This window comes from Pseudomonas sp. C1C7 (genome assembly GCF_013359595.1).
Lineage (GTDB): Bacteria > Pseudomonadota > Gammaproteobacteria > Pseudomonadales > Pseudomonadaceae > Aquipseudomonas.
In genome coordinates this window covers 65,727-123,397 of the sequence record NZ_JABFMP010000015.1, presented here as the reverse complement: position 1 = coordinate 123,397, position 57,671 = coordinate 65,727, and the positions used below count along the sequence as shown (strand labels likewise).

Sequence of the window (57,671 nt, the reverse complement as noted above, 5' to 3'; positions counted from 1 at the left end):
CCAGCAGCTGGTGGTGCAGAACTACGCCTACGGTTCCGGCCCGCGCACCTCCAACTACGACAAGTCGATCACCACGCCGGTCTACGGCATCGTGTTCAAGCCGTGGGAACATGTGTCGTTCTACGCCAACCGCATCGAAGGGCTGGCTGAAGGGCCGATCGCCCCGACCACCGCCGGCTCGCGAGTGGTGGTCAACGGCAATCAGGCGTTCTCGCCGGCGCGCTCGAAACAGATCGAGGCCGGGGTCAAGGTCGACATGGGCAACTATGGCGCGACCCTCGGTGTCTACCGCATCGAGCAGCCGGCCGACGGCTACACCCAGGCCATCGACGCCACCACCGCGGTGTTCGTCCACGATGGCGAGCAGGTCAACAAGGGCGTCGAGCTCAACGTGTTCGGCGAGCCCATCGACGGCCTTCGCCTGCTCAGCGGCGTGACGGTGATGGACACTGAACTGAAGAAAACCCAGGACGGGCTCAACGACGGCAACCACGCCATCGGCGTGCCGACCTTCCAGTTCAACGCCAGCGTCGACTGGGACGTGCCAGGCATTCCGGGCGCGGCGCTGAACGGGCGCATGTTGCGCACCGGCGGCCAATACGCCGATGCCGCGAACAACCTCAGCCTGCCGACCTGGAACCGCTTCGACGCCGGCGCGCGGTATGCCTTCAAGGTTCAGGAGAAAGACGTAACCCTGCGCTTCTCGGTGGAGAACGTGGCCAACAAGGCCTACTGGGAATCGGCCCAGGGCGGTTTCCTGACCCAGGGCGAGCCGCGGACGGCGAAGTTGTCGGGGACGATCGACTTTTAATAGCCCGCTCCGACTGCCTGAACCGAAACTGCCCCTGTGGGATAAGGGGGCAGGCTCAATTGGATCCGTCCGGCGGCCCGTCTGGCTGGCCTGCGCGTCTGGACCATACTTGCTGCACACGGTATGGAGGACAGGTTCATGCACCGTAGCGACGTGTTGATCGTCGGCGCCGGCCCGACCGGGCTGGTGCTGGCGTTGTGGCTGAGCAAGCTGGGCATTCGCGTGCGGATCGTCGACAAGACCTCGACCCCCGGTACCACCTCCCGGGCGCTGGCCGTACAGGCGCGGACCCTGGAGCTGTATCGCCAGCTCGACCTCGCCGACGCCATCGTCGAACAGGGTCATCGAGTGGCAGCCGCCAATTTCTGGGTCAAGGGCGAGGCCGTGGCGCGCATGCCGCTGTCCCGCATCGGCGAGGGCCTGACGCCCTACGCATTCCTTCAAGTCTTCCCCCAGGACGCACACGAACGGCTGCTGATCGAGCGCCTGGAAACCTTCGGCATCACGGTGGAGCGCAATACCGAGCTGCTGGGGTTCGAGGAGATCGGCGACGGCATCACCGCGACCCTGCTGCTGCCCGACGGCCAACAGGAAACCTGCCAGGCCTGTTACCTGGCCGGGTGCGACGGCGCCCGCTCCATCGTGCGCAAAACCCTGGACACCGGGTTCCCGGGTGGTACTTACCAGCAGATCTTCTATGTCGCCGACGTGCGCACCAGTGGGCCCGTCGCCAACGGCGAACTGCACCTGGACCTCGACGAAGCGGATTTCCTCGCCGTATTCCCCATGGATGGCCAGGGTCGGGTACGTTTGATCGGCACGGTGCGCGACGAGCGGGCCGGGCAAACTGAAACACTGAAGTTCGAAGACGTCAGCGACCGGGCAATCAAAAACATGCAGGTGAAGATCGAGCAACTGAACTGGTTCTCGACCTACCGCGTACATCATCGGGTGGCGGATCACTTTCGCACCGGGCGCACTTTTCTATTGGGCGACGCCGCCCATGTCCACAGCCCCGCGGGCGGCCAGGGCATGAACACCGGGATTGGCGATGCGATCAACCTGGCCTGGAAACTCGCCGCCGTGTTGAGCGGCGGCGCCAAACCGGGTTTGCTCGCCAGCTACGAAACCGAGCGCATCGCCTTCGCTCGCAAACTGGTAGCCACCACCGACCGCGTCTTCACCTTCGCCACCGCGGAAGGGCGCATGGCGGATCTGCTGCGCACGCGCTTGGCGCCGTTGCTGATTCCGAAAATGGCATCGTTCGAAACCACGCGCGAATTCCTCTTTCGCACCGTGTCGCAGATCACCCTCAACTACCGAGGCATGCCCTTGAGTGCGGGCGTTGCCGGGCATGTACACGGTGGCGACCGCCTGCCCTGGGCGCACGATGGCGAGGGCGACAATTTCGAATCGCTGAAGTGTCCGACCTGGAAAGTGCACGTGTACGGCGACACCAGCGACGAGATGATCGCCTGGTGCAACGAGCATCATCTGCTGCTGCACGTATTCGACTGGCGTCCGGCGTTCGAGGCGGCGGGGCTGGGACGTAACGGGTTTTACCTGTTGCGGCCGGATACCTATGTGGCGATTGCCGATAACAGTTCCGATCCGAAGGTGATTGAGCGGTATTTCAACCAGCAAGGCATTCGGCCGTTTTTCGGCCGTCCCTGATGCCAGTCAGTCAAGAAATTGGGCAAACAATGAGGACATTGTGGCGAGGGGGCAAGCCCCCTCGCCGCAGGTCTTTTTTCGGTTTGACTGACTGAGTCAGATCCCGGCCAGCGCCAGATCCATCGCAAAGTAGGTAAAGATCAGATCCGCCCCCGCCCGCTTGATCGCCCCGAGGCTTTCGCGTACCACGCGGCCCTCGTCGATGGCGCCAGCCTGGGCGGCAAACTTGATCATCGCGTACTCGCCGCTCACCTGATACGCCGACAGCGGCAGGTTCGAGGCTTCACGGATGTCGCGGATGATGTCCAGGTAGGCACCGGCCGGCTTGACCATCAGCGCATCGGCGCCTTCCTGTTCGTCCAGCAGCGATTCACGCAGCGCTTCGCGGCGGTTCATCGGGTTCATCTGGTAGCTCTTGCGGTCGCCCTTGAGCGCGCTGCCGCCGGCTTCGCGGAATGGGCCGTAGAGCGCCGAGGCGAATTTGGTCGAATAGGCCATGATCGCGGTCTGGGTGAAACCGGCCTGATCAAGCGCCCGGCGAATGGCCTGGACCTGTCCGTCCATGGCCGCCGACGGCGCGATCACATCGGCGCCGGCACGGGCAGCCGCCACCGCCTGCTTGCCGAGGTTGATCAGGGTCTGGTCGTTATCCACTTCATGGTTGTGCAGCACGCCGCAGTGGCCGTGGTCGGTGTACTCGCAGAAGCAGGTGTCGGACATCACGATCATCTCCGGCACCGCGTCCTTGGCAATGCGCGACATGCGCGAGACCAGGCCGTTCTCCCGCCAGGTATCGCTGCCGTTGCCGTCCAGGTGGTGGGACACGCCAAAGGTCATCACCGACTTGATCCCGGCCTTGGCATATCGCTCGATCTCGCCGGCCAGTTTCGACTCGGGAATGCGCATCACCCCGGGCATGCTCTTGATCGGCACGAAATCGTCGATTTCTTCCTCGACGAAAATCGGCAGGACCAGGTCGTTCAGGGTGAACTCGGTTTCCTGGAACAGACTGCGCAGGCTCGCATTGCGGCGCAGACGGCGTGGGCGTGCTTCGGGGAACTGGCTGGACATGGGCATTCCTGAGAATCTGGGGAGAAACAAAAATACCTATGGGAGCGGGCTTGCTCGCTCCCACAGGGGTTCAGCGGTTAATTGGAGATCGGCTTCGGAATTTCCAGCCCACGCTTGACCGCCGGACGCGCCAGGAAGCGCTCCAGCACGCGGGTGACGTTCGGGAAATTCTGGATGCCTACCAGGTCACCGGCCTCGTAGAAGCCGATCAGGTTGCGCACCCACGGGAAGATGGCGATGTCGGCGATGGTGTAGTGCTCGCCCATGACCCAGTCGCGGCCTTCCAGGCGCTTGTTCAGCACGCCCAGCAGGCGCTTGCTCTCTTCGACGTAGCGATCGCGAGGGCGCTTGTCTTCATAGTCCTTGCCGGCGAATTTGTTGAAGAAGCCGAGCTGGCCGAACATCGGGCCGATCCCGCCCATCTGGAACATCAGCCACTGAATGGTCTCGTAGCGCAAGGTGGCGTCCTGAGGCAGCAGTTGGCCGCTCTTGTCGGCCAGGTACATCAGGATCGCGCCGGACTCGAACAGCGGCAGCGGCTTGTCGCCCGGGCCGTGGGGATCGAGGATCGCCGGGATCTTGTTGTTGACGCTCAACGACATGAACTCCGGGGTCAGCTGATCGTTGCTGGCGAAATCCACGCGGTGCGGCTCATAGGGCAGGCCGATCTCTTCGAGCATGATCGAGACCTTGACGCCGTTGGGGGTCGGCAGGGAATACAGCTGAATCCACTCCGGATTGTTGGCCGGCCATTTCCGGGTGATGGGGAATGCAGACAAATCGGTCATGGGCAAATCCACGGAAAAATGAGAGTGAGGATCATAAGGCAGATCGGCACCTGTGCGACGCATCAAACCATCATTCTCGCTGATGGTGGAGATCGAAAGAGATGACTGGCCTTGGGCGGCGATCGCTGTACCTTGTCCATAAATTCGCAACATGCTGTCGATAACCTTCGCGACATCCCGTTCAAGGTGACCGACAAATGGCTGCATTCATCGGCCGGAATCGAACCAATGGGTTTCAGAGGACTCTGAGCACTAACCCTTTGAAAACGGACCGGTTTCACGACATGGAAAACACCCGATACAGGACATTTGCGGTGTAGAGGTTTGTCAGCCTTAACCAACTTGCTGAAGAACACTTTTTCCATGATGAATTTTCTGAAACGCGCCAACCGCTTCAAACATCGCGCCTACATTTTCCTGCCCGCCCTGCTGGCGGCCAGCGCGTTGTTCGTGTTGCTGGAGTCTCGCGTCAACGCCGCCCAGCACGCCGATGGCACGCAAACGCTGGTGTTCCTGCGCCATGCGGAAAAACCGGCCGGCGGCCTGGGTCAACTCAATTGCCAGGGCCTGAACCGCGCCATTGATCTGGCGACTTTGCTTCCGGAAAAATTCGGCAAGGCCGATTACGTGTTCGCCGCCAACCCGACCCGCAATGTCGAGGAAGGCGAGCTGGACAACTCCTACAGCTACATCCGCCCGCTGATGACCATCAGCCCCAGCGCGATCAAGCTCGGTCTGCCGGTGAACATCGACTACTCGGCCAACGACACCAGCGACCTGGCCGATGAACTGCTGCACGACAAGTACCACAACGCGGTGATCTACACCGCCTGGTCCCACGGCTATCTGCCTGAGCTGATCAACAAAGTGGCCGGCGAAGCGGTGGGCAAGAAGCAGAAGATTACCGAAGACTGGGAATCCAGCGACTACGATTCGCTGTATGTCCTCACCCTGACCTGGCACAACGGCAAGGCCAGCCTGCAGAGCCAGAGCTACAAGCAGGGGCTGGATAATGGGCGGGAGACTTGCCCGACTTAAGATTTGAGGTGTCTGGTCTGGCCTCTTCGCGAGCAAGCCCGCTCCCACAATGGATCTTCAGTGAACACAAATTTTGTGAACGACGCTGAACAACTGTGGGAGCGGGCTTGCCCGCGAAGAGGCCGGCAAATCCACCCTCAACCTTTCTGATTCAACCTCTCACGCAAATACTCAATCACCGCCCCCCGCTCCCCCGCAAACTCGATCCGCGCGCCTTTCTTCTCGCGCTGGAACACATACATCGGGTCGTAATACTCAACCAGCAGCCCCTCGATCCAGCCCCGGTGCAGGTCCACCGCGCCGCTGCGCCCCTGCTCCGCCAGCGCATCTTCCATCAGCAACAGCATCCGCCGATGGCGCTCGCCACCCAGGCGTTTGTAGACGTTGTTCAGGCTCGCCAGCATGCGCTCGGAAAACAGCGCGAAACCTTCGTCGCCATGCACCCGGATGAACTCGGCGCACAGGTCCACCACGTAGTCGCGCAGAATCCGCTCGACGCGCCCTTGCAGGCTGTCTTCGAGCCAGACCATCGGGAACTGCTGCATGCCCTGGTACAGCGGCAACGGCAATGCGCAGCTGCCGATGGCGCGGCTTTCGTCTTCGAGCACGAACTGTTCGATGCCCTGGTTACGCTTCTTCAGCAGGTCCACCGCCAGGCGGTTTTCGAAGTCGATGTTGGAGGGTTGGCCGGTGGCCCGCTTGCCGAAGCTGGAACCCCGGTGATTGGCGTGACCCTCAAGGTCCACGCCATTGCTCAACTGGGTCAGCACGTCGGTCTTGCCGGTGCCGGTCATGCCGCCCAGCAGCACGAAATCGCACTGGTCGACCGCCTGATCCAGGGTGTCGAGCAGGAAGGTGCGCATGGCCTTGTAGCCACCGCCGACCCGCGGATAGTCGATGCCGGCCTCGGTCTTGAGCCACTGCTGGACGATCTGCGAGCGCAGGCCGCCGCGAAAGCAGTACAGATAACCGTCGGGATGGGCCCGGGCGAAATCCGCCCAGGCCTGCACGCGCTCAGCCTTGATCGCGCCGGACACCAGCTGATGCCCCAGCTCGATGGCCGCCTGCTGGCCCTGCTGCTTGTAGCAGGTGCCGACGCGCTGGCGCTCGTGATCGTTCATCAGCGGCAGGTTGACCACGCCGGGGAACGCGCCCTTGAGGAATTCGATGGGCGCGCGGGCGTCCATCATCGGTCGGTCGTTGAGGAAGATGTCGCGGTAATCGGTGCAGTCGACAGACATCAAGCCACCTCGACCGCGTGGCTCTGTCGCTCCACCAGCTCGCCGATCGGCGCAAGCGTCAGCCCCAGGTCCCGCGCCACGGCCAGGAACTCGTCGTTGCCTTCGGGAGTGACGGCGATCAGCAGGCCGCCACTGGTCTGTGGGTCGCACAACACGCGCTTGTGCAGTTCCTGCAGGCGTCCGAGCTTGCTCGCGTAGCTGTCGAAATTGCGCAGGGTGCCGCCGGGGATGCAGCCCTGTTCGAGGTAGTACTCGACACTCGGCAGACGCGGCACCTGGTCGTAGCGGATGCGCGCGGTGAGCTGGCTGCCGTCGGCCATTTCCACCAGGTGGCCCAGCAGGCCGAAACCGGTGACGTCAGTCATCGCGGTGACGCCGGCGAGTTTGCCGAAGCGACTGCCGGGCTTGTTCAGGGTGCACATCCAGTCGCGAGCCAGTCCCACGTCGGCGTTGCGCAATTTGCCCTTCTTCTCGGCGGTGGTGAGGATGCCGATGCCCAGCGGCTTGGTCAGGTACAGCAGGCAACCGGCAGTGGCGGTGTCGTTGCGCTTCATGTAGCGCTTTTCCACAAGCCCGGTCACGGCCAGGCCGAAGATCGGCTCCGGGGCATCGATGGAGTGGCCGCCGGCCAGGGGAATGCCCGCCTCGTCGCACACCGAACGGCCGCCGCGAATCACTTCGCGAGCGATCTCCGGGGCCAGCACATTGACCGGCCAGCCGAGGATCGCAATCGCCATCAGCGGATCGCCGCCCATGGCGTAGATGTCGCTGATGGCGTTGGTGGCGGCGATACGGCCGAAATCGAAGGGATCGTCGACGATCGGCATGAAAAAGTCGGTGGTGGAGACCACGCCGCGCTCTTCATCGATCGAATAGACCGCCGCGTCGTCACGGGAGGTGTTGCCGACCCAGAGTTTCGGGTCCAGGTTCTGCGCCCCGCTGCCGGCGAGGATCACTTCCAGCACCTGAGGGGAAATCTTGCAGCCGCAGCCAGCGCCGTGGCTGTACTGGGTCAGACGAATCGGTTCGCTCATGAGGGGCACCTTGGAGGGGTCAATGGTGCCGATTCTAACAGAGGGTGTTTGGGGGATTCACAAACGCAAAATCAAAAGATCGCAGCCTTCGGCAGCTCCTACAGGGTCAGCAGGTGTACGCAACATCTGTGGCCAACCCCAATCACTGTGGGAGCGGGCTTGCCCGCGAAGAGGCCGGCACACCCAACATCCATGGCGACTGACACGCCGCCATCGCGAGCAAGCTCGCTCCTACAGTTGTGGGGTCAGAACCCCATGCTGAAACTGATGGTCATCGCATGATCCTCGCTCTCGCTCGCGATCTGCCCCGAATACCCGATGCCCAGTTTCGCCGCCGGGCTGATCTGGAAGTCCACACCCACTTCCACCAAAGCACTGTCCTCGGCAATCGGCACGCCCTGGGTGCTAAAGGAAGCACCGCCGTCGATGAAGGTCAGGTCGGCGTCGGGCTTGGTGTCGCCGAAAGCATGCCGCCAACCAATCGCCGCCCGCGGGGTGAATTGCCCGCCGTTGTCCAGGGTGATGACCTTGCCGGCCCGCACGCCGAGGGTGGAGAAGGTGATGTCCTGATCGGCATCGGCTTCGAGCCGCCCTACCCCGCCTTTCTCCTTGGCGGTGTCGCTGTCGTAGTTGACGTAGGCCAGCCCGGCGAAAGGCTCCAGCGCCACGCCCGCCGCTTCCAGGGTGTAACCGACTTCCCCGAACACCTGGGCGGTGCGGGCATCGTAGTGAGCTTTCAGGCGGTCGTTGTAGGAGCCGACGCTGACGTTGCGCTTGCTCTCGATGTCATGCCAGCTGTACCCCGCACCGAGGCGCACGGCCAGGGCGTCGAACTGCGAGTTGAGGTAGGCCGCCAGGTGATAGCTCTCCACCGTGGCATCCGAGCGCCGGTCATGGGCGTCGATGTCGCTGCGGGTGTAGCCGGCCGCCATGCCCGCACGCCATTGGTCGTCGAGCTGCTTGTCGGTGCCGAGCATGAAGCCGCTGAGGTTGCGATCCAGGCTGGCGCTGTTGCTGTCGCCATCGGATTCGCCCCATGCACCCAAGGCTCGTGCCCAGCCGACCATCTCGCCGTGGCAACCGTTGCTGCTCAGCTGATTGTCGCTGGGTGCCAGGGCCCGACGTGGATCATCCGGACCACTGCACGAAGGCTGACGCATCCGGTCGTTGACCGCGTCGCGGATGTAGCGCGAATCCTCGAGGATCGCGCTGGCGGTGCTGGCGTGAATTTCCCCGGACAGGCTGTCGAAGGCCGCGCGCGCATCAGCGGTGCTCAGGTTGAAAATCTCACCGCGCAAAGTATCGCCCGCCGGACCGTTTCGCATCAGCGCCGACGCCGTGGCCCGCTGATTGCCGGTGGCGGCGACATCGACGAAGGAATTGCCATTGCGGCTCACCGCCAGGGACACCTGATTGGCGCCATACAGCAGCGACGTGTCGTAGAACGCATAGCTTGGCAGATCGGTCGCGCTGAAGGTGCCATTGACGCCACCGCCCGCAGTGATCAGCGAATACACCGCGTTGCCGGTCAACGGTGCCAGGCTCCGCACTTGCAGGCCGCCGCCGAGGGTGGCGCTGCCGCCGACTGCCAGTGGTGTGGCATCTGGCGAGCTGACGGTCAGTGCCAGCAGACCGTCGGCTGCGTTGGTCAGGTTACCGGTCACGCTCAAGATCCCGGCCTGCGCGCCGGAACTCACCAGCCCGTGGTTGACCAGCGAACCGACGCTGCCGTTACCGGACAGGCCAGCGCCGTTGGCCACGGTCACCTGTCCGGCAAGCGAGGCCCGGGCGGCGAGACTGCCGACCTGCAACAGGCCCTGGTCTACCGATACGGCACCGCTGAACGGCTGGTTGCCCGTCAACAGCAGCGTCCCGTTACCGCGCTTGGCCAGCGTTCCGGTGCCGCTGAGGGTGCCGTTGAACTGGCCATCGGCGTTTTGCTGGAACACCAGCAAGGCGTTGTCGAGGATGTTGCCCTGCAGGCTGGTGGTATTACCGATCAGCGTACCGCCACTGACCGTGGTGCCACCGCTGTAGGTATTGGCGCCGCCGAGCACCAGAGTGCCGGAGTCGAGTTTCTCGATGCCGCCGCTGCCCACCAGCGGTGCGGCGATCTCGGTCGATACGCCGGCATTCACCCGCACCGGTGCCAGCGTGCCGCCCGGGCCGTTGACCGGGGTCAGGCTGCCGCCCGCGCCCGGCACCAGGCTGTAACCGCTGTCGAGAAATTGCAGGCCGGTGAAGTTCTGGTTGCCCAGCACCGTCACCGTACCGCCCTGCCCGCCGAACACCGCGAACTGACCGTTCGAAGCGAGCGCCTGGTTGCCGGTCGGATCGGTCCAGTTGGTGTCCGGGCCCCAGACGCCGCTGCCACCGCTGATGGTGCCGTCAGGATTGGTCTTGCCGCCGTTCCAGAACTGCACCTCGCCCGGGGTGTTTTGCACCAGCAGGTTGACCTGGTTGGCCAGCGCGGTCTGCAGGGTCAGGTTCGCTGCCGATACCGGCAGGCTGCCGTAGACCAGACCGTTGTCGGTCAGGCTGCCGCCGTAGCGGAACAGTTGGTAGACCCCGGTGCCGAAGCCACCGGCGTTGCTGATGTTCAGTGTGCCGTCGAGGGTCAGGTTGCCGGCGACATCGACCACGGTGGTGGAACTGGTCGCCGAGCCGAGGCTGAAGTCCAGGCGGGTGCCCGAGGACAACGCCAGGGAACCGACCGCCAGCGGTGACGCACTGCCGCCACCGAACAGGGTCGCACCGCTGGCCAGTTGCACGGCGCCGCCGAGTTGACCGCTGCCGCCGATCCTCGCCCCACTGGCGACATTGACGCTGGCGCTGTTGAGTACACCGTTGACGGTCAGCGTGCCGGCCTGCACCGCGGTGTTGCCGGTGAAGGTGTTGTTGCCGGTCAGCAGCAACGCGCCGGTGCCGGTTTTGTTCAAGACGCCGGTGCCGGTCAGGTTGCCGGTGTAGCTGCCATCGCTGTTCTGCTCGAAGGTCAGGGCCGCGTTGTTGACGATTGCCCCTTGCAGGCTGCTGGTGTCGCCGCGCGTACTGCCGCCATTCAACGTGGTACCGCCGCTGTAGGTGTTGGCGCCGCTGAGCAACAGGTCGCCGCTGCCGTTTTTCACCAGGCTGCCGGAACCGCTGATGGCGCCGATCAGGGTGGTGTCCTGGTTGCCGGCGAGGGTCAGTTGCGCTCCCAGATTGATGGCGTTGGCCAGTTGCAGCGCAGAGCTGCTGTCGAGGGTGCCATTGCCGAGCACGCTGAGAACGCCACTGCTGATCGCGCTGTTGTTGCCCAGCGTCAGAGTGCCGCCGGCGAGTTGAGTACCGCCGCTGTAGCTGTTGTTGCCATCGAGGGTCAGGTTGGCCGCGCCGGTCTTGATCAGGCTGCCGCTGCCACTGATGTCGCCGCCCAGGGTCAACGCGTTGGAGCCGGCGACGGTGAGTGCGCCATTGAGCAGCACATCGTTGGCCAGGTTGACGGCAGTGTTGCTGTCCAGCGCCGTGCCGTTGGCGGCGGTCAGTACACCGCTGCCCAGTGCCGCATTGTTGCCGAGCACAATCTTGCCGCCGTTGAGCGCAGTACCGCCGGTGTAGCCATTGGCCGCGTTGAGCACCAGGGTGCCGGTGTCGTATTTGCCCAGCGTGCCGCTGCCGTTGAGCGCAACGCCAATGGTCGCGGTGGCATTCGGGTCGACCCGCACGCTCGCGTTACCCAGCGAACCGTTGACCAGATTCAAAGACCCGCCAGTGCCGTTTTGCAGTTGGTAGCCATCGGTGACGAACTGCATGCCGCTGAGGGTTTGTGCACCGTTGACGGTGACGGTGCCGGCCGCCCCCTGGAACACTGCAAAACTGTTGCTCCAACCCTGATTGGTCGTGCCGTTGACGTCGGTCCAGTTGGTGGTGCCGGTGCCCCAGGTGCCGCTGCCGCCATCGACCGAACCGTTGGCGACCAGTTGGTTGCCGTCCCAGAACTGCACGGTGACGCCCGCAGCGGTGACCAGCAGGTTGATCTGGTTGGCCAGCGCGGTTTGCAGGGTCAGGTCGCCCGCAGTGACGCTGCCCGGCACGGTGCCGATCAGCATGCCGTTGTCGGTCAGGCCACCGGTGTAGTCGATCAACCGATACACGCCGCTGCCGAAGCCGCCGATGTCGCTGACGTTGAGCGTGCCGTCGAGGGTCAGGTTGCCGCCGACGTCGACCAGTGCATTGCCGCCGCCGGAGACCGGCGCGCCGAGGCCGACATCAAAGTTTGAGTTGGCGTTGAACACTAGCGAATTCACCGACAGGGTGCTGCCGGTGGCGCCGGCCAGATGACCGCCATCCGCCACCGTCACCGCCCCGCCGAGCGTGCCGCCGCCGGTCAGGGTGGCGCCGCTGTTGACCAGCACGCTGGCGCTGTCCAGCGAACCGTCGACGCTCAGGGTGCCGGCGTTGACGGTGGTATTGCCGGTCAGGCTGTTGAGACCGTTCAGGGTCAGGGTGCCGGTGCCGAGTTTGTTCAGCTCGCCCGTTCCGGTGAGCACACCGTCGAAAATGCTGCTGGCGTTGTTGCCACCGATGCTCAGGGTATTGCCGCCACCGATCAGCGCCGTACCGCTGCCGGTCAGGCTGGCGAGGCTGCCCGAACCGCCGAGATTGAGGGTCGCGGCATTGCCGAGGTTGACCCCGGCGTTGTTGCCCAGTGCCGAGTTGCCCAGGGTGGTGAGGCTGCCGGACTGCACGTCGAAAGTACCGCTGAAGGTGTTGTTGCCGCTCAGCGTCAGGTCGGCCAGGCCGTTCTTGGTCAGGGTGCCGGCCCCGGCGATCACGCCGCCCAAAGTCAGGTTGTTGTTGCCGGCCACGCTCAGGTTGTCATTGATGTTGAGGTTGTTGGCCAGTACCAGCGGCGCGCTGGTGTCGAGGGTCGACGCACCCGCCACGGTGACCGCGCCGGAGCCCATGCCCGACGAGGTGCCAAGGGTCACGGTGCCGCCGTTCAGCGTGGTGCCGCCGCTATAGGTATTGATGCCATTGAGGGTCAGGTTGGACGCGCCGTCCTTGATCAGCCCGCCCGTGCCGCTGAGCACACCCGCCAGGGTCAGGTCGCTGCTGCCGGTGTTGGTCAGGTTGGCGTTGAGCACCAGGTTGTTGCCGAGCGACACGGACGTGTTGCTGTCCAGCGACGCGGCACCGGCCACGGTCAGGTTGCCCAGGCCGAGGGCGCCGTTGCTGCCGGCGGTCAGGCTGCCGGCATTGAGGGTAATGCCACCGAGGAAGTTATTGGCACCGCTCAGGGTCAGGTCGGCCGCGCCGTTCTTGGTCAGGCTGCCGGCGCCGTTGATCGCACCGCTCAAGGTCAGGTCGTTGCTGCCGACGATGCCGAGGTTGCCCGCCAGGTTGATGGCATTGCTCGCACTGACGGCACTGCTGGCATCCAGGGTGGTGCCATTCGCGGCGTTCAGGGTGGCCGAGCCCAGCGCGCTGTTCGACGCCAGGATCAGCCCGCCCGCGTTCAATGCCACCGGCCCGAGGAAGGCGTTGTTGCCGCCGAGGGTCAGGCTGGCCGCGCCGTTCTTGATCAGCCCACCGGTACCACCGATCACCCCGTTGAGGGTCAGGGCATTGCTGCCGAGCACAGTGAGGTTGCCATTGAGCGTGGCATCATTATCCAGAGTGACGGCCGTGTTGCTGTCCAGTTGCGTGCCGGCATTGGCGATCAGCTCGCCGGTGCCCAGCGCGGTGTTGCTGCCGACCACCAGGGTGCCGCCATCGAGTTGAGTGCCGCCGGTGTAGCTGTTGGCGCCGTTGAGTACCAGTGTGCCGCTGTCGAGTTTGTTGAGGGTGCCGCTGCCGTCGATGTTCACGCCGACCGTGGCGGTCACGCCCGGATCGACCCGCATCGCCGTGGTGCCGCCGGTGCCGTTCACGGCGGTCAATAGCCCCGATGTGCCGTTCACCACGTTGTAGCCATCCGTGAGGAACTGCATCCCGGTGAACAGCTGCGTGCCATTGACCGATACCGTGCCCGCCGTGCCCTGGAACACCGCGAAGTCGCCGGCCCAGGTCTGGTTCAACGTGCCGTTGGAATTGGTCCAGTTGGTGCCGCCGGCATTCCACGTGCCGCTGCCGCCATCCACAGTGCCGTTAGGGATTGTCTGGCTGCCGTCCCAGAAACGCAGGTTAGTGTTCGGCGCCGACACCACCAGGTTGATCTGATTGCCAAGGGTCTGCACGAGGATATCGCCGAGGCCGTAACCGACCGGCACACCGGCCACGGTCAGGCCGTTGTCGGTCAGCGCACCGACGTAATTGAACAGGCGGTAGACCCCGACGCCGAAGCCGCCGGCATCGGTGACGTTGAGATTGCCGTCGAGGGTCAGGTTGCCGCCGATGTTCATCAGCGAGGAGGTCGATGGCGTGGCGAGATCTGCATCGATATTGCTGTTGGCAGCCAGGGTCAGCGACGCAGCGGACAAGGTGGTGCCAGAGGACAACGCGAGGTGGCCGCCGTTGTTGATGTTCAGACCACCGAGCATCGAACCACTGCCGGTCACCGTCGCGCCCGTATTGACGTTGACCTGCGTGCTGGCCAACGAACCGCTGAGATTCAGGGTGCCGCCGTTGACGGTGGTGTTGCCGACGATGCCGTTGATCCCGGTCAGGTTCAGGGTGCCGGTGCCGACCTTGGTCAGGCCGCCGTTGCCGCTGAGGTCGCCGTCGAAGGTGCTGGTATTGCTTGCCCCGCCCACGGTCAGGGTATTGCCGCCGGCGATCTGCACACTGCCGCTGCCACTCAAGCCGCTGAGGCTGGCATTGCTGCCCAGATTGAGACTGGCGCCGGCGCTGATGTTGGCACCGGAGGTATTGCCCAGCGCCCCGCTGCTCAGGGTGGTCACGCTGCCGGAGACAATGTTCAGTGCGCCGGTGAAGGTGTTGCTGCCGCTGAGAGCCAGGTCATCCAGGCCGTTTTTGGTCAGGTTGCCGGCGCCGTCGATCACCCCGCTGAGGGTCAGGCCGTTGTTGCCGGCCACCGTCAGCCCGGCATTGAGGGTGATGTTGTTGCCCAGGGTGAACGCGCTGCTGTTGTCCAGCGTCGCCGCGCCGCCGACAGTCAAGTCGCCACTGCCAAGCGCGCCGGGCGCGCCCACGGTCAGGGTGCCGGCGTTGAGGGTGGTGCCACCGCTGAAGGTGTTGGTGCCGTTGAGGGTCAGGTTGGCTGCGCCGTTCTTGACCAGTTGACCGGCGCCACTGACCACGCCACCGAGTGTCAGATTCTGTGTGCCGCCGACGCTCAGCGCCGCATTGAGCACGACTGCATTCGCCAGGCTGGCCAACGGCGAGCTGCTGTCCAGGGTTGCCGCGCCGCCAACGGTCAAGGCACCGGTGCCCAGTGCCGAGCTGTTGCCGACGGTCACCGTACCAGCGTTCAGGGTGGTGCCGCCGGCGTAGGTGTTGGTGCCATTGAGATTCAGATTGGCCGCGCCGTTTTTCACCAGGCTGCCCGCCCCGGCGACGGTACCGTTGAGGGTCAGGTCGGCGCTGCCGCCGATGTTGAGCGCGCCGGCGAGGTTGACCTGATTGCCCAGGCTCACGGCGGTGTTGGTATCCAGCGTGGTGCCCGCCGCTGCGTTCAATGCGCCGCTGCCCAGCGCGGTGTTGCTGCCGACCACCAGTTTGCCGACGTTGAGTGCGGTGTTGCCGAAGTAGGTGTTGGCGCCGTTGAGGATCAGGTCCGCCGGGCCACTCTTGATCAGGCCGCCGACGCCGGCGACCACGCCCGCGAGGGTCAGTGCGTTGCTGCCGCCGATGGTCAGGTTACCGCCGAGGTTGACGTTGTTGGCCAGACTGGTCGCGGTGTTGGCGTCCAGCGTGGTGCCGTTGCCTGCGTTGAGCACGCCGCTGCCAAGGGCGGTGTTGGAGCCGACGACCAGCGTCCCGGCATTCAGCGACGTAGCGCCGGTGTAGGTGTTGTTGCCGGTCAGGGTCAGGGTCGAGGAACCCGTCTTGATCAGGTTGCTGGCGCCGCTGATCACGCCGCCGAGGGTCAGCGGGTTGGCACCGCCGGCGGTGAGGTTGGCGTTCAGTGCAATCGCATTGTTCAACGTCAGGTTGGCGCTGCTGTTGAGCGTGCCGCCCGCGCCGCCCACGGTCAGCGTGCCGGTGCCGAGTGCCGCGCCGTTGCCGACGGTCAGGCTGCCGGCGTTGAGCGCGGTGCCGCCGGTGAAGGTGTTGACGCCGTTGAGGGTCAGGTTGGCGGTGCCGTTCTTGATCAACTGACTGGCGCCGCTGAGCACGCCGCCCAGGGTCAGACCGTTGCTGCCGCCAATGCTCAGGTTGCCGTTGAGGGCGACGTTGTTGTTCAGATTGACCGAAGTGTTGCTGTCGAGGGTCGCGGCACCGCCGACACTCAGATTGCCGCTGCCCAGGGCCGTGGCATTGCCCACGGTCAGGGTCCCGGCGTTCAGGGTGGTACCGGCGAGGAAGGTGTTGGCACCGTTGAGGATCAGGTTGGCTGCCCCGTTCTTGGTCAGCCCGCCGCTGCCGCTGACCACGCCGCCCAGGGTCAGGTTGGCGTTGCCGGCGACGTTCAAATTGCCGCCGAGGGCGACCGCGTTACTCAGCGCCACGCTGGTGCTGGCGTCGAGGGTGGTGCCCGCCGCCGTGGTCAGCGCACCGGTACCGAGCGCGGTGTTGGCGCCGACGATCAGCGTCCCGGCATTCAGCGCGGTGCCACCGGCGAAGGTGTTGTTGCCGCTGAGGGTCAGGTTCGCGGTGCCGCTCTTGATCAGGTTGCCGGCACCGCTGATGACGCCGCTCAGGCCCAGCGCCTGGGTGCCGCCAATGGTCAGCCCTCCCGCCAGCGCGACGGCGTTGGCCAGTGTCACCGCCGTGGTCGCATCCAGCGTGGTGCCGGCCGCAGCATTCAGCGCGCCGGTGCCGAGCGCGGTGTTGCTGCCGACAAACAAGCTGCCGGCGTTGAGCGCGGTAGTGCCGCTGTTGGTGTTGCTGCCGGTCAGGGTCAGGCTGGCGCTACCGCTCTTGGTGATCGCGCCGGTGCCGGACACGACGCCGGCCAGGGTCAGGGCATTGCTGCCGAGCACGTTCAACGCACCGGTGATGCCGACGTTGTTGGCCAGGGTCACATTGGCGGTGCTGTCCAGGCTGGTGCCGTTGCTGGTGTTGAGTACACCGGTGCCCAGGGCGTTGTTGTTGCCCACGCGCAGCGTGCCGGCGCTGAGGCTGGTGATCCCGGTGTAGGTGTTGATGCCGTTGAGGGTCAGGCTGCCGCTGCCGGTTTTGGTCAGGTTGGCGGCGCCGCTGATCACCCCGCCCAGGGTCAACGCACCCGTGCCGGTCGCGGTCAGGGTGCTGTTGAGGGTGATCGCGTTGCCCAGAGAAATCGGCCCCGTCGCCGAGATGCTCGATGAGCCGCCAACGGTGATGCCGCCGGTGCTGAACGCCTGGTTGTTGCCGACCTGCACCACGCCGCCGTTGAGCACGGTGTTGCCTGTGTAGGTGTTGATGCCGTTGAGGTTGATCTGGCCGCTGCCGATCTTGGTCAGGCCGCCGCTGCCGGAAATCACCCCGTTGAGGGTCATGCCATTGATGCCCTGCAGGGTCAGGCCGCTCGCGCCCAGGTTGATCTGGTTGGCCAGCAACAACCCGGCGTTGCTGGCCTGGAGAATCCCGCCGTTGGATGTCAGCACACCGCTGCCGAATGCCACGTTGTCGTTGAACTGCGCGACACCGCCATTGAGCGTGGTCGAACCGCTGACCAAGGGTCCCTGCAAGGTCCAGGTGCCGCTGTTGAGGGTCAGGTTGTTGAAGTTGACGTAGGTCGCGCTGGAAGCCGTGCCGGTCCCGGTGGTGCCACCGCCGAGGCCGAGCGGGTTTTGCAGGATCAGCGTGTTGTTACCGGCCGCACCGCCATCGATGGTCCCGGTCGGTGCGAAGGTCAGGTTGATGCCGATCAGGCCACCGAGGCCGACGGAGACTTGCACGCCGTCACCGAGGTTAACGCTGGAACCTGTGATCGCGTAGAAGGTGTTGGTGCTGCCCGCCCCCATCGACACGCCGCCGGTGATGTTGCCGGCGTTGGTGAAGGTGTTACCCGCCGCCGACGTCTCGAACGCGATCCGGCCATTGATGGTACCGGTGGCGCTGTTGGTCATGTTGACTCGCGAACCGCCATACACCCCGACCACTGGCGTATCGGCCAGGGTGATGCCGCCCACCGACAGCCCGGTGGAAGTGATGGTGCCGTCGTTGGTGATAGTGGTGGTGCCCGCCGCCGCATTGTTCACGCCAATCGCCAGACCATCGATGCTGGTCAGGTTGAGGCCGAGCAACATGCCGGTGCCGCGGATGATGCCGGTGGCGTTGTTGACCAGGCTGACCGTACTGGCGGCGCCGGTGCCGATGAATGCACCGCCGCTGAGTATCGAGACCAGCCCCAGCAACGCCGGGTCGAGGGTGCCGGAGTTGTTTACGTTGATGTTGACCCCGGTCAGGTTCAGTACCCTGCCGCCAAGCGCCGCGTTCATCTGCGCGCCCGAATTGACGTTGACCGTCAGGCCACTGGTGGCGCTGCTGTAATCATTGAGGAACAGCGGCAGGGTCGGTACGCCGGAGCAGGTGATGGTCGAGCCGGCGGCGGAACAGGTGGCGAGTGCCTGTGGACTGAGCGCACCGAGAGCAAGCCCGAGACTCAATTGCACAGCGAGGGACAGTGGGGAAAAACGCGAAATCAGGGCAATACCGAATCTTGCGTCCACAGGAGCTCCTTTCGTGGCAAAACCACTTCAATCCATGAAGGGTGTGCAGCAATTACGGTGGCTTGGTGCGGCTGGACTCGAGACTGCTACTACACGGATACCGTTTCATTCCTGACACACGGTAGTAGAGGGTTTGTGATGGGGCACACATTAAATGGTGCTAATACTTTCGTGAGGGAGGACTCTGGGCCGAGCATTTACGGGGGGATACCGCAAGAAAAGGGCAGTGAAATCAAGTGCAATCACTACAGACCCTGCAGGAGCTGTCGCGAGTGTAACGAGGCTGCGATCTTTTAAAGGCAAAATCAAAAGATCGCAGCCTGCGGCAGCTCCTGCAGGGCCCGGTGATGCCGGGAGATCAGGGCACCAGAATGACCTTCTCGCCACTGCCCTGATTCACCTCGGCATAGCGCTCCAGCCCTTCGGCCAGGGGCGATTCGAACAAGCCTTGCGGCAACGGCAACAAGTCCCGATCGAAGAATTTGCCGAACTGATCGAGCATCGCCGCACAAGCCTGCACCCCGTACAGCAACGAATTGATCCCCACCACCGAACCGCCCTTGCGATACAGCCCCAGGGCCGGCAGCTGCACCATGCCGTCCACCGGCGCGGCGATGATGGCAATGCGACCGAAGGTGGCCAGTGCCGCGACGGACGCTGGCAGCCAGAAGCCAGTGGTATCGAAAATCACATCGGCACCGCCGCTGAACACCGCATTCACCTGTGCGCCGAGGTCCTCGGGCTTGTCCAGTTGCAGGGTCTGATAACCCTGATCCTGCAAAGCCTTGACCTGCTCCGGCCGGCGCGCGGCTGCCAGTATCTGCGCGCCCCGCACCTTCGCCAGCGCCAGTGCCGCCGTGGCCACGGCCCCGCCGCCGATCACCAGCAAATGGGTTTGCGCCGTCACCAGACTGCGCTCCAACGCATCCCAGGCCGTGGTGTAAGGCACGCCGAGGCTGGCGGCCTGGGCAAAACTCAGGTGCGTGGGTTTGAGCGCCACGCCATTGGCTGGCAGTTTGACGAATTGCGCGTGGGCGCCATCGGCGAAAAAGCCCAGTTCACGGCCGGTGGCCCAGACTTCCTGACCGATCAGCGCCTGCGGGCCTTCGACGACGACGCCAGCAAAGTCGCGCCCCGGAATCCGTGGCAGCGTGGTGTAGGGAAAACGCCCGAGGACGTTCTTCACGTCGCTGGGGTTCAGGCCCGCAGCCTTGATCTGCACCAGCACCTCATCGGCGCCGGCAACCGGGGTGGGTACATCGACGTAGCGCAGGGCCGAAAGACCGCCGGTTTTATCGAACTGCAGTGCTTTCATCAGGTGTTGCTCCAAACGACAAAGGGAATTCAGGAGATCCAGCCAGCCACCAGCTGCCGGCCCATGGGCCACAGCTTCTCGCCGGCCAGCATGCCGAGCAGACCGATCAGCGCGACGGCCGGTGGTGCGGGGGAACGAAAGTCCAGGGCGCCGTACAACAGACCGACACCCAGGCCGATGACCAGCGAAATGAAGTAGCTCATGGCAGACTCCGTGGGGCAGATGAGAGATGCCGCCAGTCTAGGGAGCCGTGAATCCGGGCACCGGCCAAACACTTCTGAATTTGCGCCAAATAGCCTGGACACCTGCTTTCACAGGCTCACTGCCCACCGCGAAACTGGCTAACAACACAAATCACTGTGGGAGCGGGCTTGCCCGCGAAGGCGTCAGTTCAGTCAACATCGTGGTCGGATGTGCCGGCCTCTTCGCGGGCAAGCCCGCTCCCACAGGTACAGCGTTCGGGTTCAGGGAGCGGTATGGAATTGGGAGGGGGCGACACCCAGTTCCCGCCGGAACATGTCACTGAAACTGCTGGGCGAATAACCCAATTCCCGCGCAATGACACTCACCGGCACGCCCTGGATCAACTCCGCCGCAGCCGTCGCCAATTGCACCTGCCGCCGCCAATGGGCAAACCCCATCCCCAGCCCATCCTTGAACAACCGCGCCAGGGTCCGCACGCTGGCGCCAGCATTTTGCGCATGCTGTTCAAAAGGAATATCCAGCGACGGCTGGGCCATGACCGCCTGGCACAGGTTCATCAAACGCCGGTCGGAATGATCCGGCAGCGGGATCTTCATCCGCGAGCGCCGTGCGCGCTTGAGCTCCAGCAAGGCCAACCCGACCAGCGCCTCGTAATACTCCGGCGCCCCGTCATCGCCCTGCTCCACCAGGCTGACGATCAACTCGCGCAGCAATCCGCCCACCTCGATCACCTGCACGCTGCTGTCCAGGGTCGCGGCCAGTGCGGGCCGCAGGTAGATATTGCGCATCTGCAAATCCGAGACCACTCGAATCCCGTGGGGCACGCCGGGCGGCAGCCACACCGCCCGTTGCGGCGGCACCACCAGCGCCTCAAAGGGCGTCTCGACCCACATCACCCCGCTCATCGCATACAGCAATTGCCCCCAGACATGCTCGTGCGGCTCGATGAACAACCCGCGCGGATAGGTCCGCGCCAGCGGTTGCACGGGCACATCGGTATCACTCAGGTCAGGCGGGACGGCGAGGGCCATGGTCAATGATCATTGGGTTTGCTGGACACACATGGTAACGAGGCGCCGAAAAGCCCGCCAGCCAGTGCATCCAACGGAATTTTCCACAACTGCAGCGATCCCTCTAAGTACAACAGGGAGGAATTCGGGCCATATGATCAACGCAAAACTTTTCGTCATCGAGTACACCCTTCATGGCGCACCCAAGTCGTTCATTATCCGTTCGGAAAAAATGGACAACGCCGAGGCCTGGCACTGGGCAAGCTGCGACGCGGGCGTGGGCCGGATCCCGCGTTTCGGCCGCGAGAAGGTGCAGAAAACCAGCAAACCGATGGCGGAGAAGTTCGGCGTGGAAAACGTCAAATGGCGGCCTGCGAACTGACGCCGCGATGCGTCATGAACACCTTGCAGGAGCTGTCGAGTGCAACGAGGCTGCGATCTTTTGACTTTCAAAAAGCAAGATCAAAAGATCGCAGCCTTCGGCAGCGCCTGCACAGGGATCGCGTGGGGTCAGTGGGCGCACTTGCAGCCCTGATGCGCGCATTCCTCACCACCCTCGTGATGCTTGGCGCAGGCCTCACAGCAATAATGCTTGCCGTGCCGCACCACCGGATGCTCACCGAGCTTGCAGTTGCATTTTGGACAATCGCACTTACGGTCATCGGCCATGAAATCGACTCCTTCTGCAGTGGTCGTCGGGGTTGGATCGACCCGTCCTACAGAAGACCGCGTGGGGGTTTGAAAATTCGTTTGGCCGACAGAATGCCTTCGCGGGCAAGCCTCGCTCCTACAGGAGGACGCGGTCATCTGTAGGAGCCAGGCTTGCCAGCGAAGAGGCCCTGAAGGCTACCCCTCAGCCTTCCCCGCCGCCCCAACAGGCCGCCGCTCCAGCACCTTCACCACATCATCAATCAACGCCTTGCCCATCGCCGTCAGGTAATGCGCAGCCCATGCATGGCGGTCGGTATCGCGGGTATAGGCAGCATCCACGGTCAGGGACTTGACGAGAAACAGCAGATTCGAGGCTTGTGTCAGGGCCTCAGCGACCGGAATGTCGCGACAGACGTGGAACATCGGTTGGTCGGACACATACAGGAAGGGGGTGAAGCCGACGGTTTTCAGTTCTGAAGCGCAGGACGTATCTGTTTTAGCCATGGTCTTGCTCCTGGTACTAGATTGAGGAGCCGTCAGATTCGTTCCAAGCGAATGGGTGACGGCCGTACGCAGGTTGGAAACCGGGAACCTAGCAAAACCGGCACGCCCGAAGGCGTCCCGCGCACAGCCGTCATGACTCGATATCACAAACAATGCGATCGAGCAGATGACGCCTTTGAAACTAGTGTTCGATGGGTTTCCAAGCCCGCTCGCCGATTGCTCAGCGAGCGCCGAGACTAGCCCGTCGAAGAAAAACGCAACAAGGCGGCAAAGTGCCCAAACGCAAGATTCGGAGTTTGCCTACAACGTCCTTCGGCGTCATCCGATATAACGAGTTCTTGTGTGAACAATTCCTACAGCCGCATCGGAAAAAGACCGGGTCAGGCCGGACGATTACTGCTGCGATACATGAACACATACGAGCCGCAGCAGATCAGCGTGCTCTGGCCGGGCAGCCGGCGGCTGTCGGTGAAGGTGCGCAGGGTGATTGATTTCTTTGTGGAGTGCTTCGGTGAAGTGCCGTATTGGGATAGACCCTGACACACACCTTACCCTGTGGGAGCAAGCCCGCTCCCACAGGTCAGGCAGTGCTAGATGCGGAACTGGCCCACCAGGCCGCCCAGGCGCTGGCCCAGGTCGGCCAGGCTGCGGGAGGTTTGGGCACCCTGTTGGGTTTCGTCGGCGACGTTGTCCACGGCGACGGCGATCTGGTGCACGCTGCGGTTGATCTCTTCGGCCACGGCGGTCTGTTCTTCGGCGGCGCTGGCGATCTGGGCGTTCATCGAGTTGATGGTGGCGATCAACTGCGCCATGGTGTCCAGAGACGCGCCGGCTTCGTTGGCCTGGGCCGAGGTGCCGTCGCCGGCTTCGCTGGAGCGGCGCATGGCTTCGACCGCCGACTGGGTGCCGGCCTGCAGGCGATCGATCATGCCCTGGATTTCCTGGGTGCTGATCTGCGTGCGGCTGGCCAGCGCGCGCACTTCATCGGCCACCACCGCAAAACCACGCCCGGCCTCGCCGGCACGGGCCGCTTCGATGGCGGCGTTGAGCGCCAGCAGGTTGGTCTGTTCGGCAATCGAACGAATCACCCCGAGCACGCTGACAATCGAGGACACGTCCTTTTGCAGGCTGTCGAGGGACACGCCGCTGCTGCGAATGTCATCCACCAACGCATGAATCTTCTCGATGCTGCCGGCCACCACGCGCTTGGCAGCCTGGCCTTCTTCGTCGGTCTGCTGCGCCGCGACCGCGGCGTTTTGCGCGCTCTTGGCCACTTCCTGGGCGGCGGCGGACATTTCGTTGATGGCCGTCGCCACCTGATCGGTCTCGTGACGCTGACGCTCCATGGCCTGGTCCGAACGCTGGGCCTGATCGGACACCTGATGCACAAGAGCGGTCAGTTGGCTGGTCATTTCGGTGATCTGGCGGACAAGTCCGTGGATCTTGTCGACAAAACGGTTGAAGGAACCGGCCAGCTCACCCAGTTCGTCGTGGCTGGTGATGCTCAGGCGACGGGTCAGGTCGCCCTCGCCCGCCGCGATGTCGTCGAGGTTGGCTTTCATCAGGTTCAGCGGACGCAGGATGGTGTTGGCCAGCAGCATCCCGGCGGCGGCGATCAGCAACAGCACCACCACCGCGACACCGACGATGCTCAGCACCACGCCCTGCATGCGCTCCTGCACTTTGGCTTCGACCACGGCCACTTGCGCCTCGATGCCGTCAAGGTTGACCGAGGTACCTACCGCCATGTCCCACTTGGCCAGGTATTCGGTGTAACCGAGCTTGGGCACCAGCACCTGGCTGTTGCCCGGCAACGGCGAGCTGTATTGCAGGTAGTGGGTGCCGTCCTTGGCGACCTTCACCAGGTCGCGGTTGACGTAGACACCGTTGGGATCGCGGTTGTCCTTGAAGCTCTGACCCACGCCCTCGGGGCTGTTGGCCTTGAACAGGCGCACGGTGTTCGAGTCGTAGCCGAAGAAGTAGCCTTCCTTGCCGTATGCGATGTTCGACAGCAGCTTGATAGCCTGGGCCCGCGCGGCGTCATCGCCAGGGGCGGCGGCGTCGTACAGGGGTTTGATGGTGGTCATGGCCACGGCGACGTAGCTTTGCAGGGTGGCCTTGGCGTCGGTGAGCAGGCGTTCGCGGGTCTGTTCGACTTCGTGACGGGCCTGGCCTTGCAGGATGAACAATGTGGTCAGGCTGATGACCAGCGCAAAGAGCAGCACCGGGAGTACGGCAAGGGACAGGACTTTGGCCTTCAGGCTCATGCGCATGGCGTTCACTCTTTTGGTTTTATTGGCGTGGGTAAAGGCTTTAACGGCACGCCGAAACAAAAGTTGAACACCCTGAAAAGATCGCAGCCTTCGGCAGCTCCTACAGGGTCGGTGTAGGAGCTGCCGAAGGCTGCGATCTTTTGATCTTTAAATCAAAGCACCATCGCCGCCAGCCACCCGAACGCCAGCAATGGCAAGTTGTAATGCAGGAACGTCGGCACCACGGTGTCCCAGATGTGGTGATGCTGTCCATCGATGTTCAGGCCGGAGGTCGGGCCCAGGGTCGAGTCCGAGGCTGGCGAACCGGCGTCGCCCAGGGCGCCTGCAGTGCCGACGATGCACACGATGGCGATCGGGCTGAAGCCCAGCTGCACACACAGCGGCACGAAAATCACCGCCAGGATCGGCACCGTGGAAAACGACGAGCCGATGCCCATGGTCACCAGCAATCCCACCAGCAGCATCAACAGCGCGCCGACGGCCTTGCTGTGGCCGATCCACGCCGCCGAGGCTTCCACCAGCGTCTGCACCTCACCCGTGGCCTTGATCACCTCACCGAAACCGGAGGCGGCGATCATGATGAAGCCGATCATCGCCATCATCTTCATGCCTTCGGTGAACAGGTCATCGGTGTCGCGCCATTTGACGATGCCCGACAGGGAGAAGATCAGGAAGCCCGCCAGCGCGCCGATGATCATCGAGTCCAGCAGCAGTTGCACGATGAACGCCGCGGCGATGGCCAGCAGCGCCACCATCAGGCTCAACGGGTTGTATTGCACCGCCACCTGTTCGACCTGCTCGATCTTCGCCAGGTCGTACACACGCTTTTTGCGGTAGCTGATAAACGCCACCCCAAGCCCGATCAGCATGCCCAGCGCCGGAATGCCCATGGCGTGGGTCACATTGATGCCAGCGATGTCCACGCCGCTACGGGCCACGTTGGCCAGCAGGATTTCATTGAGGAAGATGTTGCCGAAACCCACCGGCAGGAACATGTAGGGGGTGATCAGGCCGAAGGTGATGACGCAGGCGATCAGCCGGCGGTCCAGTTGCAGTTTGGTCAGCACGTATAAAAGCGGCGGCACCAGCAGCGGAATAAAGGCGATATGTATCGGCAGAATGTTCTGCGAGGCGATGGCCACCACCCACAGCAGGCCGATCAGCAGCCATTTGACCTGACCGCCGCCCGTGGTGTGCTGGCGATCGACCAGCGCCAGCGCCTTGTCGGCCAGGGCGTGGGCCAGGCCGGACTTGGCGATGGCCACGGCGAAGGCGCCGAGCAAGGCATAGGACAACGCCACCGTCGCGCCACCGCCCAGGCCGCTGTTGAAGGCCTTGAGCGTCGCCTCGATGCCCAGCCCCCCGGTCAACCCGCCCACCAGCGCACCGACGATCAACGCGATGACCACGTGCACGCGCGACAGGCTGAGAACCAGCATGATGCCGACCGCGGCAATCACTGCATTCATTTCATTACCTCAAGACAAACGAAAAGACTCCATCCGGCAGTCTGCGATGAGCCGCCGGCGGATTCAGGGATGGGTTTTATTAGAGGGCGCGCACTGTGAAGGAAGCAGCGGCAAGCTGCAAGCCTCAAGCGGCAAGTTGTCGCTGAAGCGGCATATGTAACTGCATGTGATCCCAGCCAGTTCAGGCGAAACGCGATCCCTGTAGCAGCCGGACGCAGGCTTCGCCAGCTGCTACATGGACCTTGTTCCTCAATAAGCTGTATTCCACAGGTGAATCCATTCACCAACAAAAGACCGCGCCGCGCCCGATAGACGGAATAAAGAAAGCCAAAATCCTGCCGCTAACCTGCAAAGTCTCAGATATTTATCGAATAAGGACGTCTCCATGTCGCTCAGACAACTTTCCATCCAATGGAAAATCACCCTGCTGGCCGGGCTTTGCCTGGCGGGGGTCGTGACCTTGCTGGTCGGGCTTTCGCTGTATCGCATGGAGCACAGCTCCCAGCTGGTGAAAGCCTCGAGCATGGAGATGCTGAACGAAGCAGCGCAGGCGCGGATCGAGTCCCAGGGCGAGAACCAGTCGCTGAACATTCGCCAGCAGTTCATGGATGCCTATCAGTACGGCCACGGCTTCTCGCGGCAGGTGCTGTTCCTGCGCGATCAGGCCGAGAAGCGCTTTCTCGATGCCTTCGACTTGCGCGAAGACCTGACGCGCCAGGTCAAATCCGCGTTACAAGCCAACCCGGAACTGCTCGGCCTGTCCCTGGTGTTCGAACCCAACGCACTGGACGGCAAGGACGAGTTGTTCGCTGACCAAGGCGAGATCGGCAGCAATGAAAAGGGCCGTTTCGCCCTGTACTGGTCGCAACCGACCCCGGGCAAGCTGACCTCCATGCCGCTGCCGGAAAAGGACATCGCCGACACCAGCACCGGCCCCAGCGGCGAGGCGGCCAACGCCTGGTTCACCTGCCCGCGCGCAACCCTCAAGCCCTGCGTGATCGAGCCCTACTTCTATGTGATCGACGGCCAGAACGTGCTGATGACCAGCATCGTTTTCCCGCTGATGCTCAATGGCAAGGTCATCGCGTCGCTGTCGGTGGACATTAACCTCAACAGTCTGCAGGCCCTCAGCCAGAGCGCGAGCAAGAAGCTCTACGACGGCCAGACCAGCGTCAGCATCATCAGCCCCGCCGGCCTGCTCGCCGGCTACAGCCCGGACGTCGGCAAGCTCAGCCAGCGCCTGGAAGCAGTGGACCCGCGCAACGGCGGCGAACTGATGCGCATGCTCGCCGGCATCAGCAACACCACCAGCCTGCACAGCGAGGAAAAGCTCAAGGTGCTGGCGCCGTTCCAGCCGATTCCGGGTGGCAAGACCTGGGGCGTGTTGCTCGATGTGCCGGAAAAAGTCCTGGTCGGCCCCGCCGAAGCGCTGAAAAAACAACTGGATGACAGCAATACCGCCGGGACCCTGACCGAACTCGGCCTGGGCGTGCTGGCCGCGTTGATCGGCCTGCTGCTGGTGTGGCTGATGGCGCGCAGCGTCACCAAGCCGATCCTCGGCGTGGCGCACATGCTCGAAGACATCGCCAGCGGCGAAGGCGACCTGACCCGCCGCCTGGCCTACGACAAGCAGGACGAACTGGGCCAGCTGGCCGGCTGGTTCAACCGTTTCCTCGACAAGCTGCAACCGATCATTGCCGAGGTGAAGCGTTCGGTGCAGGACGCCCGCGGCACCGCCGATCAGTCCTCGGCCATCGCCACCCAGACCAGCGCCGGCATGGAGCAGCAATATCGTCAGGTGGATCAGGTCGCCACGGCGTCCCACGAAATGAGCGCCACCGCCCAGGACGTGGCCCGCAGCGCGGCGCAAGCGGCCCAGGCCGCGCGGGATGCCGATCAGGCGACCCGCCAGGGCCTGACCGTGATCGACCGCACCACCGCGAGCATCGATCATCTGGCCGCCGACATGAGCGCGGCGATGGCGCAGGTCGAAGGCCTGGCCGCCAACAGCGAGAAGATCGGTTCGGTGCTGGAAGTGATCCGCGCCATTGCCGAGCAGACCAACCTGCTGGCGCTCAACGCGGCGATCGAAGCCGCCCGTGCCGGTGAGGCCGGACGCGGTTTTGCGGTGGTGGCCGACGAGGTGCGCAACCTGGCCCAGCGCACTCAGCAGTCGGTGGAGGAAACCCGGCTGGTGATCGAGCAGTTGCAGAGCGGCACTCAGGAAGTGGTGGGTTCGATGGGCAACAGCCATCGTCAGGCCCAGGGCAGCGTCGAACAGGTCAGCCAGGCCGTGACCGCGTTGCGCCAGATCGGCGAGGCGGTGACGGTGATCAGCGACATGAACCTGCAGATCGCCAGCGCCGCGGAGGAACAGAGCGCGGTGGCCGAGGAGATCAACAACAACGTGGCGACCATTCGCGACGTGACCGAATCGCTGTCGGGCCAGGCCAATGAATCGGCGCGGGTGAGCCAGTCGCTCAACTGCCTGGCCAACCATCAGCAGAGCCTGATGGATCAGTTCCGGGTCTGATCCCCGCAACACCCGCCCCCTGTAGGAGCGAGCTTGCTCGCTCCTACCGTTAAGGTCTCCCGGCCAGCCGAATGATGGCGAGTGGATATCTGCGCAATCACGATTATGCTTCTAGAGACCTTGCAGCAATGCGAGGCCGTCTGTTCGTGTCCACGTTTCGCGCAGTTCCCATGGCCCGGGTACGGCAACAATTGAGAGGTGCTCCGGCCTACAACAAGAAAAACGGAGAAAACTCATGGCGACAATCAGCGGCACCACCATGGGCAGCGCGCCCAACCACGGGGTCACCCGGGAGGAGCGAAAGGTCATTTTCGCGTCCTCGTTGGGCACTGTGTTCGAATGGTACGACTTCTATCTGTACGGCTCCCTGGCCGCGATCATCGCCAAGCACTTCTTTGCCGGCGTCAATGAAACCACCTCCTTCATCTTCGCCCTGCTCGCCTTTGCCGCCGGTTTCGCGGTGCGCCCATTCGGCGCGATCGTGTTCGGCCGGCTGGGCGACATGATCGGGCGCAAGCACACCTTCCTCATCACCATCGTGATCATGGGCGTGTCGACGGCGATCGTGGGTTTCCTGCCCGGGTACGCGACCATTGGCGTCGCGGCGCCGATCATCCTGATCACCCTGCGGCTACTGCAAGGTTTGGCCCTCGGTGGTGAGTACGGCGGTGCGGCGACCTACGTGGCCGAACATGCGCCGAAGGGCAAACGCGGTTACTTCACCTCGTGGATTCAGACCACCGCGACCCTCGGCCTGTTTCTGTCGCTGCTGGTGATCCTCGCCTGCCGCACCGCGCTGGGCACCGAGGCCTTCGAAGCCTGGGGCTGGCGGATTCCGTTCCTGCTGTCGATCCTGCTGCTGGCGATCTCGGTCTACATTCGTCTGCAGCTGAACGAGTCGCCGGTGTTCATGAAAATGAAGGCCGAAGGCAAGGCCTCCAAGGCGCCGCTGACCGAATCCTTCGCCCGCTGGGACAACCTGAAAATCGTCATCATGGCGCTGCTCGGCGGCACCGCGGGCCAGGCGGTGGTCTGGTACACCGGGCAGTTCTACGCGCTGTTCTTCCTGTTGCAGACCCTGAAGATCGACCCGCAGACCGCCAACCTGCTGATCGCCGGCTCGCTGCTGATCGGCACACCGTTCTTCGTGATCTTCGGCAGCCTGTCCGACCGCATCGGCCGCAAGGGCATCATCATGGCCGGCTGCATCCTGGCGGCGGTCACCTACTTCCCGATCTTCCACGCGCTGACTCAGTACGGTAACCCCGATGTGTTCGTCGCCCAGGAGAAGAACCCGGTCACGGTGATTGCCGATCCCGGCCAGTGCTCGTTCCAGTTCGACCCGGTGGGCAAGGCCAAATTCACCAGTTCCTGCGATCTGGCCAAAACTGTATTGGCCAAGCGGGCCATCCCTTATGAGAACGTGAAGGCCGAGCCCGGGACCGTGGCGCAGGTGCGGATCGGCGACCGGGTGGTCGAGAGTTTCGAGGGCACCGGCATGCCGGCGGCCGACTTCAAGACCCGCAACGATGCCTTCACCGCTTCCCTGGCCACCAACCTGAAAGAAGCCGGTTACCCCGAGAAGGCGGACCCGGCCAAGACCAACTACCCGATGGTGCTGTTGCTGCTGACGATCCTGGTGATCTACGTGACCATGGTCTACGGCCCGATCGCCGCCTGGCTGGTGGAACTGTTCCCGGCGCGCATCCGCTACACCTCGATGTCCCTGCCCTACCACATCGGCAACGGCTGGTTCGGCGGCTTCCTGCCGACCGTGGCCTTCGCCATGGTCGCGGCGACCGGGGATATCTACTACGGGCTGTGGTACCCGATCGTGATTGCGGTGATGACGGCGGTGCTGGGGATCTTCTTCATGCCGGAGACCAAGGATAGGGAGATTCATCACACCTGAGGGCCAGAAGGCTGCCCACTCCCTCAAGGAACACCCAATCCTTGTGGGAGCGGGCTTGTCGAATCGTCGCACCGCCGCGATGGCGGCGGTACATTCAACATCGCGGTGACTGTCAGATCGCAATCGCGGGCAAGCCCGCTCCCACAGGTTATGTGGTTACAAGGTCTTTGCGATCGGCTTCAGATGCGCTTGGGCAGTTCGATCACCACCTTCAACCCACCCCACTCACTCTCGCGCAAACCCAACACCCCACCCCAGCTATCGACAATATCCCGCACGATCCCCAACCCCAGTCCATGCCCATCGGTCTGCTCATCCAAGCGGGTCCCCCGGCTGAGCACCAGATCCCGGCGATCCTCGGGAATCCCCGGCCCGTCGTCCTCGACACTCAGCTCGAACCCCTGCTCGCTCTCCACCACACTCAACCGCACTTCGGCATCCGCCCACTTGCAGGCGTTGTCCAGCAGGTTGCCGAGCAGTTCCAGCAGGTCCTCGCGATCCCAGGGCAACTGCAGGCCCGCCGGGCAGCGGTAGCTCAGGTCCAGGTGGTCGCCGTGGATCATGTTCAGGGTCGCCAGCAGGCCCGGCAGTTCGGCATCGCAGTCGAACAGCGCCCCCGGCAGCGCGTCGCCGGACAAGCGCGCGCGGTTGAGCTCGCGGTTGAGGCGCTGCTGGACCTGCTCAAGCTGGGTCTTGAGGATCTTGCGCAGTTGCGGATGCCCGTCCAGCTGCTCGCTGGAGGCCAGGCTCAACAGCACCGCCAGCGGGGTTTTCAGGGCGTGCCCGAGGTTGCCCAGGGCATTGCGCGAGCGCTTGAGGCTGTCTTCGGTGTGGGCCAGCAAATGGTTGATCTGCGCCACCAGCGGTTCCAGTTCCACCGGCACCTGGTCATCGAGTTGCGAGCGCTGCCCCTGCTGCAACTGGGCGATCTGTTCCCGGGCTTTCTCCAGCGGGCGCAAGGCGCGGCGCACGGTGAGCCTTTGCAGCAGCAGGATCAGCAACAGACCCGCCAGCCCCAGGCCGATGCCGACCTGGCGCATGCGCCGGAAGCTTTCGCTGACGGGGGTGTAGTCCTGGGCGACGCTGATGGAAATCGACTGGCCCAAGCGCCGGTAATCGGAACGCAGTACCAGCAGCTGCTGGCCTTCCGGGCCCAGTTGCAGGTTGCTGTGCAGCCCCGGCCGTTCCAGTCGCGGCAGTTCCTGGTCCCAGAGCGAGCGGGAGCGCCAGTGGCTGTCGGCGAAATCGATGCGGAAGTAATGGCCGGAAAACGGTCGCTGATAGGCCGGCGACAGCAGACGCTCATCCAGTTGCAGACCCTCGGGACCGCGTACCAACGCCACCAGCAGGTTCTCGCTGTCGTTGCGCAATCCGGATTCGAGATAGCGTTGCAGACCCATTTCGAACAGCCACAGGCTGGTCTGCGCCAGGATCAGGCCGACCACCACCATCACGCTGATCAGGCCCAGGCTCAAGCGGCGCTGGATCGACCTCACCGGGCTTGCCCGCCGAACAGGTAACCCTGGCCACGTCGGGTCTCGATCACGCTGCGCCCCAGTTTGCGCCGCAGGTGATTGACGTGGACTTCCAGCACGTTGGAATCGCGCTCGGTCTCGCCGTCGTAAAGGTGTTCGGCGAGGTGGGTCTTGGACAGGATCTGCTCGGGGTGGAGCATGAAATAACGCAACAGGCGGAACTCGGCGGCGGTCAGCTGGATCTCCGCGCCGTCGCGAATCACGCACTGGCGACCTTCATCCAGATGCAGGCCGGCCGCCTGGAGCGTGGGCTGGTTGACCTGGCCATGGGCGCGGCGCAACAGGCCCTGGATGCGCAGGTGCAGTTCTTCGGGGTGAAACGGCTTGGCCAGGTAATCGTCGGCGCCGGCCTTGAGGCCTTCGATGCGCTCGGCCCAGGAGTCGCGAGCGGTGAGGATCAGCACCGGCGTCGTCAGCCCGCCCGCACGCCACTGGGCCAGCACTTCGAGCCCCGGCAGGCCGGGCAGGCCCAGGTCGAGGATGATCAGGTCGTAGGGCTCGCTGCTGCCCTGATACACCGCGTCGCGACCGTCAGCCAGCCAGTCCACGGCGTAGCCTTGGCGATTGAGGCCCGCCAGCAATTCATCGGCCAGGGGCACATGGTCTTCCACCAGGAGCAAACGCATCGGTCAATCTTCCTTGTCTTTGAGCAGCCGGCCGGTGGCGGCCTCGACATCGATCTCGCGGACCACACCTTCGGTGGTCAGCAGTTCGACTTCATAAATGTAGACGTGGTGTTTCTCCTCAAGCTCGACTTCCAGCAGCTTGGCCCCCGGATAACGCTCCAGCGCCTGATGCAGCACCTGCTCCAGCGGCAGGATCACGCCTTGCTGACGCAGGCGCAGGGCCTCGTCCTGATCGAGATCGCGGGCCATCGCCACGGAGCAAACCGCCAGAAGCACAAGCGCCAGCCGAGTGCTGGCGCGTCGATGAGAAACAGAAAGCAGCGTCATTACGAAACCTGATGATCCTTGAGAACCTGGCCGGGGGCGGCGTCTAATGAGGTGTTGCTTGAAAGGCACCTTAACAATGAGAACTTAATTGAAACTGAATTGCCATCATTGCTCGAAACACCACCATCCCCTGTAGGAGCTGGCGAAGGCTGCGATCTTTTGATCTTGCATTTCAAGAGCAGGATCAAAAGATCGCAGCTTTCGACAGCTCCTGCATCGACAGTGCAGACCACAGAATCGTGACAGGCGTTTACAATTGCGCGCTTGCCAGACATTGAGACCGGTATGACCGCCATCCACATCAAATTCCCCTCCCTGACCCTCAAGGCCGGCCCCCGCGCCTTTGCGCGCATTCGGGACAACGGCCTGAACGCCGCCGATGTCGGCACCTTGCCCGGTGCCGCCGGTGGGCCGAAGGCGCTGGGGATTCAGGGGCTGGACCTGGCGTTGTTCGGCGACTGGCTGCCGGCGGCGCCCCGGGAACGCTCGCTGATCGGCGCTTCGGTGGGTTCCTGGCGCTTCGCCAGCGCGTGCCTGCCGGATGCCGCCGAGGGCATTCGCCGACTCGGCCATCTGTACACCGAGCAGAATTTCGACAAGGGCGTGACCATGGCGCAGATCAGCCAGAGCTCGCGGCGCATGCTCGAGGACCTGCTTGATGGCCGCGACGCCGCCCTGCTCGACAATGCCCATTACCGCCTGAACATCATGGTGGTCAAAAGCCACGGCCTGCTCGCCGACGATCATCGCGGCCGCCTGGGGCTGGGCCTGTCCTCGGTGATCGCCGACAACCTGCGCGGTCGTGCGCGGCTGTCGCGGCACTTCGAGCGGCTGATCATCCATGACCCGCGCCTGGCGCCGCCGGTCGATCCGCTCAATGACTTCCCGTCGCGCTTCGTCGCCCTCGATACCGGCAACCTGCGCCAGGCCCTGCTGGCCTCGGGCTCGATCCCCATGGTGATGGAGGGCGTGCGCGATCTGCCGGGCGCCGGCGCCGGCACCTTCCGCGACGGCGGCCTGCTGGACTATCACCTCGACCTGCCCTACAGCGGCGACGACATCGTGCTCTACCCGCATTTCACCGACCGGGTGATCCCCGGCTGGTTCGACAAGACCCTGCCGTGGCGCCGCGCCTGCCCTGCGCGTTTGCAGAATGTGTTGCTGCTGGCGCCGTCGAAGGAATATCTGGCGCGCCTGCCCTATGGCAAGCTGCCGGACCGCAACGACTTCAAGCGCTTCATGGGCGACGCCCCGAGCCGGCAGAAATACTGGCGCGCGGCGATGGATGAAAGCCGCCGGATGGGGGATGAGTTTCTGGATCTGGCCGCCAACGGTCGCTTGGGTGAGCGCTTGCTGACCCTTTAGTCAGGACAAGCTGTTAAACTCGCCGCCAGTCCCCATTGCCCCGGCGTCGCCCCGTCGATCGCCACCTCAACAGAGCTGAAAACACCTGTGGAAATCTTCAAGGAATTTACGTTCGAATCCGCCCACCGCCTGCCCCACGTCCCGGACGGCCACAAGTGCGGACGCCTGCACGGTCACTCGTTCAAGGTGGCGATTCACCTCAGCGGCGAGATCGATGCGCACACCGGCTGGATCCGCGACTTCTCCGAGATCAAGGCGATCTTCAAGCCGCTGTACGAGCGTCTGGACCACAACTACCTGAACGACATTCCCGGCCTTGAAAACCCGACCAGCGAAGTGCTGGCCAAATTCATCTGGGCCGAACTCAAGCCCCTGCTGCCGGAACTGAGCGCAATCCGTATTCACGAGACCTGCACCAGCGGCTGCATCTATCGCGGCGAGTAAGCCGACTTCTGAAATACCCTCCCCTGTGGGAGCGAGCCTGCTCGCGATGGTGTATCAGCGCCATCGGTGTCGCCTGACACTCCATCGCGAGCAGGCTCGCTCCCACAAAAGAACGGGCTATCCTTTTTGGCCTCTACCGCCAAAAGGACATGCGCCATGACTGATTGGCCCCTGCCCCAGACCTACCGCTTCAACGGTCACTCCGTCCGCTACGCCGTGCGCGGCGACGGCCCGCCCCTGGTGTTCGTGCACGGCACGCCCTTTTCCTCCTATGTCTGGCACCGCATCGCACCACATTTCATCACCACCCACCGGGTGTATTACTTCGATCTGCTGGGCTACGGCCAATCGGAAAAGGTCGATGGCGATGTGTCGCTTGGCGTACAGAACGAATTGCTCGCGCAGTTGCTGCAACACTGGGGCCTGGACTGCCCCGACGTGGTGGCCCACGACTTCGGCGGCGCCACCGTGTTGCGCGCGCATCTGCTCAATGCTCGCAATTACCGCACCCTCACCCTGATCGACCCGGTCGCGCTGACGCCCTGGGGTTCGCCGTTCGTGCAGCATGTGCGTCAGCACGAAGCAGCGTTCAGCGGGCTGCCCGACTACATCCAGCGCGCCATCGTGCCAACCTACATTCGCGGCGCGATCCACCGGCAGATTCCCGACGACGAACTCGCCCCCTACGTGCAACCGTGGCTGGGGGATCCGGGGCAAGCGGCGTTCTATCGGCAGATCGCGCAGATGGACGAGCGCTATACCGGCGAGGTCGAAGCGCTGTACCCCACCCTTCGCTGCCCGGTACAAATCCTTTGGGGCGAGGACGATCAATGGATCCCCATCGAACGCGGCCGCACGCTGCACAAGATGATTCCCGGCTCACAGTTCCATGCCGTCCCCAATGCCGGGCATCTGGTCCAGGAAGATGCGCCTGAAGCCGTAGTCGCCGCGTTGCTCCGCTTCCTGCCCTCAGCCAATACCCCCTGAAGAAACCCGATCCCACATTTGAACTGGCGCAGGTCGCCGACACCGAGCTAACTTAGTCAGACCGCCTCCAAGCATGACTAAAAGGACCCGCCCGATGCTCATCATCAACGCCCGGCTGCGCAATCAGGAAGGTCTTTACGAGTTGCACCTGGAAAACGGCCTGATCCGCAACATCGCCCGGCAGACCGAAGCCCCGACCCTGGGCCCGGACGATCTGGATGCCGGTGGCAACCTGGTGGTGCCGCCCTTTGTCGAGCCGCACATTCACCTCGACGCCACCCTCACCGCCGGCGAGCCGCGCTGGAACATGAGCGGCACGCTGTTCGAGGGCATCGAATGCTGGGGCGAGCGCAAGGCGACCATCACCCCGGAAGACACCAAAACCCGGGCGAAAAAAACCATTCATAGCCTCGCCGCCCACGGCATCCAGCATGTGCGCACCCACGTCGACGTCACCGACCCGCAACTGACCGCGCTGAAGGCGATGCTCGAAGTGCGCGAGGAAAGCCGGCATCTGGTGGACATGCAGATCGTCGCGTTTCCCCAGGAAGGCATCGAGTCCTATCGCAATGGCCGCGACCTGATGGAGGAAGCGATCCGCATGGGCGCGGACGTGGTCGGCGGCATTCCGCATTTCGAATACACCCGCGATCAGGGCGTCAGTTCCGTGAAGTTTTTGATGGACCTGGCCGAGCGCACCGGTTGCCTGGTGGATGTGCACTGCGATGAAACCGACGACCCGCACTCGCGCTTTCTCGAAGTGCTGGCCGAAGAGGCGCGCAGCCGCGACATGGGCTCGCGGGTCACCGCCAGCCACACCACGGCCATGGGCTCCTACGACAACGCCTACTGCGCCAAACTGTTCCGCCTGCTCGGGCATTCGGGCATCAGTTTCGTCTCCTGCCCCACCGAAAGCATTCACCTGCAGGGGCGTTTCGACACCTTCCCGAAACGCCGGGGCGTGACCCGGGTCAACGAACTGCTCGAAGCCGGGATGAACGTGTGTTTCGGCCAGGACTCGATCGTCGACCCTTGGTATCCCCTGGGCAACGGCAACATCCTGCGGGTGCTCGAGGCGGGCCTGCATATCTGCCACATGCTGGGCTATCGCAACTTGCAAAGCGCGCTGGATCTGGTCACCGACAACAGCGCCAAGGCGATGGCCCTGGGTGATCGGTATGGCCTGGAAGCGGGACGGCCGGCGAACCTGCTGATCCTCTCGGCGCCCAATGATTACGAGGTGATCCGCAGTCAGGGGTTGCCGTTGTATTCGGTTCGTGGGGGGAAGGTGTTGATGAAGCGGACGATGCCGGTGGTGGAGTTCAGCTCCATGTAGGAGCTGCCGAAGGCTGCGACCTTTTGATTTTGTTTTTTAAGATCAAGATCAAAAGATCGCAGCCTGCGGCAGCTCCTACAGAGGGTTCATGTCGCCCACAAAACCTGTGGGAGCGGGCTTGCTCGCGAAAGCTGTTTCAAATTCAACTCACCAACTTCGCCGTACCAAACAGGCTGACCCGACTCAAAGCCCCCTGCTCTTCCTCCAGCAAAATAGGCGCCGTCCCACCCGGCATCACAACCTTCACCTCCCCGGCCTTCACCCAACCCACCCGCCACGCGGAGCAGGCGACCGCCGTCGCGCTGGTCCCCGAAGACGCCGTCGGCCCCTCGCCGCGCTCGAACACCCGCGCAATCACCCGCTGCCCACCGTCGTAGGTGGCCCATTGCAGGTTGATCCCCGCCGGACACGGCCGCCCGGCGCCCGTCGGCATGGCATAGGCGATACGCGTCAGGCCTTCACCCAACACCGGCTCGCGCATCTGCTCATTGCTCGGCAGATCCTCGACGCGATCCACCAGCGTCACACAATGCGGATTGCCCACCCGCGCCAACTGACTGCGCGACCAGGCGCCATTAAGCGCCGCCAAGGACTGCACATGACTGAGCTCGCGCCCGTTCATCACCACTGTTTCAACGCCCACGGCACTGACCGCCGCCGGTCCGAAGCCCGGCTGGCCCAGATCAAGCCAGAACCCCTGCACACCCTCGACCTGCGCCGCCTTCACCGACGTCTCCCCCGGCGACACCACATCGGCCTTGTCGTGATGCACCCGCAGCACACAGGCCTCGTCCGTCGGCAAAAGCCCCAGGTCACTCAGCGCCTGGGAGAAGATCGTCAGCCCGTTGCCGCTGCGCTCGGCCAGGGTGCCGTCGGTGTTGACGATCAGCAGATCAAAAGGCGGCGATGCCTGGAACGGCCCCACCAGCAGGCCGTCGCTGCGATGTTCCTTCGCCCCGGGCGGTTGCGTGCCGGGCGCCCAGGCGCAGCAGGCTTCGATGGCGGCCAGTGCCCAGGCTTCACGGTTTTGCGCCGCATCACGGGCCTGATCGGGCAAGGCAATGCCCTGAAGGCGCAACTCTTCGGGCGCCGCCACCCTGTAGATATTGCCCCGCGCATCGTACATCCGCGCCATAACGCCCCCCGTTGGAATGATCGAAAGCCCTCAACATATCGCGAAACACTCGCCTGCTGTGCAACGATGTACAGCTTCTGCATCGCCACACCGCACGGACGCTGGTCGAACCCTCACCGGTCGATCACTGTCCCTGGGGGACGCGAAGTTTTACGCCAAGGATCGATATGACCAATCTCAACAACCAGAGCTCTTTCGTACCGGGGCGCCTGGAGCAGATGTCCACGCGCATCGCCTTTTTCATCGCAGGCGCAGGCATCGCCGCGTGGGCGCCACTGGTGCCCTACGCCAAGGCCCGTGCCGGGCTGGACGAAGGCACCCTCGGCCTGTTGCTGCTGTGCCTGGGGGTGGGTTCGATCCTGGCCATGCCCTTGGCCGGCATCCTCGCCGGCCGCTTCGGCTGCCGCAAGATCGCGACCGGCGGCACGCTGCTGATCTGCATCGCCTTGCCGTTGCTGGCAACGGTGTCGTCGATCCCGGCGCTGATCGCGGCCTTGTTCATTTTCGGCGCGGGCCTGGGCACGGTGGATTCGACGGTGAACCTGCAGGCGGTGATCGTCGAGCGGGCCAGCGGCCGGAACATGATGTCGGGCTTCCATGGCCTGTTCAGCCTTGGCGGAATCGTCGGCGCGGCCGGGGTCAGCGGGTTGCTGGGCCTGGGGCTGTCGCCGCTGGCCGCCATGCTGGTGGTGATCGTGCTGTTGCTGGTCGCGCTGGCCAGGGCGGCGCCGCACCTGCTGCCCTACGGCAGCGAGAGTTCGGGCCCGGCGTTCGCGGTGCCCCACGGCATCGTGCTGTTCATCGGCGGGATGTGCTTCATCGTGTTCCTCGCCGAAGGCGCGGCACTGGACTGGAGCGCGGTGTTCCTGGCGCAGGAACGCGGGATCGACACGGCCTATGCCGGGCTTGGGTACGCGGCCTTTGCGCTGACCATGACCGCGGGCAGGTTGACCGGTGATTCGATCGTGCGCCGGCTGGGTGCGACGCGGGTGATGGTGTTTGGGGGTGCGTTAGCCGCGTTCGGGCTGTTGCTGGCGACCTTCGTGCCGAGCTGGCAAGCGGCGCTGGTGGGTTATGCCTTGCTGGGCGCGGGCTGCTCGAACATCGTGCCGGTGCTGTATACGGCGGTGGGCAAGCAGACGTTGATGCCGCAAAGCATTGCCGTGCCGGCCATTACCACCTTGGGGTATGCGGGGATTCTTGCGGGGCCTGCGGTGATTGGTTTCATCGCCCACGCCGCGAGTTTGAGCTTTGCCTTTGCGCTGATGGCGGTGCTGCTGATCGCGGTGGCGATTGGCGGGAAAGTCCTGAAAGTCTAGCTGTAAAAGATGTCAGTCAAACCGCCGCGGTCCCTGTAGCAGCTGGCGAAGCCTGCGTCCGGCTGCTACAGGGGACCGAGTGATGGCTTGGCTGATCGGTGCTGGAGCAAGCTCCATTTTCACAAATCAGTTAGAACCCTACACTGGCCTGCACAAAGAACGTCCGCGGCGCCCCCACGTACATCCCCGCATTGTTATCGCTGGAGCGAGTGAAGTACTGCTTGTCGAAGACGTTCTTCACCCCCGCTCCCAGCTTCAGGTTCGACACCGAAGGCCCGAAGTCATAGCCGCCACGCACATTCCAGGTCACGTAACCCGGAATGTCGCCGTACTGCCCGTCGGCGGTGCCTTCGGTGATGTAGTTGTTGGTGAAGCTGCCGTCGGCGTTGATCGCCACGCCCGGCGAGCGCTGTTTGGACTGGGCGAACGCATCGACGTTGTAAGTCCAGCGGTTGATGTCGTAGCGCAGGCCGGCGGTGGCCACCTGACGCGAGTAGAACGGCAGGTCGCGGCCCTTGAAGTCCGGAATGTCCCCTTCGTACACCGCGCGGGTGTAGGTGTAGCCGGCGTTGGCGGTCAGGCCTTCGAGGCGTGGGTCCAGCGCGGCCAGGTCGTAGTGCACCGACGCCTCGATACCACGGTGGGTGGTCGCGCCGAGGTTGGTCCAGCCGGCGTCGTTGCTGATGTACTGCAGTTCTTTATCGAAGTCGATGTAGAACAGCGTCACTTCACCGCCCCACACCTCATCGTTGTAGCGCGTACCGATCTCGTAGGTCTTGGCCTTTTCCGGCTCCAGGCCGTTGGCGGTGTTGTCACCCGCGCCGCCCTGGCCGAGCTGGAAGTACTGCAACGCGCCGAACGAGGTCTCGTAGTTGGCGAACAGTTTCCACGCATCGGACATGTGATACATCACGCTCAGCGCCGGCAGCGGTTCGTTGCTCTCGATGCTGCGGTTCTTCTCCGGCACCGGCTTGCCGGCGGTGTCGAGCACCGGGCGGTCATGCCAGTCAGTGCTGATGTGTTCGAAGCGGATACCCGGGGTGATGGTCCAGTTGCCGACGTCGATCTTGTTGTCGACGTACACCGAGTTGGCCTCGGTGCCACCGGTACGGTCCTGATAGACGTGGCCGTCCGAGCCCGGACGCACCACCGGCTCGTTGTTGACCAGCGCCAGACGGCTGGCCTCTTCGTGCATGCCTTCTTTGAGGTAGCGATAACCGACGCTGACTTCCTGGGTGGTCGGGCCGACGTCGAACACATGGGACACCCGCGGTTCGATGCCGAAGGTGTAGTAGGTGCGCGGGAACGAGCCGAGGGTCTTCTGGTCGCGGGCGGCGATGTTGCTGCCACGGAAGCTGTCGGTGTAGTAGGTCAGCACTTCGGCCTGGGTGCGGTCGTCGATCTGCCGGGCCCACTTGAACGACACGTCCTTGCGGCGGCCGCTGAAGTTGTCGTTGTTGCGGTCGGACTGGAACGGGTCGGCGTCGTACTGGGCCTGGGTCAGGCCGCCGGGCATGTCGGCACTGCCGTCGTAGTAGTGAAAGTTCAGGCTGAAATCATCGTAATCGGTCGGTGCCCAATGAGTCTTGAGGATCACGTCGTCGATGTCGTTGCCATTGTTGCGCTCGCGGTAGCCGTTGCCGTTCACGCCCGAGTACAACAGCGCCACGCCGATGCCGTTGTCGGCGGTGCCGCCCATGAAGGCGGTGTCGATGTGCTTCCAGCCACCGTGCTGGGAAGTTTCCAGGGTGGTGCCGATTTCAGCGGTCGGTTTTTCCGGAATGGCGCGGGTCACGAAGTTGATCACGCCGCCCACGTTCTGCGGCCCGTAACGCACGGAACCGGCGCCGCGCACCACGTCGATGCTGTCCAGGTTCCCGGAGGAAATCGGTGCCATGGACAGTTGTGGTTGGCCGTAGGGGGCGAAGGCCGCCGGCACGCCGTCGATCAGCACGGTGGAGCGTGGCGACAGACGCGATGTCAGGCCGCGCACGCCGACGTTGAGGGAAATGTCGCTGCCGCCGGTGCCGTTGGCGTCCTGCACCTGCACGCCGGGTACGCGTTTGAGCACGTCACCGACGTTCATCGCGCCCTGCTCGATCATGGCTTCGCGGCGGATCACCGTCCGCGCGCCCGGGTGGTTCTGCACCACGGCGGCATCGGCATCGCCCAGCCAGTCACCGACCACCTTGATGTCGGTCGCGGCCAGTTCCAGCGGGCCGTTTGACGCCTGGCTCGGCGCCGGCATCAGGGTCACCGAACCTTCATCGATGGAATACTGCAGGCCGCTGCCTTGCAGCAACTGGCGCAGCGCTTCTTCCGGCGAAAGGTTGCCGTCCACCGCCGGGGCTTGCTTGCCGGCGACCAGGTCAGGGCTGAAGAAAACCTGCAACGAGGTTTGCTGACCCAGCTGAGTCAGGGCCTGACCCAATGGTTGTGCCTGGATATGGATGGCATCGGCGGCGAATGCCTGAGGCATCGCAACGTTGACCGCCAGCGCGAGCGCCAGCGGCAACCAAGGGAAGGTCGGGGTTTGAGCGGTGGATTTTTTCACGTCGAACGTATTCCTGTGGATCGCAAGAGTGTGCGCTTGTTAATGCAAACCAGTTGCAGTTGAACAGGAAGACGATGAACTCGAAAAAAACCTGAATTTTATTTTGAAATTATTTCCTGGCTGCCGTCGTCGAGGGTGCGAACGGCCACCGGAAGGATGCTCGGCAAGGCCTTGAGCAGCGCATCGGTGTTGTCGGACTTGAACACGCTGGTCAGGCGCAGATTGCCCACGGCCGGGCTTGCGACCTTGAGCGGCTTGGCCCGATAACGCGACACCTGCTCGGCGACATCGCTCAAGCTTGCGTTGTTGAACACCAGCTTGCCGCTGCGCCAGGCGGTCATTTCCGCCGGGTTGACCGCATAGGCGGCCGCGACCTTGTCCTGCGCATCGACATGGGTGCCCAGGCCTGCGGTGAGGCTGACGAAATCGTTGTCGGCGGCCGAACGCCCCTGGACTTTGACCGTGCCCTGCTCCACCACCACCCGCGTGTCGGCGCTGCCACGGCGCACATCGAAGCGGGTGCCGGTGACCGTGACCTTGCCGTGTCCGGTCTCGACCACGAACGGCCGGCTGCTGTCGTGCTGGACGCTGAACATCGCCTCGCCTTCAGTGAGCTCGATGCCACGGCGGTTCTTTTCAAAGTGCACCTGGATCTTGCTGCGGCTGTCCAGGTCCACGGTCGAGCCATCGGGCAACGCCACTTGCCGGCGTTCGCCCAGGGCTGTGGAAAACTCCGCCGTATAGGGCGATGGGTGATTCAAGCCGCTGAACAGTCCCAGGCCGAGCGCCACCGCGACCACACTGGCGGCCACCGCATAACGCAGGATCGGCCGGCGCTTGATCGGCTTCGGCGCCTCTTCGCACAGCGCCAGAAGACGCGCCGACGGCACCAGATCGGCGGCTTTCCACACGCCCTGCAGGCATTCGAATTCGGTTCGGTGTTGAGGGTGTTCGTTGAGCCAGGTTTCAAATTGGCGATACACCTCGACATCAACGGCTGCTTCCTGCAAACGCACAAACCACCGCGCCGCGTCATCGCGAACTGTTGTTTGCCCGCACGCGCAATCACGAGTATCCATCATGGAAGTTCCTGTTTGGCCGGGGATAAAAATAGACGCCCTACACAATCTCTTCTGTAGGAGCTGCCGAAGGCTGTGATCTTTTGATCTTGCTTTGAAAAAACAAAATCAAAAGATCGCAGCCTTCGGCAGCGCCTGCGTACAGCGGCGGCGCGGATCATGATTGCAGTCCGTCAAGGCGGTCGCGCAGATGCCGCAGCGTGCGGATCATATACTTTTCCACCATGTTCTTGGACAGTCCCAGGCGTTCGGCGATTTCCGCCTGGGTCAGGCCTTCGATCTTCTGCCAGACGAACACCTTGCGGCAGTTGATCGGCAGCTCCGTGAGCGCCCGCTCGATGGAATCAGCCAATTGGATCGCATGCATGTAATGCTCCGGGTCGCCGGCTGACGACACACTGAGATCGATCGCCTCAGACTCCATGGCCCCCCGTTGCTCCTCACGCCGATCCTCTCGCCGATAGGCATCCACCGCGATATTGCGCGCGGTCTGGTGCAAATACGCCCGTGGCTGCTGCACCGCCGCCGAATCGGACTCGAGCACGCGCACGAAGGTGTCGTGAGCCAGATCCTCGGCCTGCTGACGATTTCTCAGGCGACGAGTCCAGGTCCCGACCAACTCTTCGTAATGCTCGAAAAAGCCGTGTCTGCGGGGCAACTTGAGGGTCATTGCGGTGTGCTGTATGAACGGGGCGTGAATAGTAATGCTTCGTATTAACCCGAAGCAATGGCTTCCCGTCCGGACTCTAACCCTCCCTGTAGGAGCTCAGCTGACGCGTGAATAGCCTCCCATCACCCCTTTCTTCGACAACACCCACTGCCACAACTGAATGTCCCGCGCGCGAAACGCGCCGGCGCAGGACAGCAGGTAGTACTTCCACATCTTGTAGAAGCGCTCGCCCAGTTCCGCAGAGAACAGCGGCCAGTGTTGTTCGAAGTTGTCGAACCACGCCATCAGGGTCTTGTCGTAATCGGCGCCGAAGTTGTGCAGGTCTTCGGCGACGAACAGGCCTTCGATCGAAGTGGCGATTTGTGCGATGGAGGGCAGGTCGCCGTTGGGGAAAATGTATTTGTCGATCCATGGATCGGGTGCAGTTTTGCTGATGTTCTTGCCGATGGTGTGCAGCAGAAAAAGTCCGTCGTCCTTGAGACAACGATTGGCGGTTTCCATATAAACGCGATGGTTCTTGCGCCCTACATGTTCGAACATGCCGACGCTGACGATGTGGTCGAACTGTTCGTTCAGATCCCGGTAATCCTGCAATCTGAACTCAATCGGCAAGTGCGAATAACGGTTTTTCGCCCATTCACTCTGTTCTTTCGAGATGGTGACGCCAACACATTCAACGCCATAGTGTTCGGCCGCATACGACATGAAACTGCCCCAGCCGCAGCCAATGTCGAGCACCTTCATGCCGGGTTTCAGATCAAGCTTTCGGCAAATCAGATCGAGTTTGGCGTTTTGCGCTTCTTCAAGGGTGCTGGCGTCTTTCCAGTAACCGCAGGTGTAGGTCATGCGGCCGTCGAGCATGCTGGCGTAAAAGTCGTTGCCCAGGTCGTAATGCCGCTGGCCGACTTCCCAGGCTTTATCCTGGGTCTGGCGATTGGTGAATTTCGCCGATAGCGCATGGAGAATGATGGCGAACGGGTTGACCGTGTCGGTGACCCCGGAGCGCATCAGCCGGGAGAAAAACTCGTCCAGCTCCTGGGAATCCCACAACCCCGCCATGTAGGCCTCGCCCAGGCCCAGGTTGCCTCTGGACAATGCCGCCTCGGGCACGCCATCGCCCAGCAGGGTCATGTCGAACGGCGCGCAGCCGTTCATGGACAAACCCGCAGACTTCAACAATCCCTGCACAAACCGATGGGCCTTGGTCTGGTTTGCTTGCGTATCGGTACAGCCAGTCAATTCAGTCCGCATAAACAACCCTTACACATCACGTATATTTAAGATTGAACGCATCACTATTGAGCACATGAATCTTCAGAACGTTTTCCAGTTCCTTTCGAACAAACTTCTCGGGAATAAGCGCGAGGTTGGAGTTGAGTTTCTTGATGACCCAACGCTGTCCTCTGTCGATAAAGAACAATCGGTCGACGATGTCTTCAATGGCCATGGCCTTGTTATAAAACTCGCCGACGCTGGCACTGGGTATGCCACCCAGGTACTTGATGCAGTCCCGTATGCGCCGGCAACTTTCCGCCTCGCCTTTCTGAATTTTGTTCAACAGTTCCTGCTGCTGTTCTTCGGTCGCTTCCTTGAGTGTTTCCGTTGCCAGCCGCGCGCCGGCGCGTTCCGCTTCGAGCAATTCCTGAAGCAGGCTGATGGTTTCGTGCTTGACTAATTCGCTCACGATAATCGACTCCTGAAACGTCGTTCACGAGCATATCCCCGGCCATTTACACAGCCGTAATGAATATTGATGAGCCTTTAAAGCAAAAATATTGATGGAAAACCGGCGAGCGCAACCGATCAATGGCGCCAATGTTCAGTGCAAAAAAAATGCAGACAGCCAGCAATAACTTGAAGCTGTAACGATTAAACGAAAAACAGTAAATAGTTGAATCCATACGACTAATTCACTATTTACTTTCAACACTGACACCCAAATACAGTTCCACCGAGCCAAACCGTTCAGCGGAAATGTTGCCTCAGGCACAAATCCGAAGGATTCTGGCAGCGATTCCAATGCAGCCGTTCACCGGCTGCTGCAAAGTGCTGGCATGCCTGACCCGGTATCCCCGAAGGAACCCTGAATGTTCACCTCCCTGAAAACAAAAAACAGAAAACAACTGGCCCCGCTGGCCCTGGCCATCGCCCTGGGCACCCTCGGCCTGCCTTTCCTTGCCAGCGACGCACTGGCCCACGGCGGCCACGCGGAAATGGTGCCGCTGCAAGCGGGCCTCGAGGAATTCGGCGCCTCGGTGAAGTGGGACGACTACGCCGATGTCTTCACCATCGCCAAAGACGGCGTCTTCCTGAAGGTCAAGCCGAACAGCAAAGTGGCCATGCTCAACGGCAAGCGCATGGAGCTGACGGTGCCGGTGGTGTTCAAGGGCCAGACCGCCTACATGTCCAAGGACTTCATCAACCAGGTCTTCCAGTCGGGTCTGGACACCACCTTCGTCGTCGAAACCCGCCCCAACCCGCTCAACCCCTTGAGCGCGGACGAAATCACCACGGCGGTGGACATCGTCAAGAAATCCGAGAACTACAAGCCGGGCTTTCGCTTCACCGAAGTGTCGGTCAAGGAGCCGCCGAAGGATCAGGTGTGGAATTTCGCCTTCACCGGGCAGAACGTCACTCAGCCGCGCCAGGCCTCCATCGTGGTGCTGGACGGCAAGCATGTGATCGAAGCGCTGGTGGATCTGGACAGCAAGCAGCTCAAGTCCTGGAAGCCAATCGAAGGCGCCCACGGCATGGTGCTGCTGGATGATTTCGCCACCGTGCAATCGGCGGTCGAGACCAGCCCGGAATACGCCCAGGCCCTGGCCAAGCGCGGCATCAATGATGTGAAAAAAGTGGTCGCCACGCCGTTGACCGTCGGCTACTTCGACGGCAAGGACGGCCTGGCCCAGGACAAACGCCTGCTGAAGATCGTCAGCTACCTGGATGTCGGCGACGGCAACTACTGGGCGCACCCGATCGAAGGCCTGGTGGCGATTGTCGATCTGGAGCAGAAGAAGCTGATCAAGATCGAGGACGAAGCGCTGATCCCGGTGCCGATGAAACCCACGCCCTATGACGGTCGCGGGCGCAAGGGCGTGGCGGTCAAGCCGCTGGAAATCACCGAGCCCGAGGGCAAGAACTACACCATCAGCGGCAACAGCATTCACTGGCAGAACTGGGACTTCCACGTGCGCCTGGATTCGCGGGTCGGGCCGATCCTGTCCACCGTCACCTACGACGACAAGGGCAAGAAGCGCAAGATCATGTACGAGGGCTCGCTGGGCGGCATGATCGTGCCTTACGGCGACCCGGATGTGGGTTGGTACTTCAAGGCGTACCTGGATTCCGGCGACTACGGCATGGGCACCCTGACCTCGCCGATCGCCCGTGGCAAGGATGCGCCGCAAAACGCCGTGCTGCTGGACGCGACCATCGCCGACTACACCGGCGCGCCGACCACCATTCCACGGGCCATGGCGATTTTCGAACGCTATGCAGGGCCCGAGTACAAGCACCAGGAAATGGGCCAGCCGAACCTGAGCACCGAGCGGCGTGAACTGGTGGTGCGCTGGATCAGCACCGTGGGCAACTACGACTACATCTTCGACTGGGTCTTCCAGCAAAACGGCACCATCGGCATCGACGCCGGCGCCACCGGCATCGAAGCGGTCAAGGGCGTGAAGTCCAGAACCATGCATGAAGAGACCGCCAAGGAAGACACCCGCTACGGCACCCTGCTCGACCACAACATCGTCGGCACCACGCACCAGCACATCTATAACTTCCGCCTGGACCTGGACGTGGACGGTGAAAGCAACTCGCTGGTGGAAGTCAATCCGGTGGTGCTGCCCAACGACCGTGGCGGCCCGCGCACCAGCACCATGCAGACCGAAACCAAGGTGGTCAGCACCGAGCAGCAGGCCGCGCAGAAATTCGACCCGTCGACCGTGCGCCTGCTGACCAACTTCAGCAAGGAAAACAAGGTCGGTAACCCGGTCTCCTACCAGTTGATCCCCTATGCCGGCGGCACGCATCCGGTGGCCAAGGGCGCCAACTTCGGCAAGGACGAATGGCTGTACCACCGCCTGAGCTTCATGGACAAGCAACTGTGGGTGACCCAGTACAACCCTGAAGAGAAATACCCGGAAGGCAAATACCCGAACCGCTCGGACAAGGACTCGGGCCTGGGCCAGTTCACTCAGGACAACCACTCCATCGAAAACACCGATGACGTGGTCTGGCTCACCACCGGCACCACCCACATCGCCCGCGCCGAAGAGTGGCCGATCATGCCGACCGAGTGGGTGCACGTACTGCTCAAACCGTGGAACTTCTTCGACGAAACCCCGACCTTGAACCTCAACGCGCCGAAATAACCGTCAAAAGATCGCAGCCTTCGGCAGCTCCTACAGGATCGGGTTAACAACCGACCACTGTAGGAGCTGCCGCAGGCTGCGGGGTGAAGCGGCAGGATTGAGGTTGGCTGTCAGGGCCTCATCGCGGGCAAGCCCGCTCCCACAGTTTTATGAGGCCGCCGCATTCCCTGTAGGAGCTTTATGCATGCTGCTTACGATACTCCCCCGGCGCAATGCCGAAGCGCGATTTGAAGGCTGTGGAGAAGTAGCTCGAATCCGAGAACCCCCAGGAATACCCCAGCACCGACAGCTTCTGCTCCTTGCCCGACTGGCGCAGTGACTCGGCGCACAGGTCCAGGCGGCGGTTCTTGATGTAGCGCGCCACCACCAGGCCTTTCTTGGCGAACATCCGGTACAGGCCGCGGGTCGACATGCCGACTTCCCGCGCCAGCCATTCCGGGCACAGTTCTTCGGAGCGGATGTGCTGATCGATGAAGCTCAGGGTCTTGCGGAAGGTGCGTTCGTGCAGGTCGGTGCAGTCGTCGCTCTGGCTGATTGCCGGACGCAACAGGCTGACAATCGCCTCCAGGGTCGCCTCGCTTTCCTGCCGGCTCATGTCCGGCTGGCGCGTGGCTTCGAGGATCAGCCGGTGCGAGAGCATGGCGATGGGCGAGGTCCCGGCAATCCGGTGGCCGCACTTGACCTGATTGAAGCGCAGGGTCTGCTCCACCAACTGATAGGGCAGGATCAGCGACAACTGCCGTGAGTTTTCGCTGTAGGTGAAATCGCTGGGCCGCGAAGCGTCGATCAGGGTGATGTCGCCGGCCGACAGCAGCACCTTGTCGTCACCCTGGGCCATGCCCGCGGTGCCGTCGAGCTGGAACACCGCGAAGTACTTGCCGCCCTCGCCCGCCGCGACTTCCTGCGGGGTGCGGTACAGCCGCGCCTGGCAGACATCGACGAAACTGAGCTTCAAGGCATCGCTGCGGTATTCCCGGATCTGTCCGGAAAATTCGCTGCCCAGGGGTTTGGCATTGAAGGCGCCACAGATCTGGTTGATCTGATGGATCCATTGATCGAAACCATCCTGGCGCTGTGCGGTTGTTGAAATCATGGCAGGCCTCTCACGCAGGCTTTGTTTTTATTGTCTACGTCAAAACACGGGTTCTCCTGAACAGCGACTCTCCCTCAACGACGACGGGTTATTTCAACCCGCCAAAACGTCGGTAAAAACTCTCGCCCACGTCCGGCAACGGGCCGTCGGCGGTTTCCAGTGCGCTGTTCAGCCATTCCTCGGCCTTGGCGTAAATCAACCGGTAAATATTGCGGCACAACTGCCGCGCCGCCCGACCTTCCCAGTCGCCGGGCAACAGTTCATCGGGCAACTGCGGGTCACGCAGCAGCAGTTTGCGGTACTCGTGAATCAGCAGAATCCGTGCCAGGAAGCAGTCCGCCGGTTGCAGGTTTTCCTGCTCGCGAAGCGCTTGCCAGAGCGGTCGGAACAGCTGGATGAACTCGCTGTAATGGGTCGCCAGCTCTTCGATGTTCCAGCTCTCGCGCACCTGCAGGCGCAGGGCCTTGGAGGCCATGACGTCTTGGGCGGTGGTTTCGAAGACGATGGTGTCTTCCTGGGCGCCGAGGTCGAGCAAGGTGGCGTTGACATCGTTGCGATCGCTGCGCGGGCAGGCCAGCACCACCGGCGAAATTGCACCAAAACCTTGCCATTCCAGTTCTTCGCGCACTTGCTTGCGCTTGTCCTGGGTCAACTGCGACAGCATCACCAGGCACCAGGAACCGTCCCAGGCCGGCATGCTGGTGCTGTACACCCGCTTGAATGCCTTGTCGAAACGCCGGCGACCGGTGCCGGTCAGGCTGTAGTAACTGCGGCGCCCGACTTTCTCGGCGGTCAGCCAGCCTTCCTTGGTCAGGCGAAAGATCGAGGTGCGGATCAACCGCTCGTTGATGCCGATCGGTTCGAGCAATTGAATCAGGCTGCCCAACCAGACGGTCCCGCCATGGGGCTCGATGGCATCACCGTACAGGGTGATGATCAGGGAACTGGCGCGGATTGGCGTCTGCTCCTGGAAGCGCGTAATCAGTTGGTTCAAAGGTGTCAGGGACGACATGGGCGTACCGAGCTGGAAAAAAGGATGAAATATACCGCTTTAACTGAACGCTGACTCATCTGTAGCAGCTGCCGAAGGCTGCATCCGGCTGCGCAGCAGTCGTAAAACCTGAATATGCGATTTTGCGGGAGGAATGCGTTGCCTGAAGGCGAGCGCTTCGTGCTCGGACGCAGCCTTCGGCAGTTGCTACAGGGATCGCGTTCACACCGTGCTGCCCTTCGGACGCAGGCCGCTGTCGCTGATCCGCGGGCGATCCGCCTCCGGCGCGCTCAGCGGCTCGCACTCGCGCATCTGCTCCAGGCACCGCTGCGCCAACTGCTGATACTCCCGTGTCCCCGCCTGCTTCCACGCCACTTCCTGATCGCTCAAGGTGCGCTTGATGCCGGCCGGCGCGCCCATGACCAGCGACTGCTCCGGACACTCGAAACCCGCCTTGACGAACGCCGCCGCCGAAACGAAGGAACGCGGGCCGATGCGTGCGTTATCCATCACCACCGCATTCATGCCCACCAGCGCATCGGCGCCGATCCGGCAGCCGTGCAACACCGCGCCGTGGCCGATATGGCCATTGCGCTCAACCACCGTGTCGCTGTCGGGGAAACCATGCATCACGCAGGTGTCCTGCAGGTTGGCGCCCTCCTCCAGCACGATCCGCCCGAAGTCGCCGCGCAGGCTCGCCAACGGCCCCACGTAGCAATGCGGGCCGATGATCACGTCACCGATCAGCACCGCCGTCGGGTGCACATAAGCAGTGGGGTCGATCACCGGGGTCAGGCCATCGAGGCTGTAGCAGGTCATGGCAGCTTCCTTCACAAAGCGATGCAGATATTGACTCATTTTGTATCACATCGCTTTTGCCAGCACAAAGACAAAAAAGCGTATCACTTGAAAAGCGCCTTTCGGACGAACGTACTTGACCCGCATAAACCGGCACTTAAGCCAATGAATTCGGGCATTTTATTGGGAGTGACCGACACCGAAAGCTGCCTTTATAAAAGCAGCGCACGACCAATAAGACACATTAAATCAATTTCAGTATTGCATTTGCGTATCACATTGCAGGTATACTCCGGCAAAACCGGCCCCTGCGGCCGATCCAATAACAAGCCGGCCTCAGCGCCGAGCGTGCTCCGTGAGGGCAGTCTTCAATGCCGCTAACTCTTGCCGTCGAATCCATCGAATCCGGCGTGCGCCTGATTACCCTGCAGCGCCCGCAAGCCTTGAACGCCCTGAACACTCAGTTGCTGGGCGAACTGGCGGACGAACTGAGCATCGCCCAGGCCGATCCCGAGACCCGCGCCGTGGTCATCACCGGTAGCCGCAAGGCCTTCGCCGCCGGTGCCGACATCAAGGAAATGGCCGAACGCGACCTCGTCGGCATCCTCGACGACCCGCGCCAGGCCTCGTGGCAGGCCATCACCCGTTTCAACAAACCGCTGATCGCCGCCGTCAACGGCTTCGCCCTGGGCGGTGGCTGCGAACTGGCCATGCACGCCGACATCATCATTGCCGGTGAAGATGCCCGCTTCGGCCAGCCGGAAATCAACCTGGGGATCATGCCCGGTGCCGGTGGCACCCAGCGCCTGCTGCGCGCCGTTGGCAAATCCATGGCCATGCAGATGGTGTTGACCGGCGAGCCGATCGACGCCCGCCAGGCCCAGCGCGCCGGGCTGGTCAGCGAAGTCACGCAACCGGAATTTACCGTCGAACGCGCCCTGCAGGTCGCCCGTCAGATCGCCGCCAAGGCGCCATTGGCGGTACGTCTGGCCAAGGAAGCGCTGCTCAAGGCCATGGACACGGACCTGGCCAGCGGCCTGCGCTTCGAGCGCCACGCCTTCACCGTGCTGGCCGGCACCCGCGACCGTAATGAAGGCATCGCGGCGTTCCAGGAAAAGCGCACACCGACTTTCACTGGCCAGTAATCCAGTCACCACGCATTCGAACGACCTCCAAGAGAGCGCCAAGACCATGAATTTCGAACACATCCTGTTTTCCATCGACGCTGGCGTCGCCCTGCTGAGCCTCAATCGCCCCGACCAGCTCAACAGCTTCAACACCCAGATGCATGGCGAAGTGAAGGAAGCGCTGAAACGGGTGCGCCAGAATCCGGATGTGCGCGTGCTGCTGCTGACCGGTGAAGGCCGTGGCTTCTGCGCCGGGCAGGATCTGAGCGACCGCAACGTCGCGCCGGGCGCCGCCGTACCGGACCTGGGCGAGTCCATCGAGAAGTTCTACAACCCGATGATCCGTCAGCTGCGCGACCTGCCGATGCCGGTGATCTGCGCGGTCAACGGCGTGGCCGCCGGTGCCGGCGCCAACATTCCGCTGGCCTGCGATCTGGTGCTCGCCGCCCGTTCGGCCAGCTTCATCCAGGCCTTCTGCAAGATCGGCCTGATCCCGGATTCCGGTGGCACCTGGACCCTGCCGCGCCTGGTCGGCATGGCCCGCGCCAAGGCCCTGGCTCTGCTGGGCAACCGCCTGACCGCTGAACAGGCCGAGCAATGGGGCCTGATCTACCGCTGCGTGGACGACGCCGAACTGCGCGCCGAAGCGCTGAAACTCGCGCAACACCTGGCCACCCAGCCGACCTACGGTCTGGCCCTGATCAAACGCAGTTTGAACGCCAGCATGAGCAACAGCTTCGACGAACAGCTGGAGCTGGAGCGCGACCTGCAACGCCTGGCCGGGCGCAGCGAGGATTACCGCGAAGGCGTCAGCGCCTTCATGGAAAAACGCACCCCAAGCTTCAAGGGGCGCTGAGTCATGACCGCATTGAACAAAACTCAACGGGTTGCCGTGATCGGCGCCGGCGCCATGGGTGCCGGTATCGCCCAGGTCGCAGCGCAAGCCGGGCACCCGGTGTTGCTGCTGGACAACCGCCCGGGCGCTGCCGCCCAGGCCATTGAAGGCATCGACCGGCAACTGGGCAAGCGCGTCGAAAGCGGCAAGCTGTCCGCCGAATCGCGCAGCGCCACCGTGGCCCGCCTGCAAGCGGTGGAAGCCATCGAAGCCCTGGCCGATTGCGACCTGATCATCGAAGCCATCGTCGAGAACCTCGAGGTCAAGCGCGCGCTGTTCCGCCAGCTGGAAGACATCTGCGGCGATCACTGCATCCTCGCCAGCAACACCTCGTCGCTGTCGATCACCAGCATCGCCGCGCAATTGAAGCGCCCGCAACGCCTGCTCGGCCTGCACTTCTTCAACCCGGCGCCGGTGATGGCGCTGGTGGAAATCGTCTCGGGCCTGGCCAGCGATCCGGCACTTGCGCAATGTCTGTATGACACCGCCAAGGCCTGGGGCAAGAAACCGGTACACACCCGCTCCACCCCGGGTTTCATCGTCAACCGCGTGGCCCGGCCGTTCTACGCCGAAAGCCTGCGCCTGCTGCAGGAAGGCGCCGCCGACTGCCCGACCCTCGATGCGCTGATGCGCGAGGCCGGCGGTTTCGCCATGGGTGCCTTCGAGCTGACCGACCTGATCGGCCACGACGTCAACTACGCCGTGACCTGCTCGGTGTTCGACGCCTATTACCAGGACACCCGCTTCCAGCCTTCGCTGATTCAGAAGGAACTGGTGGACGGTGGCCGTTTCGGGCGCAAGAGCGGTCAGGGTTTCTATTCCTATGCCCAGGGTGCCGAGCGTCCGCCTGCACGCGAAATCACCAGCAGCGCCAGCGTGGAATGCTGTGTAGTGGAAGGCGATCTGGGCGCTGCCCGGGACCTTCTGCCGCGTCTGCGCGAACAAGGCGTCAACGTCATCCAGCGCGATGGTCGCGGTGTGCTGCGGGTCGGTGACGCGGTGCTGGCCCTGAGCGACGGGCGCATGGCCTGTCAGCGCGCGAAAGAAGATGGCCTGCGCAACCTGATCCTGCTGGACCTGACCCTGGATTACGGCACTGCCAAACGCATCGCCATCAGCCACGCGGCCGGCATCGATCCACTGGCCCTTGAGCAAGGCGTTGCCCTGCTGCAACAGGCCGGCCTCAAGGTCAGCCTGCTCAGCGACAGCCCGGCCCTGGCCGTGCTGCGCACCGTGGCCATGCTCGCCAACGAGGCTGCCGATGCCCTGCACCAAGGCGTGGCTTCGGCCGCCGACATCGATCTGGCCATGCGCGCCGGGGTCAACTACCCGCAAGGCCCGCTGGCCTGGGCCGATGCCGTTGGCCTGGCGCACATCCTCGCCACGTTGGACAACCTGCAAGCCGCTTACGGCGAAGAACGCTACCGGCCATCGCTGCTGTTGCGTCGCCTGGTCGCCGAAGGGAGAAACTTCCATGACTAACCATGAAGCGATGAACTTGGCCAGCGACTGTGCGCAGTCGCTGTTCCAGCGCGACGCCGCCAGCCAGGCAATGGGCATGCGCCTGCTGTCCGCCGGCCCCGGCACCGCTCGCGTGGGCATGACCGTGCGCGCCGACATGGTCCAGGGCCACGGCACCTGCCACGGCGGCTACCTGTTCGCCCTCGCCGACTCGGCGTTCGCCTTTGCCTGCAACAGCTATAACGAAGCCACGGTGGCCATCGGCTGCAGCATCGACTACGTCGCCCCGGCCCGCCTGAACGACACGCTCACCGCCGATTGCATCGAGCAGAGCCGCTCGGGCCGCACCGGCAACTACGACGTACGCATTGAAAACCAGCAGGGCCAGTTGATCGCCCTGTTCCACGGCAAATCCTACAAAGTGCGCGGCCCGGTGCTGACGCAGGAGACCCCGAATGAATGACGCCCTGATTATCGACGCCGTACGCACCCCGATCGGCCGCTACGCCGGCGTATTGAGCGGCGTGCGCGCCGACGACCTCGGCGCGGTGCCGCTGCGCGAACTGCAGCGCCGTCACCCGCAAGTGGACTGGAGCAGCGTCGACGATGTGATCTACGGCTGCGCCAACCAGGCCGGCGAAGACAACCGCAACGTGGCGCGCATGTCGGCGCTGCTGGCCGGGCTGCCGGTCAGCGTACCGGGCACCACCCTCAACCGCCTGTGCGGTTCGGGCCTGGATGCCGTCGGCACCGCGGCCCGGGCGATTCGCAGTGGCGAAGCCGGCCTGATGCTGGTGGGGGGCGTGGAATCGATGTCCCGCGCACCGCTGGTGATGGGCAAGGCCGAGCAGGCGTTTTCCCGCCAGGCGGAAATCTTCGACACCACCATCGGCTGGCGCTTCGTCAATCCGCTGATGAAAAAGCAGTTCGGCATTGATTCGATGCCGGAAACCGCGGAAAACGTCGCCGCACAGTTCAACATCTCCCGTGCCGACCAAGACGCCTTCGCCCTGCGCAGCCAGCAACGCGCCGCAGCCGCCCAGGCCAATGGCCGCCTGGCCAAGGAAATCGTTGCGGTGGAAATTCCCCAGCGCAAAGGCCCGGCCAAGATCGTCGAGCAGGATGAACATCCGCGCGGCGACACCACCCTGGAACAGCTGGCCAAACTCGGCACGCCGTTCCGCGAAGGCGGCAGCATCACCGCCGGCAACGCTTCGGGCGTCAACGACGGTGCCTGCGCCCTGCTGCTGGCAAGCCCGGAAGTCGCCAAGCGTCACGGCCTGACCGCCCGTGGCCGCGTGGTGGCGATGGCCACTGCCGGTGTCGAACCACGAATCATGGGCATCGGCCCGGTCCCGGCGACCCGCAAGGTGCTGGAACTGGCCAACCTGAGCCTTGAAGACATGGACGTGATCGAGCTCAACGAAGCCTTCGCCGCGCAGGGTCTGGCGGTGTTGCGCGAGCTGGGCCTGGGCGACAACGATCCGCGGGTCAACCCCAACGGCGGCGCCATTGCCCTGGGCCATCCGCTGGGCATGAGCGGCGCACGCCTGGTGACCACTGCCCTGCACGAGCTGGAAGAACGTCAAGGCCGCTACGCCCTGTGCACCATGTGCATCGGCGTGGGCCAGGGGATCGCGCTGGTCATCGAGCGTCTATCCCACTAAAGAACCGCGATTCCCAGGGAGCCGAGAGGTATCCTTGGGTCATGCACTCAAGCCCTTGTGCAAAAGGGCTGGAACACAAAAACAATTCGAGTGAAACCATGAACATGCCAATCTCCCAATCCGTGCTTGATCCTGTGCTGGACCCGCTGGAAACGGCCAGCGTCGACGAGTTGCGCCAGCATCAGCTGGACCGCATGCGCTGGAGCCTGAACCACGCCTACAACAACGTGCCGATGTACCGTCAGCGCTTCGATGAGGCGGGTGTGCACCCGGACGACATCAAGTCCCTGGAGGACCTGGCGAAGTTCCCGTTCACCACCAAGTCGGACCTGCGCGACAACTACCCCTACGGCATGTTCGCCGTGCCGATGAACGAGATCGTGCGCCTGCACGCCTCCAGCGGCACCACCGGCAAACCGACCGTGGTCGGCTACACCCAGAACGACATCGACACCTGGGCCAATGTGGTGGCCCGTTCGATTCGTGCGGCAGGCGGTCGTCGTGGCGACAAGGTGCATATTTCCTATGGCTACGGCCTGTTCACCGGCGGCCTGGGCGCGCACTACGGCGCCGAGCGCCTGGGTTGCACCGTGATCCCGATGTCCGGGGGACAGACGGAAAAGCAAGTGCAGCTGATCAAGGATTTCCAGCCGGACATCATCATGGTCACGCCGTCCTACATGCTCAACATCGCCGATGAAATCGAGCGTCAGGGCATCGACCCGCACAAACTGGCCCTGCGCCTGGGCATCTTCGGTGCCGAACCGTGGACCGCCGAACTGCGCAGCGCCATCGAGGCGCGCATGGGCATCACCGCCCTGGACATCTACGGTCTGTCGGAAATCATGGGCCCGGGTGTCGCCATGGAGTGCGCCGAGACCAAGGACGGCCCGACCATCTGGGAAGACCACTTCTACCCGGAAATCATCGACCCGGTGACCGGCGAAGTGCTGCCGGACGGCCAGATGGGTGAACTGGTGTTCACCTCCCTGAGCAAAGAAGCCCTGCCGATGATCCGCTACCGCACCCGCGACCTGACCCGCCTGCTGCCGGGCACCGCGCGGCCGATGCGCCGTATCGACAAGATCACCGGACGCAGCGACGACATGCTGATCATCCGCGGCGTCAACGTCTTCCCGACGCAGATCGAAGAACAGGTCCTGAAGATCAAGCAACTGGCCGAATGCTACGAAATCCACCTGCATCGCAACGGCAACCTCGACACCGTCGATGTGCATGTGGAGCTCAAAGCCGAACACCAGCACCTGACCGACGACCAGCAGAAAGCCGTGTGCGGCGAGCTGAGCAAGCACATCAAGACCTACATCGGCATCAGCACCCGCATCGTCCTGCAGCCGTTCCACTCGATCAAACGATCCGAGGGCAAAGCCTGCCACGTAGTGGACAACCGCCCGAAAGCATGACTGCTGCACCTTTACGGCCCCGCTGATGCGGGGTTTTTTTTTGCCTGCTCCCAGAAGGTCCCGTGCCTGTCACAACATCTGCGAACACCACCATCCACTGTGGGAGCGGGCTTGCCCGCGAAGAGGCCGGCACATTCAACATCAGTGTCGGCTGGCCTGACGCCTTCGCGG

Annotated in this window: 42 protein-coding genes and 3 pseudogenes (1 of these 45 only partly in view); 20 read left to right on the top strand and 25 right to left on the bottom strand. The window is 63.2% G+C overall.

Going from position 1 to position 57,671, the window contains the following annotated elements:
• Positions 1–811 carry the final stretch of a TonB-dependent siderophore receptor gene (locus HNO86_RS14830; protein WP_175377691.1) on the top strand. Its footprint begins 1,394 nt before the window's first position, so 811 of the gene's 2,205 nt are visible here — the last part of the coding sequence; the start codon falls outside the window, past its left edge; it ends in the stop codon at positions 809–811.
• Between the two features lie 138 nt (positions 812–949).
• Complete coding sequence (locus HNO86_RS14825; RefSeq protein ID WP_175377690.1) at positions 950–2,485, top strand: FAD-dependent oxidoreductase; 1,536 nt, start codon at positions 950–952, stop codon at positions 2,483–2,485.
• A 96-nt stretch (positions 2,486–2,581) separates the two neighbouring features.
• On the opposite strand, the gene hemB is transcribed toward HNO86_RS14825, so the two are convergent.
• Positions 2,582–3,556, bottom strand: coding sequence for a porphobilinogen synthase (gene hemB, locus HNO86_RS14820; protein WP_175377689.1), 975 nt, complete (start codon positions 3,554–3,556; stop codon positions 2,582–2,584).
• A 77-nt stretch (positions 3,557–3,633) separates the two neighbouring features.
• Positions 3,634–4,344, bottom strand: coding sequence for a glutathione binding-like protein (locus tag HNO86_RS14815; protein ID WP_175377688.1), 711 nt, complete (start codon positions 4,342–4,344; stop codon positions 3,634–3,636).
• Between the two features lie 363 nt (positions 4,345–4,707).
• Here HNO86_RS14815 and HNO86_RS14810 point away from each other — a divergent pair, with 363 nt between their 5' ends.
• Positions 4,708–5,382: a histidine phosphatase family protein gene (locus HNO86_RS14810; RefSeq protein ID WP_175377687.1), complete on the top strand. Its 675-nt coding sequence runs from the start codon at positions 4,708–4,710 to the stop codon at positions 5,380–5,382.
• A 137-nt stretch (positions 5,383–5,519) separates the two neighbouring features.
• Here the strand turns inward: HNO86_RS14810 and mnmH are convergent, their stop codons facing one another.
• The 6 genes from mnmH to HNO86_RS14780 all read right to left on the bottom strand — a co-directional run bounded on the left by mnmH (position 5,520) and on the right by HNO86_RS14780 (position 20,970).
• Entirely contained in the window at positions 5,520–6,623 is a 1,104-nt protein-coding gene (gene mnmH, locus HNO86_RS14805) for a tRNA 2-selenouridine(34) synthase MnmH (RefSeq protein ID WP_175377686.1), read from the bottom strand.
• The gene (selD, locus tag HNO86_RS14800; RefSeq protein WP_175377685.1) at positions 6,623–7,657 is read right to left on the bottom strand and encodes a selenide, water dikinase SelD; all 1,035 of its coding nucleotides are present in this window, start codon (positions 7,655–7,657) and stop codon (positions 6,623–6,625) included. Before selD ends, mnmH begins: the two co-directional genes overlap by 1 nt.
• Positions 7,658–7,902: 245 nt before the next feature.
• Positions 7,903–18,420 carry an autotransporter-associated beta strand repeat-containing protein gene (locus HNO86_RS14795; RefSeq protein ID WP_175377684.1) on the bottom strand — a complete coding sequence of 3,506 codons (10,518 nt, stop codon included), beginning with the start codon at positions 18,418–18,420 and terminating at the stop codon, positions 7,903–7,905.
• A 358-nt stretch (positions 18,421–18,778) separates the two neighbouring features.
• A complete protein-coding gene (locus tag HNO86_RS14790; RefSeq protein WP_175377683.1) occupies positions 18,779–19,735 on the bottom strand; it encodes a zinc-binding alcohol dehydrogenase family protein in 957 nt (318 codons plus the stop codon).
• A gap of 29 nt (positions 19,736–19,764) precedes the next feature.
• Positions 19,765–19,938, bottom strand: coding sequence for a DUF1427 family protein (locus tag HNO86_RS14785; protein WP_110963981.1), 174 nt, complete (start codon positions 19,936–19,938; stop codon positions 19,765–19,767).
• A 261-nt stretch (positions 19,939–20,199) separates the two neighbouring features.
• Positions 20,200–20,970 (bottom strand): helix-turn-helix domain-containing protein, encoded by a 771-nt coding sequence (locus tag HNO86_RS14780; RefSeq protein WP_175377682.1) that lies wholly within the window; start codon positions 20,968–20,970, stop codon positions 20,200–20,202.
• Between the two features lie 133 nt (positions 20,971–21,103).
• Between HNO86_RS14780 and HNO86_RS14775 the strand changes: the two genes are divergently transcribed.
• Positions 21,104–21,331, top strand: coding sequence for a DUF6555 family protein (locus HNO86_RS14775; RefSeq protein WP_175377681.1), 228 nt, complete (start codon positions 21,104–21,106; stop codon positions 21,329–21,331).
• Positions 21,332–21,459: 128 nt separating this feature from the next.
• On the opposite strand, the gene HNO86_RS14770 is transcribed toward HNO86_RS14775, so the two are convergent.
• Positions 21,460–21,618: a metallothionein gene (locus HNO86_RS14770; RefSeq protein WP_175377680.1), complete on the bottom strand. Its 159-nt coding sequence runs from the start codon at positions 21,616–21,618 to the stop codon at positions 21,460–21,462.
• 177 nt (positions 21,619–21,795) lie between these two features.
• Complete coding sequence (locus tag HNO86_RS14765; RefSeq protein WP_175377679.1) at positions 21,796–22,104, bottom strand: DUF3077 domain-containing protein; 309 nt, start codon at positions 22,102–22,104, stop codon at positions 21,796–21,798.
• A 414-nt stretch (positions 22,105–22,518) separates the two neighbouring features.
• On the opposite strand from HNO86_RS14765, the pseudogene HNO86_RS14760 reads away from it, so the two are divergent.
• A pseudogene (locus HNO86_RS14760) lies at positions 22,519–22,644 on the top strand (LysR family transcriptional regulator); the annotation flags it as partial.
• A 50-nt stretch (positions 22,645–22,694) separates the two neighbouring features.
• Here the strand turns inward: HNO86_RS14760 and HNO86_RS30595 are convergent.
• The 3 genes and pseudogenes from HNO86_RS30595 to HNO86_RS14750 form a co-directional block, all read right to left on the bottom strand.
• Positions 22,695–23,450, bottom strand: coding sequence for a methyl-accepting chemotaxis protein (locus tag HNO86_RS30595; protein WP_372242533.1), 756 nt, complete (start codon positions 23,448–23,450; stop codon positions 22,695–22,697).
• A 102-nt stretch (positions 23,451–23,552) separates the two neighbouring features.
• A pseudogene (locus tag HNO86_RS30590) lies at positions 23,553–24,371 on the bottom strand (cache domain-containing protein); the annotation flags it as partial.
• A 158-nt stretch (positions 24,372–24,529) separates the two neighbouring features.
• Positions 24,530–25,846 carry a Na+/H+ antiporter family protein gene (locus tag HNO86_RS14750; protein ID WP_175377677.1) on the bottom strand — a complete coding sequence of 439 codons (1,317 nt, stop codon included), beginning with the start codon at positions 25,844–25,846 and terminating at the stop codon, positions 24,530–24,532.
• A 385-nt stretch (positions 25,847–26,231) separates the two neighbouring features.
• Here HNO86_RS14750 and HNO86_RS30585 point away from each other — a divergent pair.
• From HNO86_RS30585 to HNO86_RS14740, 3 genes and pseudogenes are all read left to right on the top strand, one after another.
• Positions 26,232–27,521, top strand: a pseudogene (locus HNO86_RS30585) (HAMP domain-containing protein); the annotation flags it as partial.
• A 102-nt stretch (positions 27,522–27,623) separates the two neighbouring features.
• Positions 27,624–28,379, top strand: a complete 756-nt coding sequence (locus HNO86_RS30580) for a methyl-accepting chemotaxis protein (RefSeq protein ID WP_372242532.1) — start codon at positions 27,624–27,626, stop codon at positions 28,377–28,379.
• A gap of 235 nt (positions 28,380–28,614) precedes the next feature.
• The gene (locus HNO86_RS14740; protein ID WP_175377675.1) at positions 28,615–30,291 is read left to right on the top strand and encodes an MFS transporter; all 1,677 of its coding nucleotides are present in this window, start codon (positions 28,615–28,617) and stop codon (positions 30,289–30,291) included.
• Between the two features lie 179 nt (positions 30,292–30,470).
• Here the strand turns inward: HNO86_RS14740 and HNO86_RS14735 are convergent, their stop codons facing one another.
• Genes HNO86_RS14735 through HNO86_RS14725 form a run of 3 tightly spaced genes read right to left on the bottom strand, consistent with a single transcriptional unit; the run spans position 30,471 to position 32,779 of the window.
• The gene (locus tag HNO86_RS14735) at positions 30,471–31,787 is read right to left on the bottom strand and encodes an ATP-binding protein (protein ID WP_175377674.1); all 1,317 of its coding nucleotides are present in this window, start codon (positions 31,785–31,787) and stop codon (positions 30,471–30,473) included.
• Entirely contained in the window at positions 31,784–32,452 is a 669-nt protein-coding gene (locus tag HNO86_RS14730) for a response regulator transcription factor (RefSeq protein WP_175377673.1), read from the bottom strand. Before HNO86_RS14730 ends, HNO86_RS14735 begins: the two co-directional genes overlap by 4 nt.
• Positions 32,453–32,455: 3 nt before the next feature.
• Entirely contained in the window at positions 32,456–32,779 is a 324-nt protein-coding gene (locus HNO86_RS14725) for a PepSY domain-containing protein (protein ID WP_175377672.1), read from the bottom strand.
• A 285-nt stretch (positions 32,780–33,064) separates the two neighbouring features.
• Between HNO86_RS14725 and HNO86_RS14720 the strand changes: the two genes are divergently transcribed.
• The 4 genes from HNO86_RS14720 (at position 33,065) to codA (ending at position 36,911) form a co-directional block, all read left to right on the top strand.
• Positions 33,065–34,144, top strand: coding sequence for a patatin-like phospholipase family protein (locus HNO86_RS14720; protein WP_175377671.1), 1,080 nt, complete (start codon positions 33,065–33,067; stop codon positions 34,142–34,144).
• Positions 34,145–34,231: 87 nt separating this feature from the next.
• Entirely contained in the window at positions 34,232–34,588 is a 357-nt protein-coding gene (gene queD, locus HNO86_RS14715; protein WP_175377670.1) for a 6-carboxytetrahydropterin synthase QueD, read from the top strand.
• Between the two features lie 156 nt (positions 34,589–34,744).
• On the top strand, positions 34,745–35,575 hold the full coding sequence (locus tag HNO86_RS14710; protein WP_175377669.1) for an alpha/beta fold hydrolase: 831 nt from the start codon (positions 34,745–34,747) through the stop codon (positions 35,573–35,575).
• 94 nt (positions 35,576–35,669) lie between these two features.
• Complete coding sequence (codA, locus tag HNO86_RS14705; RefSeq protein WP_175377668.1) at positions 35,670–36,911, top strand: cytosine deaminase; 1,242 nt, start codon at positions 35,670–35,672, stop codon at positions 36,909–36,911.
• A gap of 142 nt (positions 36,912–37,053) precedes the next feature.
• Here the strand turns inward: codA and HNO86_RS14700 are convergent, their stop codons facing one another.
• The gene (locus HNO86_RS14700) at positions 37,054–38,046 is read right to left on the bottom strand and encodes a diaminopimelate epimerase (RefSeq protein WP_175377667.1); all 993 of its coding nucleotides are present in this window, start codon (positions 38,044–38,046) and stop codon (positions 37,054–37,056) included.
• 167 nt (positions 38,047–38,213) lie between these two features.
• Here HNO86_RS14700 and HNO86_RS14695 point away from each other — a divergent pair, with 167 nt between their 5' ends.
• On the top strand, positions 38,214–39,365 hold the full coding sequence (locus HNO86_RS14695) for an MFS transporter (protein ID WP_175377666.1): 1,152 nt from the start codon (positions 38,214–38,216) through the stop codon (positions 39,363–39,365).
• A gap of 130 nt (positions 39,366–39,495) precedes the next feature.
• Here the strand turns inward: HNO86_RS14695 and HNO86_RS14690 are convergent, their stop codons facing one another.
• From HNO86_RS14690 to HNO86_RS14670, 5 genes are all read right to left on the bottom strand, one after another.
• Positions 39,496–41,919: a TonB-dependent siderophore receptor gene (locus HNO86_RS14690; RefSeq protein ID WP_175377665.1), complete on the bottom strand. Its 2,424-nt coding sequence runs from the start codon at positions 41,917–41,919 to the stop codon at positions 39,496–39,498.
• A gap of 98 nt (positions 41,920–42,017) precedes the next feature.
• Positions 42,018–43,001, bottom strand: a complete 984-nt coding sequence (locus HNO86_RS14685; protein ID WP_175377664.1) for a FecR family protein — start codon at positions 42,999–43,001, stop codon at positions 42,018–42,020.
• Between the two features lie 154 nt (positions 43,002–43,155).
• Positions 43,156–43,668, bottom strand: coding sequence for a sigma-70 family RNA polymerase sigma factor (locus HNO86_RS14680; protein ID WP_175377663.1), 513 nt, complete (start codon positions 43,666–43,668; stop codon positions 43,156–43,158).
• Between the two features lie 96 nt (positions 43,669–43,764).
• A complete protein-coding gene (cfa, locus tag HNO86_RS14675) occupies positions 43,765–44,919 on the bottom strand; it encodes a cyclopropane fatty acyl phospholipid synthase (protein WP_175377662.1) in 1,155 nt (384 codons plus the stop codon).
• 16 nt (positions 44,920–44,935) lie between these two features.
• Positions 44,936–45,352 (bottom strand): DUF6306 domain-containing protein, encoded by a 417-nt coding sequence (locus HNO86_RS14670; protein WP_224540753.1) that lies wholly within the window; start codon positions 45,350–45,352, stop codon positions 44,936–44,938.
• 403 nt (positions 45,353–45,755) lie between these two features.
• Between HNO86_RS14670 and tynA the strand changes: the two genes are divergently transcribed.
• Positions 45,756–48,044 (top strand): primary-amine oxidase, encoded by a 2,289-nt coding sequence (tynA, locus tag HNO86_RS14665; RefSeq protein WP_175377661.1) that lies wholly within the window; start codon positions 45,756–45,758, stop codon positions 48,042–48,044.
• Positions 48,045–48,222: 178 nt separating this feature from the next.
• Here tynA and feaR read toward each other — a convergent pair whose 3' ends face one another.
• The 3 genes from feaR to paaY all read right to left on the bottom strand — a co-directional run bounded on the left by feaR (position 48,223) and on the right by paaY (position 50,947).
• Positions 48,223–49,137, bottom strand: coding sequence for a transcriptional regulator FeaR (feaR, locus tag HNO86_RS14660; protein ID WP_175377660.1), 915 nt, complete (start codon positions 49,135–49,137; stop codon positions 48,223–48,225).
• Positions 49,138–49,225: 88 nt separating this feature from the next.
• Entirely contained in the window at positions 49,226–50,149 is a 924-nt protein-coding gene (paaX, locus tag HNO86_RS14655; RefSeq protein ID WP_175377659.1) for a phenylacetic acid degradation operon negative regulatory protein PaaX, read from the bottom strand.
• Between the two features lie 201 nt (positions 50,150–50,350).
• On the bottom strand, positions 50,351–50,947 hold the full coding sequence (gene paaY / locus HNO86_RS14650) for a phenylacetic acid degradation protein PaaY (protein ID WP_175377658.1): 597 nt from the start codon (positions 50,945–50,947) through the stop codon (positions 50,351–50,353).
• A 350-nt stretch (positions 50,948–51,297) separates the two neighbouring features.
• Here paaY and paaF point away from each other — a divergent pair, with 350 nt between their 5' ends.
• The 6 genes from paaF to paaK all read left to right on the top strand — a co-directional run bounded on the left by paaF (position 51,298) and on the right by paaK (position 57,500).
• A complete protein-coding gene (gene paaF, locus HNO86_RS14645; RefSeq protein ID WP_175377657.1) occupies positions 51,298–52,071 on the top strand; it encodes a 2,3-dehydroadipyl-CoA hydratase PaaF in 774 nt (257 codons plus the stop codon).
• Between the two features lie 46 nt (positions 52,072–52,117).
• Positions 52,118–52,909: a 2-(1,2-epoxy-1,2-dihydrophenyl)acetyl-CoA isomerase PaaG gene (gene paaG / locus HNO86_RS14640; RefSeq protein WP_175377656.1), complete on the top strand. Its 792-nt coding sequence runs from the start codon at positions 52,118–52,120 to the stop codon at positions 52,907–52,909.
• Positions 52,910–52,912: 3 nt separating this feature from the next.
• On the top strand, positions 52,913–54,430 hold the full coding sequence (gene paaH, locus HNO86_RS14635) for a 3-hydroxyacyl-CoA dehydrogenase PaaH (RefSeq protein WP_175377655.1): 1,518 nt from the start codon (positions 52,913–52,915) through the stop codon (positions 54,428–54,430).
• The gene (paaI, locus tag HNO86_RS14630) at positions 54,423–54,872 is read left to right on the top strand and encodes a hydroxyphenylacetyl-CoA thioesterase PaaI (protein WP_175377654.1); all 450 of its coding nucleotides are present in this window, start codon (positions 54,423–54,425) and stop codon (positions 54,870–54,872) included. The genes paaH and paaI overlap by 8 nt, the downstream gene beginning before the upstream one ends.
• Positions 54,865–56,076: a 3-oxoadipyl-CoA thiolase gene (gene pcaF / locus HNO86_RS14625; protein ID WP_175377653.1), complete on the top strand. Its 1,212-nt coding sequence runs from the start codon at positions 54,865–54,867 to the stop codon at positions 56,074–56,076. Before paaI ends, pcaF begins: the two co-directional genes overlap by 8 nt.
• 98 nt (positions 56,077–56,174) lie before the next feature.
• Complete coding sequence (gene paaK, locus HNO86_RS14620; protein ID WP_175377652.1) at positions 56,175–57,500, top strand: phenylacetate--CoA ligase PaaK; 1,326 nt, start codon at positions 56,175–56,177, stop codon at positions 57,498–57,500.
• The last annotated feature ends 171 nt before the right edge of the window (positions 57,501–57,671 follow it).

Coding starts and splice junctions, on each gene's coding strand:
- HNO86_RS14825 (WP_175377690.1), top strand. CDS start 950: ATGCACCGTAGCGACGTGTTGATCGTCGGCGCCGGCCCGACCGGGCTG.
- hemB (WP_175377689.1), bottom strand. CDS start 3,556: ATGTCCAGCCAGTTCCCCGAAGCACGCCCACGCCGTCTGCGCCGCAAT.
- HNO86_RS14815 (WP_175377688.1), bottom strand. CDS start 4,344: ATGACCGATTTGTCTGCATTCCCCATCACCCGGAAATGGCCGGCCAAC.
- HNO86_RS14810 (WP_175377687.1), top strand. CDS start 4,708: ATGATGAATTTTCTGAAACGCGCCAACCGCTTCAAACATCGCGCCTAC.
- mnmH (WP_175377686.1), bottom strand. CDS start 6,623: ATGTCTGTCGACTGCACCGATTACCGCGACATCTTCCTCAACGACCGA.
- selD (WP_175377685.1), bottom strand. CDS start 7,657: ATGAGCGAACCGATTCGTCTGACCCAGTACAGCCACGGCGCTGGCTGC.
- HNO86_RS14790 (WP_175377683.1), bottom strand. CDS start 19,735: ATGAAAGCACTGCAGTTCGATAAAACCGGCGGTCTTTCGGCCCTGCGC.
- HNO86_RS14785 (WP_110963981.1), bottom strand. CDS start 19,938: ATGAGCTACTTCATTTCGCTGGTCATCGGCCTGGGTGTCGGTCTGTTG.
- HNO86_RS14780 (WP_175377682.1), bottom strand. CDS start 20,970: ATGGCCCTCGCCGTCCCGCCTGACCTGAGTGATACCGATGTGCCCGTG.
- HNO86_RS14775 (WP_175377681.1), top strand. CDS start 21,104: ATGATCAACGCAAAACTTTTCGTCATCGAGTACACCCTTCATGGCGCA.
- HNO86_RS14770 (WP_175377680.1), bottom strand. CDS start 21,618: ATGGCCGATGACCGTAAGTGCGATTGTCCAAAATGCAACTGCAAGCTC.
- HNO86_RS14765 (WP_175377679.1), bottom strand. CDS start 22,104: ATGGCTAAAACAGATACGTCCTGCGCTTCAGAACTGAAAACCGTCGGC.
- HNO86_RS30595 (WP_372242533.1), bottom strand. CDS start 23,450: ATGGAGCGTCAGCGTCACGAGACCGATCAGGTGGCGACGGCCATCAAC.
- HNO86_RS14750 (WP_175377677.1), bottom strand. CDS start 25,846: ATGAATGCAGTGATTGCCGCGGTCGGCATCATGCTGGTTCTCAGCCTG.
- HNO86_RS30580 (WP_372242532.1), top strand. CDS start 27,624: ATGGAGCAGCAATATCGTCAGGTGGATCAGGTCGCCACGGCGTCCCAC.
- HNO86_RS14740 (WP_175377675.1), top strand. CDS start 28,615: ATGGCGACAATCAGCGGCACCACCATGGGCAGCGCGCCCAACCACGGG.
- HNO86_RS14730 (WP_175377673.1), bottom strand. CDS start 32,452: ATGCGTTTGCTCCTGGTGGAAGACCATGTGCCCCTGGCCGATGAATTG.
- HNO86_RS14725 (WP_175377672.1), bottom strand. CDS start 32,779: ATGACGCTGCTTTCTGTTTCTCATCGACGCGCCAGCACTCGGCTGGCG.
- HNO86_RS14720 (WP_175377671.1), top strand. CDS start 33,065: ATGACCGCCATCCACATCAAATTCCCCTCCCTGACCCTCAAGGCCGGC.
- HNO86_RS14710 (WP_175377669.1), top strand. CDS start 34,745: ATGACTGATTGGCCCCTGCCCCAGACCTACCGCTTCAACGGTCACTCC.
- codA (WP_175377668.1), top strand. CDS start 35,670: ATGCTCATCATCAACGCCCGGCTGCGCAATCAGGAAGGTCTTTACGAG.
- HNO86_RS14700 (WP_175377667.1), bottom strand. CDS start 38,046: ATGGCGCGGATGTACGATGCGCGGGGCAATATCTACAGGGTGGCGGCG.
- HNO86_RS14695 (WP_175377666.1), top strand. CDS start 38,214: ATGACCAATCTCAACAACCAGAGCTCTTTCGTACCGGGGCGCCTGGAG.
- HNO86_RS14685 (WP_175377664.1), bottom strand. CDS start 43,001: ATGATGGATACTCGTGATTGCGCGTGCGGGCAAACAACAGTTCGCGAT.
- HNO86_RS14680 (WP_175377663.1), bottom strand. CDS start 43,668: ATGACCCTCAAGTTGCCCCGCAGACACGGCTTTTTCGAGCATTACGAA.
- cfa (WP_175377662.1), bottom strand. CDS start 44,919: ATGCGGACTGAATTGACTGGCTGTACCGATACGCAAGCAAACCAGACC.
- tynA (WP_175377661.1), top strand. CDS start 45,756: ATGTTCACCTCCCTGAAAACAAAAAACAGAAAACAACTGGCCCCGCTG.
- feaR (WP_175377660.1), bottom strand. CDS start 49,137: ATGATTTCAACAACCGCACAGCGCCAGGATGGTTTCGATCAATGGATC.
- paaX (WP_175377659.1), bottom strand. CDS start 50,149: ATGTCGTCCCTGACACCTTTGAACCAACTGATTACGCGCTTCCAGGAG.
- paaY (WP_175377658.1), bottom strand. CDS start 50,947: ATGACCTGCTACAGCCTCGATGGCCTGACCCCGGTGATCGACCCCACT.
- paaF (WP_175377657.1), top strand. CDS start 51,298: ATGCCGCTAACTCTTGCCGTCGAATCCATCGAATCCGGCGTGCGCCTG.
- paaG (WP_175377656.1), top strand. CDS start 52,118: ATGAATTTCGAACACATCCTGTTTTCCATCGACGCTGGCGTCGCCCTG.
- paaH (WP_175377655.1), top strand. CDS start 52,913: ATGACCGCATTGAACAAAACTCAACGGGTTGCCGTGATCGGCGCCGGC.
- paaI (WP_175377654.1), top strand. CDS start 54,423: ATGACTAACCATGAAGCGATGAACTTGGCCAGCGACTGTGCGCAGTCG.
- pcaF (WP_175377653.1), top strand. CDS start 54,865: ATGAATGACGCCCTGATTATCGACGCCGTACGCACCCCGATCGGCCGC.
- paaK (WP_175377652.1), top strand. CDS start 56,175: ATGAACATGCCAATCTCCCAATCCGTGCTTGATCCTGTGCTGGACCCG.